Genomic DNA, 55599 nt, shown 5'->3' on the forward strand with positions numbered 1-55599 from the left:
ATCGCCTGGGGCGGCATCGGCTGATTCGAGGCAGCGCAAGCCGCATGATATGTGAAAAGAGGACCGGAACTCCAAAGGAGTTCCGGTCCTTTTTTGCGTTTTAGAAGGGAGACCAAGATCATGACTGTTGGCAGGGAACTGAAAATGTGCTATCATTACAACCGAAATATGAATACCGGGACAGGGCCGAAACAGCGGCTTTTGTCCCCAGAGAAAGGCGTTGCATGATGGCTGAGTGGACAAGAGAACCCTTTGGCGTGACTGCCGGGGGGGAGCAGGTGGACCAGTGGACCGCGGTGGCGGGCAGCTATACGGTAAAAATCCTGACCTACGGCGGTATCCTCCGCAGCTTTCTGGCAGACGACCGGGATGTGGTGCTGGGGTGTGACACCCTGGCCGATTACGAGAAGCAGGACAAGTACTTCGGCGCCCTGGTGGGCCGGGTGGCCAACCGTATCGGCGGGGCAGCCTTTGATCTGAATGGGCAGCACTATACCCTGGCGGTAAACAACGGCCCAAACTGTCTCCACGGCGGCATCCGGGGCTTTAACCAGGCGGTATGGGAGGCCCGGATCCATGAGGGGAAGCTGGAGCTGACCCACACCAGCCCCGACGGGGAGGAGGGCTTTCCCGGTACCCTGGAGGTGCGGGTAAGCTATGACCTGACTGCCGACGGGGCCCTCACCCTGGACTACTGGGCCAGGAGCGACAAGGACACCCTCTGCAATCTGACCAACCACAGTTACTTCAACCTGATGGGCCATGCCCACGGCTCCCTGGAGGGGCAGCGGATCCAGATCTATGCCAGCGCCATTACAGAGAACGACGCCGACAGCACCCCCACCGGCGCTCTGCTGGCGGTGGAGGGCACCCCCTTTGATCTGCGCATCCCCCGGGAGTTTTTGCAGGGACTGGCTATGGAGCATCCCCAGCTGACCCTGGGCAACGGCTATGACCACAATTTTGTGCTGCGCACCCTGCCGGTGTCCGCTCTGGGACTGGCGGCCCGTGCCATGGGCGGCGGCTTGTGCCTGGAGTGCTATACCACCCAGCCCGGCCTCCAGCTCTATACCGCCAACTATCTGGATGGCGACCCGGGTAAGGACGGGGCGATGTACGGCCCCCGGTCGGCCTTCTGCCTGGAGACCCAGGGATGGCCGGACGCCATCCACCACAATGCCTTCCCCAGCCCTATCCTGCGGGCGGGAGAGGAATACCGGCACACTACAGTGTACCGGCTTGCCACCGTTTAACACAACCGATACAGGCAAAGCCGGCCTGCCCTTGGGGGCAGGCCGGCTTTTTTGTGGTCAGAGGGTTTCGGTAGTCAGCAGCTCCTCCCGTTCTGCATCCAGGGGAGCGCGGCGGGCCTCCAGTTCCTGGGCGGCGGTGTCCAGGGCGCGGAGGGCGGCGGTCAGCTTCATGCGGATCTCGGAGACTCGTTCCTGGGCCTTTTTGATGCCGGACTGGACAAACCAGTCGGAAAAAATATCGTCAAAAAAATAGTCGGCAAAGGTGGCGAAGGGACCGATCTGGATGTTGGGGACCTGGATATCGCTGATGTCGGCCAGCTCGGTGCGGAAGTCGCACAGGGCCCGCTGGGCCGCCCGGATGCTGGACTGTGCGCTGTCCAAATGGTCGTGCTTGGCCATGTTGACAATGAGACCGCCCCCCAGCATATCCCAGGTACCAAAGCCACGAGCGGCGTCCAGGTTGTCCTGGACATAACCCAGCAGGCGCTTGACATTCTGCCCGGCGGAGATGGCCTCGTTCAGCTCTTTTTGCTGGTGTCTCAGTTCACTTAGCTGCCCGTCCAGCTCCGCCAGCCGGGCGCCCCGCTGGCCGCCCATGGATTTGATGAGCTCCGCCTTCTCTGCCAGCAGCTGTTCCACCTTCCGGGGTGAACAGGTCAGCCCGTCCCGCTCCCGGATCAGGTCGGTCAGCTTTGCTTCCAGATATTCCAGGTCGGATCTGGCCTGGTCGTATTGAAATTTGGCGGCCAGAGCCTCCCGGCGTTCCCGGTCCAGCCGCTCCTTCCTATCCCCGGTGAGGGAGAGCAGCAGGGCGCGCAGTCCCCCCTTTTCCAGCTGATCCACATCGTCCTGTTCTTTCCGGAACACCCTGGCGGTTTCCTCCACCCTGGCCTGCCGTTCTTCCCGCTGGCGGTACAGCTCATCCATCTGGGCGGTGAGTTTGGCGTGGCGGGCCTGGGCAGCGGTCAGTTCCTCAATGGCGCGGTCTATCTCGCAAAGCTGCTGATTCATGGCGCTTCTCCTCCCTTTCTCACTGATCTTACACAGGTGGACGGCGGAAAGCAAGGGGATATGCTGGACTTGCGGGGCAAAAACGGGTAAAATATTGGTTACAATCCTGTGCAAAGGAGAACCGTATGGATACCATCATTCAGATCCTGGCCAAAGAACTGGGCCAGAAGGAGACATACATTCAGAACGTGGTGACCCTCATTGACGAGGGCAACACCATTCCCTTTATTGCCCGCTACCGCAAGGAGCTCCACGGGGCCATGGACGACACCACCCTGCGCACCCTGGCCGACCGGCTGCAATACCTGCGCAATCTGGACAAGCGGCGGGAAGAGGTCAAAAGCACCATTGAGGCCCAGGGCAGGCTGACCGAGGAGCTGGCCGCCGCCATTGACGGGGCGGCCACCCTGGCGGAGGTGGAGGACCTATACCTGCCCTACAAGCCCAAGCGGCGCACCCGGGCCACCATGGCTAAGGAAAAGGGGCTGGAGCCCCTGGCCATGGCTCTGTTTGCCATGGGCGCCCCGGTGGAGCCCCAGACCCTGGCCGAGGGGTATGTGGATCCGGAGAAGGGTGTGGAGACGGTGGAGGACGCCCTCCAGGGGGCCAGCGACATCATCGCTGAGGCCATCTCTGACGACGCTGCTGTCCGCAAGAGCCTGCGGGAGCTCTATCTTCGCCGGGGCATGCTGGTCTCCAAAGCGGTGGACAAGGAGCCGGAGGACAGTGTCTACCGCCTGTACTACGATTTTCAGACTCCGGTGGGGAAGGCCATGGGCCATCAGGTGCTGGCCATCAACCGGGGCGAGCGGGAGGATATCCTGAAGGTTGGGGTGGAACTGGACGGCGAGACCGCCCGCATCGCGGTGCGCCGGGCTGTGGTGCCAGGCCGGGCGGCCATGGAATTTGTCCGGGCGGCGGCGGACGACGCCTGGGACCGGCTGCTCAGGCCCTCCCTGGAGCGGGAGATCCGCAATACCCTTACCGAGCAGGCCAACGAGGGAGCCATCCACAACTTCGGCCTCAACCTGAAGCCTCTGCTGATGCAGCCGCCGGTGAAGGGCTTTGTCACCATGGGCCTGGACCCGGGCTACCGTAACGGCTGCAAGGTGGCGGTGGTGGACGGCACCGGCAAGGTGCTGGACACGGCGGTGGTATACCCCACCTTTAATGAAAAGAAAAAGCAGGAAGCCATTGATATCCTGTCCAGGCTTATCCGCAAACACGGGGTGGCCCACATCGCCATCGGCAATGGCACCGCTAGCCGGGAGACCGAGCAGATGGCGGTGGAGATGATCCGCAAGCTGGGGGGCGGGGTAAGCTACATGATCGTCAACGAGGCGGGAGCCTCGGTATATTCCGCCTCCAAGCTAGCCGCCGAGGAGTTCCCCGACTACGATGTGAATCTGAGAAGCGCCGTGTCCATCGCACGGCGGCTCCAGGACCCCCTGGCCGAGCTGGTGAAGATTGATCCCAAGTCCATCGGCGTGGGCCAGTACCAGCACGACATGCCCCAGGCCCGGCTGGGCGAGACTCTGGGAGGCGTGGTAGAGGACTGCGTTAACGCGGTGGGTGTGGACCTGAACACCGCCTCCGCGCCCCTGCTGGCCTATGTGGCGGGGCTGAACAACACTACTGCCAAGAATATCGTCAAGTACCGGGAGGAGAACGGAGCCTTCACCACCCGGAAGGGAGTACTCAAGGTGCCCAAGCTGGGGCCCAAGGCCTTTGAGCAGTGCGCCGGCTTCCTGCGGGTGCCCGAAAGCAAAAACGTGCTGGACCACACCGGCGTCCACCCGGAGAGCTATGAGGCGGCCCAGAAGCTGCTGGAGCTGTGCGGTTACACTCTGAAGGACGTGGCGGCGGGGGTCATCGGAGAACTGGACCAGCGGGTACAGGCCTGCGGCAGAGAGAAGGCGGCAGAGGCCTGCGGCGTGGGCCTGCCTACCCTGGAGGATATTGTGAAGGAACTGCTCAAGCCGGGCCGTGACCCCCGGGACGAGCTGCCCAAGCCTATCCTGCGCACCGACGTGATGGAGATGAAGGACCTACGCCCGGGGATGGAACTCACCGGTACGGTGCGCAACGTCATCGACTTTGGCGTGTTTGTGGATATCGGTGTCCATCAGGACGGTCTGGTCCACATCTCCCAGCTGTCCAATCGCCGGGTGCGCCATCCCAGCGAGGTGTGCGCCGTGGGAGATATCGTCACCGTGTGGGTGCTGGATGTGGACGAGAAGAAAAAGCGCATCTCCCTGACCATGAAGAAGCCCAAGGAGGGAACGGTATGATCCTCAGCTTTGATGAGGTGGGTGACCTGCTGGACCAGATGGCGGAGGAGTTCCCCGAGGAGTTCTACCGGGACCTGAACGGAGGCATCTCCCTGCTGCCCGAGGCCAAAAAGGACCCGGAGGGCGGCGATATCTACATTATGGGCGAGTATTGCAACGACATGATGGGCAAGTATATCAATCTCTATTACGGCTCCTTTGCCGAGCAGGCCAAGTGGGAGCGGTGGACCGAAGAGGAATGGGAGGAGGAACTCTATACCACCCTGGCCCACGAGTTTACCCACCATGTGGAGGGCCTGGCCGGCGAGCGGGGCCTGGAGATCAAGGACGAGCTGGAGATGGAGCAGTACCGGCAGGAACGGAGATCATGACAAAAGCGGCGGACGCTATGCGTCCGCCGCTTTTTTGTGGTCTGTGCCGTTGTGCCGGGGTATCCAGGTCATAAGACGACCCCGTAGCGCTGGGCCAGCTCCTGCAGGCCCTCCTGCAGCTCCTGCCGGTCAAAGCCGGCCTGGTCCAGCTGCTGGTCGGTGAGGGCGTTGGCCCGGGTGTAGAAGTCCACCGCCACCTCCAGATAGCGCAGGTCGCTCCAGTCGCTCTCCTGAAAGAGCAGATCCTCGCCGGCTCCCACATCGCCGGCGGCCAGCAGCTCTACCAGCCGGAGGTGGAGGGTATCCAGGGCGGTGTCCTCTTCTGCGCCGGTAGGGAGGTAGTCGGGGGAGTCCTTTTTCAGGACCAGCTTGGACAGAGAACGGGCCAGCCCGTCCACCTGCCGCAGCATCCAGTCATCGGTCAGCATGGTATCGCTCCTTTGTCAGAGTTCCCGCACCAGCTTGACGGCTACGCCGACGATGCGGGCCAGCCCCTGCTCAAAGTCCCGCAGGGGGATGATCTTGGGCTCATAGTAGGGATTTTCCGGCTGGAGGATCACCATGCCCTTCTGGCAGCGGAAGCGCTTCAGGGTGGCGTCCTCTCCGTCCACCAGGCAGGCCACGATCTGGCCGTTTTCCGCCGTGGACTGCCGCCGGATGAGCACCAGGTCCCCGTCCCGGATGCCGGCATTGATCATGCTGTCACCGGTGACCCGCAGATAGAAGTGCTCCTCCGGGTCGGGCACGTCGGCGGCGGCGTAGCCCTCGATCTGCTGGCTTGCCAGAATGGGGGTACCCGCCCGGATGACCCCAAGAATGGGGACCACCGGCTCCCGGTGGGCAGGGCAGGGAGGCTGGCGGGGGACGTTGAACCCCTGCAGCCACAGCGGGTCCACCCCCAGGGAGCGGGCAATGGCGGCAGCGGTGCCGATTTTGGGCTCACGCTGGCCCAGGACATAGCGGTTCAGGGTCTGGGGATTCATATTCAGCCGGTCCCCCAGATGCTCATAGCTGAGGCCGGACTCCTCCATCAGGCTGCGCAGACGGGCGCCGAAGGTGCTCTCCTGCTCCATACCGTTTTCCCTCCTGTCCAATTTGTGGGTCTATTCTACCACATTTTATCACCAAACGCAACATGCTTCGACAAAAAATGATTGACTTTTATCTCCGTTTGGTGTTATTATAACCGTGCAATGGAACGAAAGTTCCATATCTGGATGAGTTTATCACCAATCGGAGATTAAATTCTCCAAAGGGGGCGTGAGGGAGGTGAAAAATGCCCCGCCGGCTGGCGGGGCATCAGATTGGGGGAAATAAAAAATGCCCCGCCGCTTGGCGAGACATTTTTGGTGGAGGAGGGTGGATTCGAACCACCGAAGCGAATCGCAACAGATTTACAGTCTGCCCCCTTTGGCCACTCGGGAACTCCTCCATATGAACTTGATGGAGCTGGTGGACGGACTCGAACCCCCGACCGGTTGATTACAAATCAACTGCTCTACCAACTGAGCTACACCAGCATACCAGCTCGTCCACAGCGAATGTTATTTTATCAGGGAGAAGGGGATTTGTCAAGAGAAAAACAGATTTTTTTCAAAAAATTTTGGGGAGGAGTGGGTATCCAACCACGCGTGTGGACAGACCCGCTGCGGGACATGCAGCGGATGCCGCCGACAGGGTGGTGCCGCCTCTGCGGCGGGGAGCTGTATGGGGAGGAGCGGGAAGTGTGCCCGTGCTGCCAGGCGGAGTTTAGAGACAGAGAAAAGGGGAAGGGCAATGACATTACAGGAGTTATCGGTACAATATCGGGTGGGGGCGGCCACCTTGCGCCAGCGTGTACGGCTGCTGGAGGACCGGAGGACCGCGGAGACGGATGAGCATACCCGCCGTTTGCTGGAGGAGCGGATCCGTCATCTGGAGACCATGTGGCGGGAGGCCCGGGATTTGGCGGTGCTGTGCGAGCGCTACTACGACAGGGGGTATCACTGCAATGTCCGGTACACGGTATAGAAGGGGCAAGGATTTTGCGGCGGATATGGCGGTCTACAGTCAGGCCATGTCGGAGGACAATGCCGAACAGATGGGGCGGCTGCGCCGCAACGTGATGCTGGCCATCCAGGAGGACATCACGCCCCGGCAGCGGGAGTGCATGGTGCTCTACTACCAGAAGGGACTGAACATGCGGCAGATCGCCGAACTGACGGGGGTGGACAAGTCCACGGTATCCCGCAACATCAAGCGGGGAGAGTCCCGGCTGCGCCGATGCCTGCGCTACGGGGCGGGACAGCTGCTGAAGCCGGATGTGTGATTTTTCTACAGGATGAGATGTTGAAATTCCGGCCGGTTCCATGATATACTTTCTTCCGAGAAACCGCGAAAATGGGCGAAGGGAGGAAGCTACCTTGGAATTGAACCTGACACAAAAACAGATACAGACCCTCTCTCCCCAGATGATGCAGTCCATGGAGATCCTGCAGATGGGGTCTCAGGAGCTGCTGGAGTATATTGAGGAAGCGGTGCAGGAAAACCCGGTGCTGGAGCCGGAGGAGCGCTACGACAGGGCGGACGAGACTGACCAGCTCCGCCGCAAGCTGGAGTGGCTGGAGTCCACCGACCCCCAGAACCGCTATTACCATCAGCAGGACACCGAGGAGGACGACGACCGGCTGGGCAACTACGGTACCATGGAGGACCGGGAGGACAATCTCTATTATTATGTGCTCTCCCAGCTCAAGGTGCTGGATCTGCCGCCGGAGGTGATGGAGGCCGGTACCTTTCTGGTGGAGAGCCTCAACGCCAACGGCTGGCTGGACGAGCCTTTGGAGGCCCTGGCCGCCGACTACGGCGCTTCTGTGGAGCTGATGGAGGAGGCCCTGGCAGCCGTGCAGTCTCTGGAGCCTGCAGGCGTGGGGGCACGGGATCTGTCCGAGTGCCTGAAGCTCCAGCTCATCCGACGTACCCCGGTGGACGAGCTGGCGGTGCGCATCGTGGAGAGCCAGCTGGACGCCCTGTCCAAGAGCCGCTACGGCCTCATTGCCCGGGAGCTGAAGGTCACCCCTGAGGAGGTGCGCACTGCCTGTGAGCATATCCGCACCCTCAATCCCCGGCCGGGCACCGGATTTGCCGCCCGGGAGAATCTCACCTACATCAATCCTGATATCATCGTGGTCAGCTTTCCCGACCACTTCGAGCTGTTGACCAACGATTACTATTTTCCCACTCTGGGGATCAGCGGGTACTACACCCGCCTGCTGAAGGAGAGCGACGACCAGCAGGTGAAGGACTACCTCAACGGCAAGGTGAAGCAGGCCAAGTGGATGGTCCACGCCATCGAGCAGCGCCGCTCCACCCTTATGTCCTGCGCCAGCTGCATCCTGGAGCTCCAGGAGGCCTTCTTCCGGCAGGGGCCGGGCCATCTGGTGCCCATGTCCCTGGCCGACGTGGCGGGGCGTATCGGCGTCCACGAGTCCACGGTGAGCCGGGCGGTAAAGGACAAGTATATTCAGTGCTCCATGGGTGTCTATCCCCTGAGCTACTTCTTCTCCCGCAGTCTGGGGGCGGGCAGCGATGACGCCGCCTCTCCCGACGCGGCCAAGGCCCTGCTGAAAAAGCTCATTGCCGGGGAGGATAAGAAAAAGCCTCTGTCCGACCAGAAGCTGTGCGAGCTGATGACCGCTCAGGGCTGCCCTCTGTCCCGGCGCACGGTGGCCAAGTACCGGGATGAGCTGCACATTCCCAGCACCACGGGCCGGAAACAATACGAATGATTTTGGGAGGAACCATGGGTTTTCGAGGAGTATTTTTTGATTTTGACTATACCCTGGGAGATGCTACCGAGGCCATTGTCACCGGCTTCCGGTATGCCTTTGAAAAAATGGGGCTGGCGGAGCCCCAGCGGGAGGCTGTGCGCCATACCATCGGCATGACGCTGGAGGATGGCTACACCACGATCTCCGGGGACGACCGGCCCGAGCAGCGGGCTCTGTTCCGCAAGCTGTACACCGAGAAGGCCGGTCCCCTCCAGGTAGAGGTGACCCGCCTCTTCCCCGGTGCGGCGGAGCTGCTTGCCGCCCTGAAGAAAGCGGACATCCCGGCAGGTGTGGTGAGCACCAAGCGGACCGACACTCTGACCGCGGTGCTGGAGGCCAGAGGGGTGCGCCAGTACCTGGTGTCCCTCACCGGCGGTGATAAGGTGGACCGGCCCAAGCCGGACCCACAGGGGCTGCTGGCGGCCGTGGAGGCGCTGGGCCTGAAGCCGGAGGAGGTGCTCTACTGCGGAGACACCCTCATCGACGCCGAGACGGCCCACCGGGCGGGTACTCACTTCTGTGCCGTTCTCAACGGTACTACCACCCGGCAGGACTTTGAGGGCAGCGGCCTGCCCCTGGACCATGTGGCGGAGGATCTTGCTGATCTGAAGGCCTGGCTGGGACTGTAACATTATATATATAAGGTAAGAAAGCGCCGGGGCCAATGCCCCGGCGCTTTTGCAATATCCCGCAAAATGAACGACGGGGCCCCGTTTGGGGCCCCGTCGTCCTACAGAGAAAAGAGGGGAAAAAGAGGAGAAAACGAATCAATCACTTGCCCAGACGGCGGACCATTTCCTTGGCACAGAAAGTGGCCACATCGTCGGCGTAGGTGCCGGCGCCAAAGCCGGCGTCATAGCCCAGCTCCTTGGCCAGAGCGTGGGTGATGCGGGCGCCGCCGCAGCAGAAGATGTACTTCTCGCGGACGCCCTCGGCCTCGGCCAGCTCGATGAGCTCGGTGAGGTTCTGGATGTGGACGTCCTTCTGGGTCACGGTCTGGGACACCAGCAGCACGTCGGCGTTGACCTCGGCAGCCTTGCGGAGGAACTCCTCGTTGGGCACCTGAGAGCCCAGGTTGTAGGCCTCGATCATCTCATAGCGCTCCAGGCCGTAGTGGCCGGCAAAGCCCTTGCGGTTCATGATGGCGTCGATGCCCACGGTGTGAGCGTCGGTACCGGTGGAGGCGCCCACCACTACCAGCTTGCGGCCCAGGCGCTCCTTCAGGAACTCGTCGGTCTCGTCCATGCCCATGGCCTCGTCGGCCACGGTCTGCACCACGATCTCATTGTAGTTGATAGAGTGGGTCAGAGAGCCGTACACCACATAGAAGGTGAAGGTCTCGTCCAGCTTCTGACGGAGAGCCACGTTTGGATCGGCCAGACCCATCTTCTGGGCCATCAGCACGGCAGCCGCGGCGCCCTTGTCGTCGTCCTTGACAGGCAGGGTGAAGGAGAGCTGCACCTTGCCGTCATTCATGGTGTCACCGTAGGGTTTCAGCCGGGTCAGGTCCAGAGTGGTGTCCAGGTCTTTGTCACGAATCTGATACAGTCCGGAACTCATTTGCCGGCACCCCCTTTCATCATGGGCTCAAGGAAGGGGTTGAAGTACCCGGCGGCCTTGGTCACGACGCCGTCCAGGCCCTTGCCGCCGTCCCGAGGACGCTTGATGTCGGCAAAGATGCCCCGCTCCAGGGTTTCAAAAATGCCCAGCTGCTCGATCTGGCCCAGCAGATCGGTAGCCTTGTGCAGCACGTCGGCAGCACGGTTCTGCATGATGCCGCCGTCCTTGAAGGTGATCTCGCTGCCCAGATCGTGCATGGTACGGAAGATGTACTGAGCATTCTGGATGGCCAGGAAACGATCGGACAGGAAAGGAGTATGAATGGCCTCGGTCATCATGCCCAGCAGGTGGATCTTCTGGTTGGTCAGGATGGTCACCATGTTGAACAGGGCGTCCTGAACATGGCCGCGGAAGATGTTGCCGGTCATGAACTTGGTGGGAGGCATGTACTTCAGGGGAGCGTTGGGGAAGATCTCCCGGGCCATCTCGGCCTGGGCCAGCTCGTACAGGAAGCCGTTCTCCACGTCGGGGTCGATCTCGAAGGCGTGACCCAGACCCATCTGCTCCTCAGGCAGGCCGGCCCGCAGGGCAAAGGCCTCGTTGAGGAACTGGGAGGCCAGCACGGTGTGAGCCTCTTCCACAGCGTCGGCGGTGGTCAGGTAGTTGTCCTCACCGGTGTTGATGACAACGCCGGCATAGGCGTTGATGGCACGGGAGAAGGACTGGTCCACCAGGGTGCGCTGCATGTTGATGTCGCGGAACAGGATGCCGTACAGAGCGTCGTTCAGCATCACGTCCAGGCCCTCGAAAGCGCCCATGGCGGCGATCTCGGGCATACACAGGCCGGAGCAGTAGTTACACACGCGGATGTAACGGCCCAGCTCCTCGCCCACCTTGTCCATGGCCTCGCGCATCAGGCGGAAGTTCTCCTGAGTGGCGTAGGTGCCGCCGAAGCCCTCAGTGGTGGCGCCGTAAGGCACGTAGTCCAGCAGGGACTGGCCGGTGGTACGGATAACGGCGATGACGTCGGCGCCCTGGCGGGCGGCGGCGGTAGCCTGCACCACGTCCTCATAGATGTTGCCGGTGGCCACGATCAGGTAGATCCAGGGGCCCTGCTTCTCGCCGCCGTGGGTGGCGATGAAGTCCTCGCGGCGCTTGCGGCGGGCGCGGATCTTGGAGAGGCTCTCCTCCACGATGGGGTCCAGAGCGGCATGAATCTCGGCCTCACCGTGGGTGGGCAGAGCAGTCAGGTCCAGCTTGTCGTTGGCAACGTCCTCGGCAATGGCCTGGGGATCCTTACCGGTCTCCACCATAGCGTTGCCGATCCAGAAAGCGGCGCCCTGGGGCAGAGCGCCCTTGTCCATCAGGTGCTCCACAACCACGTTGGGCAGGGGCACGTCAGCGGCGTCCACACCATCAATGCCCAGCAGACGGCAGATGGTACGCTCCACGGCCACGGTGGTGCAGCCGTCGATGAAACGCTGGGTGTCGTCCGCAACCCGGGAAGCGTGGGCGCGGGCCTGTTCCACCAGCTTAAAATCAAGGTTCAGCTTGGATTCCAACATCGATCACTTCCATTCTTTGTCAGTTCAAAAACGGGGGGAAGCGGATCGCCGCCGCAGGCGGCGATCCGCTGTATCCGTTTGGATTACTCCTCGTGATGAGAACGCTTGTGGCGCTCCAGGCCGGCGGGCTCCATGGACAGAGCCTGGCCGCGCTCCAGACCGGCCACACCCATGAGCTCCTTCTTCTTCTTGCCGGTGCAGTAGTCGCACTGACAATCGGTGTAGTGGTCGGGCTCGGTGTAGGTGGTGATAACGCCCTCGTAGTTGCGCAGGATGACCTTCTTGGGGGTCTGGGAGATGACGTACTGAGGCATGACGGGAGTCTTGCCGCCGCCGCCGGGGGCGTCCACCACGAAGGTGGGCACGCAGTAGCCGGAGGTGTGGCCGCGCAGGCCCTCGATGATCTCGATGCCCTTGCTGACGGGAGTACGGAAGTGCTCCAGGCCCATGGACAGGTCGCACTGATAGATGTAGTAGGGACGTACGCGGATCTTGACCAGCTCGTTGACCAGCTTCTTCATGGTGTAGACGCAGTCATTGATGCCGGCCAGCAGCACGCTCTGGTTGCCCAGGGGGATACCGGCGTCGGCCAGACGGGCGCAGGCGGCGGCAGCCTCGGGGGTGATCTCGTTGGGATGGTTGAAGTGGGTGTTCAGCCAGATGGGGTGATACTTCTTCAGCATATTGCACAGCTCGGGAGTGATACGCTGAGGCAGCACCACAGGAGTACGGGAGCCGATGCGGACGATCTCCACGTGGGGGATCTCGCGCAGCTTGGCGATGATGTACTCCAGACGCTCGTCGCTGACCAGCAGGGCGTCGCCGCCGGAGAGCAGCACGTCGCGGATCTGGGGAGTGTTGCGGATGTACTCGATGGCCTGATCGACCTGATCCACGGGCAGGCCGGCGTCGTTCTGACCGGCGAAGCGGCGGCGGGTGCAGTGACGGCAGTACATGGAGCACTGGTCAGTGATCAGCAGCAGGCAGCGGTCAGGATAGCGATGGGTCAGACCGGGAGCGGGGGAGTCCTCATCCTCGTGCAGAGGGTCCAGCAGGTCGGCGGGGGACTGATGCAGCTCCTTGGCGGTGGGGACGGCCTGCAGCCGGACGGGATCGTGGGGATCGCCGGGCTGGATCAGGGACAGATAGTAAGGAGTGATGGCCATGCGGAGGGTGCCGAGGCAGGCCTTGACGCCTTCCTCTTCCTCGGGGGTCAGATCCACATACTTCTTCAGGTCCTCCAGAGTCTCGATGCGATTCTTGACCTGCCAGTGCCAGTCGTTCCACTGCTCGTCAGTCACATCGGGGAACAGGATCTTACGGCGGGACTCTACCATAACAAGGTCATCCTTTCTAAATCAGTGTGGGGATGCGCCATCCGTAGGCGTCAGGGACCGGGAAACCGGAACGGGGAGAAAGGGTTGGGGAGGAGAGTTTCTCCGACAGAACCGGGGCCGGACGCATCGGCCGCAGAACGATCACATCAATCAGCTCATCTGTCGATGGGACAGGTAAGTCACAGAATAAGTATTAAGGAGATAAGGGGTAATTACAGGTATTTCTTCTCGAAGTAAGCCTTGAGCTGGGGATTCTCACGCAGCGCCCCACGCAATGTACCATTGCGCGGGGGCCCCGGGATTTGACATCCTCGGGGCGAATGAATCGCCCCTGCGGGAACGCTGCGCGTTCTGCGCGCCAAAAGGCGCGGCCAGCTACGCTGGCGTCCGAGCTGCACAGACAGCTCAGAATAACCTTACAGGTACTTCTTCTCGAAGTAAGCCTTGAGCTGGGGATTCTCACGCAGCTCGGACAGGGTGATCTCGGCGTGGTCCTTGGTGTAGCCGTTGCCCACGATCATGGTGACGTCCTTGCCGCAGCCCTCGGCGCCCAGGGCGGCCTTGGCGAAATCGGTGGCCATGGAGAAGAAGTACACCACGCCGTTGTCATGGACGGGCAGGATGGCGGCCATCTCGCAGGCGGGCACGTTGACGATCAGGATGGAGACGTCGTACTCCTTGCCGTTGTTGACAGCCAGGGACTTCTCCAGCACCTCGGTGGGGTTGGTGGCGGAGCCCACGATGGCGTGGTGGCACAGGTTCATGCTCTTCAGCAGGTCGGCGTCCTCCTGGCAGATGACCAGGGCCACCACGTTGCCGGTGGGGCCGACGCGCTTCATGGCCTCGTAGCAGCACATCATGCCGCCCTTGCCGGCGCCGCCCAGGATGAGCACGGAGTCACCGGGCTTCACCAGCTTGGCGGTCTGGGCGGGAGCACCAGCCACGTCCAGAGCAGCCAGGGCCAGCTCCTCGCTCATGTCGTCGGGCAGCTTGGCATACAGGCCGGACTCAAACAGGATAGCCTGGGCGTCCACATCCACGCGGTCGATCTCGGGGTGGATGGCCTTGATCTTGTTGATCTTCAGGGGAGTCAGGGACAGGGACACCAGAGAAGCGATCTTGTCGCCCACCTTCAGGTCGATCTTGCCCTGCAGGTCCTCGCCGATCTCGCGGACGGTGCCGATGAACATGCCGCCGGAACCGGTGACAGGGTTCTGCATCTTGCCGCGCTCACCCACGATGTCCAGGATCATCTGCTCGGTCTTGGCCAGGTCCTTCTCGCAGGCCTCATAGATCTGAGTGAAGGAAGCGGAGTCGATGTTCAGCGCGGACACGTCGCACAGGATCTCATTGGAGTAGCACTCCATGGTATTGTCGATCTTCTTGGCGGCCTGGGTCAGCAGACCCTTGGGCTCGATGACGCGGTGAGTGCCGTACTTGTTGCCTTTCTTCTGCATAGAACGTTCCTCCTGTTTTGAATGGTTTGTTTGGTTGGGGAGATATATGGTTGGGGAGAAAAATAAGAAACGAAGCGATGGGATCAGGCCAGGGAGAGGATCTTCCGGGCCTCATCGGGGGTGGCGATCTCGCGGCCCAGCTCCTTGGCCAGGCGGACCACCTTGGCTACCAGCTCGCCGTTGGAGGCAGCCTTGTGGCCCTTCTCCAGGTAGATGTTGTCCTCGAAGCCCACGCGGACGTTGCCGCCCATCACGATACCGGCGGCGACCATGGGCCAGGCGCCCCGGCCGATGCCGGTGACGGTCCAGGTGGAGCCGGCGGGGATCTGCTTGACCAGGTAGTCCAGGTTGCCCACGGTGGCGGGGGTGCAGCCGGACACGCCCAGCACGAAGTTGAACTGCATGGGAGCGCCGGGAACCAGACCCTTGTTGGCCATGGTCACGATGGTGTCCAGGTGGCCGATCTCGAAGCACTCATACTCGGGCTTGATGTTGTTCTCCAGCATCCGCTTGCCGAAGGCCCGCATGGTGGGCATATCGTTGACGAAGATGTCGTCGCCGAAGTTGCAGGTGCCGCAGTCCAGAGTGGCCATCTCGGGGCACAGCTCGGTGGGCTGGAGCCGCTCCTCGGGGGTCATGCCGGTGGCGCCGCCGGTGGAGGGGATCAGGATGACGCCGGGGCAGGCTTCCTTGATGGCGTCCAGCACCACGCGGAACCGCTCACGGTCCTGGGTGGGGGTACCGTCGTCCTCACGGACGTGGACGTGGATGACAGCGGCGCCGGCATCAAAGGCGCTCTTGGCCTCGCGGACCATTTCTTCCACGGTGTAGGGAACAGCGGGGTTATGCTCCTTGGTGACCTCTGCGCCGCAGATGGCCGCGGTGATAATAAGCTTTTCCATGACACGCCTCCTCGAAAAAATTAAGCTACCCCGCCGGTAGGAGATATCGTCCTCCGGCGAGATAGCGCTTCATGAACAAAAAAACACTACTCATGTCCGCGGGAGGGGGTAACTCTCGTTCAGACACAAATAGCGCTTCATGTGACTCATGACAATCCGTAAGCACTGGGCCCACGGCTCAGGGGGAGGGCTGTACGATTCACGTCCCCCTTCGGCGGAGCGGACATTCACAAAGCACATCGGGCTCGCCGGCCCTTGTCATTGCTTTGCTACCTTGCGCTCCGCGCCTCTATCCATGCATGTTATTCACTTTTGACAAATCCACTATAACCCAGCCGGTTTGGTTTGTCAACTATTTTTTAAAAAATTAGGCTCACAAAATTTTTCTATGTCCTGTGTACTTTTGTACGCTACAGCGGGACGGTGGTTACCAAAAAGTAACCAGAACTGGAAAGCAAAAAAGACCGGCAGACGGCCTGGACCGCCTGCCGGAGCAGGAAAAAGTTACAGATCTGCCTGGAAGAGCTCCATGAGGGTATCGTCCAGTTTCAGCAGCCGGCACACCCGCAGGGCGTCCCGGGGACAAGGGGCTCCGGGGGGAGCGGGGAGGAGCCGGTAGTCCATCCGCCGGGCGATGCGCTTGCGGGGATCGTCCCCTTCATCGCCCTTGATGTCCCGCACCAGACCGGCCACCTGGTAGTGGGCGCCGGCCACGTCGGACACGCCGTCGTAGTGGGTGGTCATAAGGGCCACGCAGTCCAGGCTGCCCAGGTGACGGACCAGAGCCCGGGCCAGGGCGGCGCCCTCCTGGGGGTTGGTGCCCCGGGCGAATTCGTCCAGGGCCACGAAGAAGAACTGATCCTTTGTACCCCGCAGCAGGTTGTCCAGCAGGTGGACCTCCTTGCCGAAGGAGGACAGGCCGCCGGCCCCCGGGCCGCTGTCAGCCAGGATGAGGGCAACCTGGTGGAACAGGGGCAGGGCAGCGGACTGGGCAAAGACGAAGAAGCCGCACTGGCACAGCAGCAGGGAGAGCACGGTGGAGCGCAGGGACACCGTCTTACCGCCCATATTGGCGCCGGTGATGACGGTGCAGCCCGGCTTCAGGTCCAGATCCAGCAGGGTGAAGCCCTCGCCCCGCTGGGCCAGATCCTCCTCCACCTGGGGATGGCGCACGCCCCGGAGCGTAATGGACTTGTCGTTGCTGAGGACGGGACGGACGCAGTGGTAGCGCAGGGCCAGCTTGGCCTTGGCCACGATGAGGTCCAGACGGCCCAGAGCCTCCATGTTGGCCAGGAAGGCATCCTTGTAGGCCATCAGCTTGCCGGTGAGCATCCGGCGAACCTCCAGCTCAAGCTTATCCTCTTCCACCGCCAGCACCCGGCGCTTCTCCATCAGGGGAGCGCGCTTTTCCTCCTGGGTCATGCGGATGGCCTTCTCCAGCTTGGCCTTCTCCGCCCGCAGGGGGGCCAGATCGTTGTGGTAGGAGTTGACGATGGAGAAGGTGGGCAGACGGCGGCCCTCCGGATCCATCAGTTCCAGAGCCTCAGACAGGGAGGGGAAGGTCAGCCCGGCCATGGGAGGCAGGGCGGCATAGGCCTGGACCAGCTGCTCCAGGGTAACCAGGAAGTGCTTGATCTCAAAGAGCTCCACCAGGTCAAAGGGAGCGCCGGGGTCCCGGTCGAAGGAGCCCCGGATGTCGTGAAACAGGGGCAGGCAGCGGGTCACTCCCCGCAGGGCAGTGGCGGCGTCCTTCCGCTCCGCCTCCGTCAGCCGTACCGGGGCGCAGCCGCAGGAGTTATCCTGAGGGGCGGTGCTGCCGGCGTTCCACAGCTCCATGGCCAGGGAGACGTTGTCCAGCTCCTCCTCCAGGGCGGCCTCGTCTCCCGGCCCGTACCAGCGGAGTGCCCGGGCGGCAGCCTTGCCGAAGGGCGACATGGGGCTCAGCCGGTCCAGGACCCACTGCAGCCCCGCGTGCTCCCGCAGTTCATGCGTCAGTTCCATGTTGATCCTCCTTCACGTTGACCACCGGCAGGTCGATGGCCTGCCGCAGGGCGGAGATGAATTTGTCCGGTTCAAAGTGCCAGCCGTAGGCCGACCAGGGGTTGGCCGCCACGGCGGCGATGGTGAGCTCCCGGCGGACGGCCAGCTGGCCGCCGCTGCGCAGGAAGAGGTCCAGGGCCGACCGGCCCGCCAGCACATGGGTGGCGTCCTGGGTGACCAGGGTGGTGGGAGCCCCCCGGCGGGCCAGAGTCTTGAGCAGGGGATCGGTAATGCCGCCTGCCGCCCACACTGCCAGAGGCCGGCGGGGCAGTTTGTTCCACTTGGGGCCGCCGCTTTCGTCCAGGGGCAGCTCCAGGGGCGTACCGTCCAGCTCAAACAGGGCAAAGCGGTCCCCCACCCCCTCCAGAGCGGAGCGCAGACCGGCCTGCTCGGGGACTTTTCGGGCAAAGAGCCAGCAGGTGTGGGCGGTCTCCGCTACCACCAGGTCCATGTCGCGATCCAGAGAGGCACCGGTACACAGCAGGGCCACGCCCTCCACCCCGGCCCCTGCCAGGGACTTGCGGCCGGCAGCGCCGTCAATCAGCACCCGCTGGGCCCCCAGCTCCATGAAGCGGTCGGTGAGGGGGCGCAGCTGCCCGGCGGCGGAGGGGCCGGCCAGCTGGACATAGCCGTCAGACAGGGTGCGGAAAATGGCCACCGGACCAAGAGGGGTCATGACGTCGGTGAGATCCACCACCTCCAGGGTGGCGTCACACAGGGTGAGCATGGCCCGGGCGGTGGCGAACAGGTCGCCTGCTTTCAGATACAGGTCGGGTTTCTCTGTCCCGGTGACCAGGTCGGTGCGTTCTCCGTCCCGGCCCACCGAGGTGAGGGCCAGTCGCTCCTCCCCCAACTCGGCCATCAGGCGGCGCATGGCGGTGGTCTTGCCCGCATTTTTGCACAGGCCGATCACGGTCACAGGCGAGGCGTCACCCACCAGCGGCGCTATCAGATGTTCCAAAATAGGGCCTCCCTTCCACAGGAAAATTGGGTCATTTTTGGGTTCGTCGAGGCCATTATAAGAGGTGCCCATCGGTTCTGTCAATGGGGGTAAGGAGAAATTCCGTCTCCCGGCGGCAGCGGCACATGGTGACAAAATGTGAAGGATTAATCTTTAAAGCATGCAAAACGGAATGCGGGCACGGGATTCAGGATGAGGACAAATGATTACTAATAGGATATTAAAATAAAATATTTACAAAATAACAGGAATAGATAGAGCTGACGATAATGGGGGTAATACTTTATATGAATGAAGTTAGAATAAAACTTAAAAAAAAGAAAAAACGCCCGTCCGGCGGCAAAGCCGTCGGACGGGCGGAAAGAGACGGGGAAAGACTTACTGCTTGGAGAACTGATCCTTGCCCACGCCGCACAGGGGGCACACCCAATCGGCGGGAACCTGCTCCCAGGGAGTGCCGGGGGCCACGCCGTTGTCGGGATCGCCCTCGGCGGGATCGTAGATATAACCGCACAGATCGCAGACGTACTTATCCATAGAAAACGCTCCTTATCTTAATCACAAAAGTCAAGCGGCCTACGCCGGACAAGGGAAACGAACTTGCCGAATTCCCTGCCATGTGGTATGATACGCTTGCTACGCTACTATTTATAACACATCGGGGGACATTGTGAAAGTTGGCAATATTACCATAAATTCCGCTCTGGCGCTGGCTCCTATGGCGGGAGTGACAGACCTGGGTTTCCGGACCATCTGCCGGGAGCTGGGGGCGGGCTATACCGTGACCGAGATGGTGAGCGCCAAGGCGCTGTGCTATCAGGACAAGAAATCCATTCCTCTGCTCAAGCTGGGGGAGAATGAGTGCCCGGCGGCGGCCCAGCTCTTCGGCAGTGACCCGTACTGCATGGAGCAGGCGGCGGGCATCGCGGCGGAGGTTTCCGGAGCGGATATCATTGACATCAATATGGGCTGTCCGGTACCCAAGGTGGCCAATTCCGGCGACGGCTCGGGGCTGATGAAGAACCCGGAGCTGGCGGTGAAGGTGGCCGAGGCGGTGATCCGGGGGGCAGGCGGCAGGCCGGTGACGGTGAAATTCCGGCTGGGCTGGGACAAGGGCTCCATCAACTGTGTGGAGTTTGCCAAAGCCATGGAACAGGCCGGCGTGGCCGCTGTGGCGGTCCACGGCCGCACCAAAACCCAGATGTATTCCGGCACCGCCAACTGGGACTACATCCGGGCGGTAAAGCAGGCGGTGTCCATTCCGGTCATCGCCAACGGCGACGTATTTGAGCCCAGGGACGCGGTGCGTATCCTGAACTATACCGGCGCTGATATGGCCATGATCGGCCGGGGATGCTTCGGCAATCCCTGGCTGTTCCAGCGGGCCAAAGCGGCTCTGGCGGGGGATGAGATCCCGCCTCTGCCCCCGCTGGCCCAGCGGTGCGACACGGCGGTGCGGCAGTTTGAGCTGTCGGCGGCCCACAAGGGGGAGCACATCGCCTGCCTGGAGGCCAGGAAGCACTATGCCTGGTACCTGAAGGGGGTGCCCCACGCCGGGTACTATAAGGAGCAAATCAGCCATGTGTCCACCCTGGAGGACATCTACAAGGTGACGGCGGGCATCAAGCGGGATCTGAAGGACGATCCCAGACAGTAAGGCCCCGGGTCTGAAAGGCAGGTGAGAGAAAGGCATGAAAGCGGAATGGGAGCTGGTCCAGCGTGCACGCCAGGGGGACGAGCAGTCCTTTGCCCAGCTGGTGGAGCAGAACCAGGGGCGGATCTACAATCTGGCCCTGCGGATGACGGGCAATCCGGACGACGCCCTGGAGCTGAGTCAGGAGGCCTTTCTCAATGCATGGAAGGGGCTGGGCAAGTTCCAGGGGGACAGCTCCTTTGCCACCTGGCTGTACCGGCTGACCAGCAATGTGTGCATCGATTTTCTGCGGAAGGAGAAGCGGCGGGGCGCCCTGTCCATGACCATCTCCCTGGACGACGAGGAGGAGGCCCGGCAGGCCGAGCTGCCCGACGAGCGCTACTCCCCCCATGTGGAGGCCGAGCGGCGGGAGCGGCGGGAGACCCTGCGGGCCGGTCTGGCCTCTCTGTCGGAGGAGCACCGAAAGGTGCTCATACTGCGGGAGCTGGAGGGCCTGTCCTACGGCGAGATCGCCCAGACGCTGGAGCTGGAGGAGGGAACGGTGAAGTCTCGCATCGCCCGGGCCCGGCTGGCGCTGCGCAATTATTTGAAAAAACAGGGGAACTTTTTCGACTCGCCCACGTCTATATCGTGAACAAGGGGAGAGCAGCTCCCCAAAGAAAGGAGGGAACGATATGCTGAGCTGTGACGAGGCGCTGGAGCTCATCAGCGCCCGACTGGACGGACCTCTCAGTGAGGAGGAAAACAACCGGCTGGAGGAGCATCTGTCGGTATGCCCGGCATGCCGGGCCCTCTCCGCCGACCTGGAAGTCCTGCATGCGGAGTTGCCCGGTCTGGCGGCACAACCCCCTGCCGGGTTAAAGGAAAGCGTGATGGATCAGATCCACGCCTCCAAGGTGACCCCTTTCCAGGGAAAGAAGCGCCAGTGGCGCTGGCGGAGCCTGGCCTCTCTGGCTGCGGTGCTGGCCATCGTGGTAGTGGGGGCAGGCACCATGAATGAGTGGCGCACCGGCGGCATGCTGGGCACCGAACAGAGTGCGGGCAATGCCTCGCTGACTGCCCCTGCTTCCGGCGCCAGTGCAGGAGATGCCGTTTCGGGTGAGATCGCCCCGGCCTCCAAGGACCAGGATCAGACGGAGACCACCGCAGCTGGCGGCGCGGATTCGGAGAAGACGGCAAGCCAGGGAGGCGGACAGAGCGGTTCCACTGGCACCCAGGACAGCAGAAGTATGCCGGGCGACGGCGCCCAGGAGCCGGCGGCCACAGGGGAAGCATCTCAGCCCCCTGCCAACAACGGTGCAAATATTTATAGCATTACGCCCGATGATCGGAATATTCAGCCGGCCACGGCCAACGGCTTTACCGCGGATACCGGACTAAGTCAGGAGGAGGCCCTGCGCAAGCTGGCTGCCTGGCTGGGCTGGAACGCCGACGAGCTGACGGTGGGCGCCGACGGCACCATGGCCGGTCCCACCGGGGCGGATGGTACCACCACCAGGCTGATCTGTGCCGGACTCAATGAGGCTGGCACCGGCTGGCTGTGCCAGCTGGAGCAGGTCACCCCCGGTCCCGACGGCACCGCCAGCTGCACCACCTACACCGTGCCGCTGGACGGCAGTGATATCACACAACCCTGATCATAGCAGAAGAGCGCAGGCCGTGGGCCTGCGCTTTTTTTATTCAGATGTGACGGAATCACAGGCAAGTGCGTATTTCAGGTGAAAGGCCTTTTCAAGAACCGGGAAAGGAGGGATTTTGTGAAGGAAGATCCCCAAGGATTCAACAGACGGGCAGAGGAATTGCTGGACAAATACGCCGCGCTGGTCTATCAGCTGGCCTTTGCCCGCACCCGCAGCCGGGAGGGGGCGGAGGACGTGTTTCAGGAGGTGTTTCTCCGGCTGGTCAGCAAACGCCCCAGGCTGGAAAGCGAGGAACACGAGAAATCCTGGTTCTGCCGGGTGACCATCAACTGTGCCAACTCCTACTGGCGCAATCCCTTCCGCCGCCGGACCCAGCCCCTGGAGGAGACAGGAGAGCTGACGGCCCCGCCGCCGGAGGAGAAGACCGAACTGGACGCCTGCCTGGACAAGCTCTCTCCCGATTTGCGGGTGGTGGTCCATCTCTACTATTATGAGGGGTACTCCACCCCTGAGATCGCCGGGCTGCTGGGCAAGAAGGAATCCGCCGTGCGGATGCGCCTCATGCGGGCCCGGCGGCAGCTGCGGGATTATCTGGAAGAAGGAGGGAATCCCTGTGTTTGAACAGGATTATCGAAGACAGTTTGACGAGATGGTTCCGGACCGGCAGCTGGTGGAGCGGACCAGAGCGCAGATGAGAGCCGCTTTGTCCGGAGGGGAGCGGAGTCCCCGCCGGTTGACCCGCCGGGGGATCATAGCGGTGGCTGCCGCCGCCGCCCTCACGGTTTCAGCCCTGGCGGCGGGGCCCACCATCTGGCAGGCCATCCAGAACGACCTGGGCAGCCGGGCCCCTTATGCCACGGAGGTGAAGGCCGCCTGTGAGGAGCAGGGAATCCGGATCGAAGGAGTCCAGGCGCTGGCTGATGGCAGAATGGTGCGGGTCTATTTTACGGCCCGGGATTTAGAGGGAGAGCGGTTAGATGAAACGACGCAGATAAGCGATACCCTGACGCGGACGGATCGGAACATCTGGCCCTATGGAAGTTACAGCGTCAGACAGCTTTCCTATGATCCGGACAGCAGGACCTGCCTATTTGTACTTACTGCTACTGGCAGGGCGAACGTGCCGGAGGACGCCACCCTTTGTCTGGATGTGGAGCGTTTGTTGGGAGGCTATCAATCGGTATCCCAACGAATTTCCGCTGCTTCGGAACAGGCTGGAATCACAGCAGAGCTGCTGCCCAGCACCCGGACACAGGACGGTTCCACTGTCCTGCTGCCCCAACCGGAATTGGAGAGCGACGCTGCCGCTGGAGCGCCGTTTTCCATTGTGGCGGCGGGGTTTGCCGCGGATGGCAACCTCCATGTGCGGGTACGTCCTGCTATCAGCACAGCTTGGCAGAATATTGCAGTCAGCGCCACCATCCTCAAGGACGATGGAGCGGGAGTAGGACATGACTTGGAAAAGGTTACTCCAATCGACGGCGATTTGGACTACTGCCTGGAGGGCTTTGGACCGGAGCAGCTATCCCGATTGACCGTGATTGAGATGACAGCCGACTATTCGGTCCTGAGTGAGCCAGTGGAAGGAAACTGGTCCCTGGAGATTTCCCTTCAGACCGTGGAAGCAGAACACATTTCTGTCTCTCTTGCGCTGCCTGCGGATCAGGCGTCAGATGGCTCTGTTATGGCCGAGCGGCTGGAGCTTTCCCCGCTGAGCCTTACACTGGTTTGTGACCAGGACACCATGTATCCGGAAGATGGAACGTCCTTCCGTTATATTACGCTGGAAAAGTTTGCTCCAACGGTCCTTCTGGAGAACGGTGCCGTCCTTACCCCAAGCTATGCAGATGGGAACAGCTGGTGGGCCACCTGGACCTTTGACCAGCCCATTGACCCGGAGCAGGTGGTTTCGGTCACCCTCAACGGCCAGACCATCCCCATAGAGGAAAGCTGAATCACACCAGGACCCCGCCGCTTCTGCGGCGGGGCCTTTTCTGTTGCCATCCATTGCCCTCCATGGTAGACTGAAGGCGAGGAAAGGCCCGGATACAGGAGGTGTTAAGATGAAACCACTGCACGCTGTTTCTGCTCTTGCGCTGACCCTGCTGCTGCTTTCACCCATACCCGCATCCGCCAATATGGCCGCCCCGGCGGACCCGGATATCGGCTCTTCCATTACCTTTGAGCGCAACGACGCTCTGGCAGTGACCGAAGAGGTGCTGGATATCAGAGTCACCGGCTCCACGGCGGAGATCACCGCCACCTATTCCATGGTCAACAGTACCGACCAGCCGGTGTCCACCCCGGTGATGTTCCTGGCCCCCAACACCGGCGACGGCAGCGTGGAGGTAACGACGGACGGGGTTTCGGTTCCCTGCTCCACCGACCAATATGTGCTGAATTACACCACAGAGGTAAAAACCGAGGACTGGCGTTATGCGGTGCTCACCAACGGCGATGTGGCCGATGTGGGCGGACAGACTGTGGAGGGCATCTCCTTCCAGCTGGACTTCGGGCCGGGGGAGGCCTGTGAGGTGTCCGTGTCCTATCCCTATCGCCTGGGTGGCTACCCGGATTACGATTACAATGTGAAGCGCGGCACGATCCGGTATTACCTGGCCCCAGCGGCCATGTGGCGAGACTTTCAGGATCTGACCATTAACCTCTATCTGGACAGGGACATGCCCGTGCTGGCCGGCAGCAATCTGGACTTTGAGAAGGTGGGGACGCGCACCTATCAGTACCGTTCCGACAGCCTGCCGGAGGGCAATCTGGAGATCCGGGTGGATCAGAACTGGTTCCAGGAGATCATCGGCATCCTGCGCAGCCCCTATCTAAAGATGTACCTTCTGTTCTTTAGCCCTGTTCTGCTGGTGATAGCCGCAGTCATCGTCGTGCCCATTCTCCTTGTCCGGAGGGCCAGACGGTCCAAGCGGTGATGATCTTTCTGACAAGCGGAACCTAAAAATGCCCCGGCGGGTACCCGCTGGGGCATTTTGCGCGATTTTTCTAAATTTCTTATTGTAACTCCACGGTGTTTCATGTATAATGGACAACAGCAGTACTCGTACTGCTGTTCGCGATTCCAAATGTAAGGAGAGGAAACAAACTATGAGCTATTCCGTACAAAACATCCGCAACGTATGTCTGCTGGGACACGGTGGCAACGGAAAGACCTCCCTGGCGGAAAGCATGCTGTATTTGACCGGTGGTACTCCCCGGCTGGGCAATCCTGCCGACGGAAACACCGTTTGTGATTACGATCCCGAAGAGACCCGCCGCCAGATTTCCATCTCCACTGCGGTGGCTCCCATTGAGTACAACGGCTGTAAGATCAATGTGCTGGACACCCCCGGCTATTTCGATTTCTCCGGCGAGGTCATGGAGGCCCTCCATGTGTCCGACGCCGCTATCATCGTCTGCTCCGCCAAGGGCGGCATGAGCGTGGGCGCCGAGAAGGCGTGGAAGCTGTGCACCCGCCGCGGCGTGCCCCGTCTGCTCTACATCTCCAAGACCGACGAGGATAACTCCGACTACAACGCAGCCTTCGATACCCTGCGTGAGCGCTTCGGCAAGAACATCGCTCCCGTGGTGGCTCCCATCTGGGATGCCGACAAGAAGGTCATCGGCTTTATCGACGTGCTCCATAAGCGCGCCTTCGAGGCCGGCCCCAAGGGCGAGCGCGTGGAGATCGACGTGCCCGAGGAGAAGCTGCCCGTGCTGGACGAGCTGTACGACGCCCTGAAGGAGTCTGTGGCTGAGACCAGCGAGGAGCTGATGGACAAGTATTTCTCCGGCGAGGACTTCACCTATGCCGAGATGATCCAGGGCCTGCGCCAGGGCGTGAAGGACCTGTCCCTCTTCCCTGTGGTGTGCGGCTCCGCCCTCACCGGCCTGGGCACCCGTATGCTGCTGGATATCATCGTGGAGCTGCTGCCCTCTCCCATGGAGGGCCGTCCTCTGGAGGGCGAGAACGAGAAGGGCGAGCTGGATGAGTTCGTGGCTTCTCCCGGCGCTCTGCCCTGCGCCTTTGTGTGGAAGACCGTTTCCGACCAGTACGGCAAGTACTCCTATGTGAAGGTGCTCTCCGGCAACCTGAAGCCCGATATGCAGGTGGTCAACGCCCGCACCGGCGCCACCGAGAAGCTGGGCCGCCTGTACGTCATGAAGGGCAAGAAGGCCGAGGAAGTCAAGGAGCTGGAGTGCGGCGACATCGGCGCCATCGGCAAGATGGACAAGGTGAAGACCGGCGATACCCTGTCTGATCCCCGCAAGGTGGTCAAGATCGAGCCCATCCCCTTCCCCGAGCCCTGCTATTCCGTGGCCATCAGCCCCAAGACCAAGGGCCAGGAGGACAAGATCGCTGCCGGCCTCACCCGCCTGAACGAAGAGGATCTTACCTTCAACTGGGTGAACAACGCCGAGACCCACCAGATGGTGGTTTCCGGTACCGGCGATATGCAGATGGACGTCATCGTCTCCCGCCTGAAGAGCCGCTTCGGCGTGGACGCCGAGCTCTCCGAGCCCCGCGTGGCTTACCGTGAGAAGATCCGCAAGAAGGTGGAGGTCCAGGGCCGCCACAAGAAGCAGACCGGCGGTCACGGCCAGTTCGGCGACGTGTGGATGCGCTTCGAGCCCGGCGACACCGAGGAGCTGCAGTTCTGCGAGGAGGTCGTGGGCGGCGCTGTGCCCAAGAACTACTTCCCCGCCGTTGAGAAGGGTATGCGTGAGGCTGTGGTCCATGGCGTGCTGGCGGGCTATCCCGTGGTGTATCTGAAGGCCACCCTGTTTGACGGCTCCTATCACCCCGTCGACTCCTCCGAAATGGCCTTCAAGACCGCCGTGCAGCTGGCCTACAAGGCCGGTATGCCCCAGGCCAGCCCCGTGCTGCTGGAGCCCATCGGCGAGCTGAAGGTCACCATCCCCGACAGCTACATGGGCGACGTCATCGGCGACCTGAACAAGCGCCGGGGCCGCGTCATGGGTATGAACCCCGACGGCGACGGCAACCAGGTGGTGGAGGCCGAGGTGCCCATGGCGGAGATGAGCCGCTATGCCATCGACCTGCGGTCCATGACCCAGGGCCGTGGCTCCTTCACCTTCCACTTTGTCCGCTACGAGGACGCTCCTCCCGCCGCCCAGGAGAAGGCCATCGAGGCCGCCAAGGCGATGCAGGACGAGGCAGACTAAGAGAATGCACAAGGGCCGGGCTGATATCAGCCCGGCCCATTTTTGGGGGCGGGAGGAAAAGCGTCCTCGTCCAAGCGTTTTGCCCAATGGGCAAAACCTTGATGCCGGGGCAATTTATTTGCCCCGAGCAGATAAAAAGAAATGGGGTCCCCGGCGGGGCTTGCCCCGCTGGGGCGGACGCACCTCCCGCCGCCCAGGAGAAGGCCATCGAGGCCGCCAAGGCGATGCAGGACGAGGCAGACTAAGAGAATGCACAAGGGCCGGGCTGATATCAGCCCGGCCCTTTTTTGTGGGCGGGAGGAAAAGCGTCCTCGTCCAAGCGTTTTGCCCTGTGGGCAAAACCTTGATGCCGGGGCAATTCATTTGCCCCGAGCAGATAAAAAGAAATGGGGTCCCCGGCGGGGCTTGCCCCGCTGGGGCGGACGCACCTCCCGCCGCCCAGGAGAAGGCCATCGAGGCCGCCAAGGCGATGCAGGACGAGGCAGACTGATAGAATGCACAAGGGCCGGGCTGATATCAGCCCGGCCCATTTTTTGCGGTAGGATGCAGCTGTCATGTGCTGTAGGGGCGGCCTTTACGGCCGCCCGCCGCACATTGTATTCTAATCAACTTCTGACGGACGGAACTGAAGGGCGTCCTGGATGGTGCGGAAGGGACTGTTTCCATCCCAGGCGCCGCTCATCCGGAAGTCCATGGCGGTCATGGCGGGATACTGGAGGGCGGTACGCTGATGGGTGTAATTGAACCAGCTGTCAATGAGACGGCTCTCCTCCACGGCCTCCATGGGATAGGCCAGATACCCCCGGTGGTTTTCCCCTGTCCCGGGCATGGAGAAGGCGGCAAACACGTCGCTGCTGGTCTCCTCGCCCCAGAAGATGCTGCTGGAGGTAAAGGTCTGTTCCCCCAGGTAGTAGTAGGGTGCGGTATAGGTGGTGCCGTCTTTTTCGTACAGGACCCTGCCGGTAACCGCTCCGGTTGAATGCCAGGTTCCCAAGGTGGTCCGGCTGGCGGGCCAGAGCTGGATGGACTCGGTGCCGTAAAAGCCGGGGTCCACCGTCCAGAGGAAGTGGTGGAAGATCATCCAGCGACCTTGATTTCCGGGCAGCTCCACCGCCACCCCGGTAATGCGCAGCTCCTCCACGTCATAGACCCTTTTGCGGGTGACACTCTGTCCCTTCTCGGTCTGGACTACCGTTGCCGCTATCCGCCCGTTGTTCAGCGGACGATCGTCAACGTCCCACACCACCCGCAGGGCACCTTCACAGGCGGCAATGTCCTCGGCGGTCAGGTCTTGGAGCACATAGTCGGGGAAGCCAAGGTCCAGCAGCTGTGCCTCAATTTCCTCCACGCCGCTGTGCTCTGCAGGGTCCGCTGCCTGCCAGTCCATGGGATATTTGCACCCCAGCAGCAGACCGCAGAGACAGCCGATGACCACTACGGCGGCAATGGCGATGGCAAGAACGGTATCAGTTACTCGCACCGGCGCGGGGCGGATGGCGTAGCCCGCCTGATCCAGCTCCCTGGACAGCTTCCACAGGCTGCGGAGGATGAGAATATAGCAGACCAGCATCACAAGGGGCAGGATAAGCCCGCTGTACCCCAAGGCCCCCAGCAGGCCGGTGATCCCATACCAGATCAGCAGAGCCACAGCAGAACCGGCGTGGGGGGGCAGCCCCGCCTTTTGCTGGACTGCCCGGAACCCGCCCCACAGGCAGAGAAGCTGCGTGTACGTAAGGGCCAGATTGAGCACGGTCAATCCATAGAGTACGGAAGAAGATACCATGCTGAACCAGATGGTGCTGTTGAAGATCAGCGTGGCATACAGATGGATGGCCCGGAGCACCGCCAGCCCGAAGCAGATGGACAGACAGCGGTTCTCCCGCCGCAGGGCCCGGAAGCCCAGCAGCATCAGCACCATGCCGATGGCGGGGAGAAGGTAGTTGAGCCAAAAGAAATTCAGGGTAATGGAGGTGAGGGCGATGCCGGTGAGGATCCGCTTGGTGGCCAGCCGCCAGGGGGTGACCTCCGCCACCACCTGTTCCGGCGGGGGCTGGGTGACGCTGCTTTCCAGCAGTTCCTCAAAGGCCTGCTCGTCCATGGACTCCCAGTCAGGTTCCCGCATATCCCTCACCTCCCAACAGTTTCCGCAGCCGCTTTTTCAGCCGGTAGAGCCTGCCCTCCACCGCCCGCTCCGTGGTGCCCAGCTCGGCGGCAATCTGGGCGGTGGGCTGTAAGTAATAATATTTTCGGTAAAAGAGGGTCTGCTCTTCGGAGGAAAGACGGGCCAAGGCCCGGTTAACGGCGGCCTGCCGCTCCTGCCGCAGAAGCAGCTCCTCCGGGGTGGGCTGGGGGGACGGGGTGTTTTCGTCCAGGTCCTGGGTGCTCTGATGAGATTGAATGGCTCTCTGATAATTCCTGGCGGTATTTCGCGCCACCGCGGTGAGCCAGGCGTTGAAGCTGCCCCGGCTGGGGTCGAACTGCCCCACCCGGTCCCACACCCGCATGGCTGCCTCCGACAGGCAGTCCTCCCGGTGGTGAGGGTCGGTCACGATGGGAGCGATGATGTAGCGCATCAGGGGACCGTAGTACCGCAGTAAATCGTGCAGGCCGGACTCATCCCGTCCCAGCAGCCGCTCTATGATATCCCGCTCTTCCATGCCCACACCCCCTTCTGTTTGCCTCTCTGCTTCATTATACACGGATTGGCGGAAAACCCCACGGCCCATTTTCAGAAAACCTTCAGAAAAAAGAGAAGACAAAGTGTAACGGCTATGATAAACTGAGCATAGAATATCCGTATTGGAAGCAAATCACCTGATGTTACCAACAAGGAGGCGTACGGAATGAAACTGGGAAAGAGAGCGGCGGCCCTTGCGCTGGGTGCCCTGCTGGCGGTGTCCATGACAGCCTGCGGCAATGGCGCCAACAAGGAGGAGTCGGCAGATCAGATCAAGGCGGCCATGGAGAAGATCAACGCCGTGGAGAGCATGGATGCCACCATGTACATGGAGATGGACATGTCCGTCATGGGTCAGAGTATTGAGACCGACACCAAAATGGATATGTCCTGCTTCAATGACCCCGTCAAGCTGAAGGCGGACATGACCATGAGCATGGGCTCTCTGGGCTCGGTGTCCATGAGCATCTATGCCGACGCCACCGACGGCGATTACACCATCTACATGTTTGACGGCAGCAGCTGGACCACCCAGGCTGCCGACGCCAGTCAGCTGGAGCAGTACGACGCCCAGCAGAGCATGGATCTCTACCTGAGCAGCGGCGCGGAGTACGCCCATGCGGGCACTGAGGACATCAACGGTTCCACCGCCGACAAGTACACCGGTATCATCCGGGGCGACGCTCTGGCCGAGGTGATGAAGGCCAGCGGCGCCACCTCCTCCATGGAAACCACCATGGGTATGGTTCTGGAGGATCTGTACAGCGATCTGGGCGACATGCCCATCACCGTGTGGATCGATCAGGCCACCGGCTATCCCGTGCGGTACTACATGGACATGACCGGCGTGATGCAGTCCATGATGAAGAAGGCGCTGGCCGGTGTGGAGGGCGGCGATTCCCTGACCATGGATAAGGTGGAGATCACCATGGATTGCTCCAACTTCAACAACGTGGCGGACTTTGAGATCCCCGCGGAGGCTCTGGCAGCCTGAGACAGAAATGAGAAAATGGACGCGGCTGTTTGGGCTGCGTCCATTTTTTATCATTAAATCAAATACCAATTGTAGTCCGAAACTGAAAAATTACTTGTGGTACAGCTTGTTGGTCTCATACTGGGGCTCACAGGTGAGGCGGAGGCCCAGGCGGCTGTAGGTGGTGGAGTCCACTGGGGAGAGGATGACGGAGGAGTGGGCCTCGCAGCCCCGCAAGGCGGAGAGCTGGTCCAGCGCCCGCTTGGCCAGGGGATTGGTGGTGGCGGAAATGGCCAGGGCGATGAGGATCTCGTCGGAGTGGAGCCGGGGATTCACCGACCCCAGGTGGTGGACCTTCACCTGCTGGATGGGCTCCAGAGCCTCCCGGGAGATCAGGTGGTGCTCATGGTCGATGCCGGCCAGCCGCTTCAGGGCGTTGAGCAGGGTGGCGGAGGAGGCTCCCATCAGGTCGGTGGTCTTGCCGGTGACCACCTCGCCATCGGGCAGCTCGATGGCGCCGGCGGGGTTGCCGGTCTCCTCGGCCACCTGGGCGGCGGCGGCCACCACGGGGCGGATGGACACGTCCACATGGGCCTGCTGCATGACGGTCTCCAGCTTATACACCAGCTCGTCGGTGGCGGTGCCGATGCGGCGGTCGCACAGGGCGGTGTAGTACCGGCGGACGATCTCCTGCCGGGCGGCGGCGCACACCGCGTCATCATCCACGATGCACTTGCCCGCCATGTTCACGCCCATGTCGGTGGGGGACTTGTAGGGACACTCTCCCATGATCTTCTCGAACATGGCGGAGAGGACAGGGAAGATCTCCACATCCCGGTTGTAGTTCACCGTGGTCTCCCCGTAGGCGGCCAGGTGGAAGGGGTCGATCATATTCACGTCCCCCAAGTCGGCGGTGGCGGCCTCATAGGCCAGATTCACCGGGTGCTGGAGGGGCAGATTCCAGATGGGGAAGGTCTCAAACTTGGCGTAGCCCGCCTTTACCCCCCGCTTGTACTCGTGGTACAGCTGGGACAGGCACACCGCCATCTTGCCGCTGCCGGGGCCGGGGGCGGTGACCACCACCAGGGGACGCTGGGTCTCGATATAGTCATTCTTGCCATAGCCCTCGTCGCTGACGATGAGGGTGGTGTTATGGGGGTAGCCGGGAATGGGGTAGTGCAGGTAGGTCTTCACGCCCAAATGCTCCATCCGGCGCCGGAAGGCATCGGCGGCAGGCTGGCCGGCATACTGGGTGATGACCACGCTGCCCACCAGCAGGCCCTGGCCCCGGAAGGCGTCGATGAGGCGCAGCACCTCCACATCGTAGGTGATGCCCAGATCGCCCCGGACCTTGTTCTTCTCAATATCGCTGGCGCAGATGGCAATGACCACCTCCACCGAGTCCCGCAGCTCTTTCAGCATGCGGATCTTGCTGTCCGGCTCAAAGCCCGGCAGCACTCGGGAGGCGTGATGGTCGTCAAAGAGCTTGCCGCCAAACTCCAGATAGAGCTTGTTGTCAAACTGGCTGATCCGCTCACGGATGTGCGCCGACTGGAGCTCCAGATATTTCTGATTGTCAAAGCCGATTTTATCCACTTCCGGTCTCCGTCCCTTCTCACATGTATTTTCACTCAACGGCTATTGTACCACAATTTGAGGCAGGTCTGTAGGCTTTTTTTCCGTTTGCGGAAATTTTGGCGAAAGTGTTGACAATATGATCCTACAGCTGTAGCATACATATAGATACTACAGCTGTAGGAGGGGTTGCCATGAAGCTGAGCGAGAAGGAGTGGCGGGTGCTGGAGGCTCTGTGGGCTGCGCCGGAGGGGCTTTCTCTGGGGGCGGCAGTGGAGGTCCTGCGTCCCGCCACCGGCTGGAGCCGCAACACGGTGCTTACCTACCTGACCCGCATGGAGGCCAAGGGCTTGGTGAACATTGACAAGGGGGAGAATCCCCATCGCTACCGGGCGGGGGTGGACCGGGAGTCCTGCGCCGCAGAGGAGCGGCGGGGTCTGCTGGAGCGGGTGTACCAGGGCTCGGCGGGCAAGCTGGTGGCCGCCTTTCTCAAGGAGGAGAAGCTCACCGCCCAGGAGCGGGAGGAGCTGAAGCGGCTGCTGGACGACATGGAGGTATGACCCATGGAAAACATCTGGGCCTTTCTGGAGCAGACTCTGGCCGCGTCGTTGACGGCGGCGGTGCTGCTCATTGCCAAGCGGCTCTTTCTGGATAAATTGTCTCCCCGGTGGCAGTACGGGGTGTGGGCCATTCTGGCCCTGCGCATTCTGCTGCCCGCCGGGCTATTGGGCCGGGCGCTCATCCCCGGCCTGGATGTTGCGCTGGAAGCGGCCAAGACCGGGGCAGAGAGTTCTCTTTCCTCCGTCCTCACCGACCCCTATGGTCTGACGGAGGTCCTTGCGCCCATTCCTCTGGTACGTATGGTACGGCCGGTCAGCGTCACCGACTGGCTTTTCTGCCTCTACATTGCCGGAGTGGCGGTGTGTCTGCTGTGGTTTTTCCTGTCCTACCTGATGCTGCGGCGGCAGGTGGCCCGGGGCAGGACTCCGGACCGGGAGGTGCTGGAGCGGCTGGAAGAGGTGGCCGGTCAGTACGATTTGAAGCTCCCCCGCCGGGTAGTGGTGCTGCCCGGGGTGGAGAGTGCCTTTGTATGCGGCCCCTTCTCCCCGGTTCTGGTGCTGCCCCAGCGGGCGGTGGATGACAAGGTGCTTCTCCACGAGCTGCTCCACCTGAAATATGGGGACCTGTGGGCCGGGGTGGGCATGTGCCTGCTGCGGTGCCTCCACTGGTGCAATCCCCTGCTGTGGTACTGCTGGAACCAGGCCCAGAATGACAGCGAAGCCCTGTGCGACCAGCGGGTGCTGGAGCGGTTGGAGGGGGAGGAGCGGCGAGCGTACGGCGTGATCCTCCTGTCTATGGCGGATGATCGGTATGCCCGCGCCCCGGGTACCACCTCCATGGCCAATGGCGGGCGCAACATCAAGCGCCGCATCAGGGCCATTGCCCGGTTCAAGCGCTATCCCCAGGGGGTGGCCCTGGGCTCCTGGTGCGTGGCGGCGGTGCTGGCGGCGGCCTGCCTGGTGGGGACCAGCGGGGCGGCGGAGCTGCCAGAGCAATGGGCTGCCGATTCCATGTCCCTGGCCAGGGCCAGGATGAACCGGGCCACCACGGTGGCCGGGGCCCTGGACACCTACGCCAAGGCTGTGATGGAGGACAGCCCTATTTATATGATGATGGCCGCTCCGGCGTCGGAGCAGGGAAAGCTGCTCCGGGCCGCCCGGGAGCGGGACGGACTGGAGGGAACCTACCCTCTGGAACCCCTGGGCATCGAGAAAGATGAGGGTGTGCAGGCGGAGTGGGTGGTCTACAATCTGCTGGAGGGGGCGGATGGGAACTACACCGGACTGCTGGTGCTGGACGCCTACACCACCTGGTTTGCCCACTCCTATGAGGAACTCCAGTCGGTGGCGGTATCCCAGCCGGTGCGCATTGTGCGGGAAGGTGACTTCTGGGCGGTGGAGCCGCTGGAGGATTGGACGGCGGTGGATCCGGAGTGCACCTTGGTGGGACGCCCCAATACCGTCCTGCCCGCCCTGACCTATACGGCTCAGGTGGAGGATATCTGGGTGGAGCTTTCCTATCAGTTCCTGCTGAGCGTGGACAACCGAGCGCAGGTGGATGATACCAGCTTCTTCGGTGAATATAGCGCCTACCGGTTGGATACTGTGCCCAGGCCCGCTGCCCTGTTTACGAATTACTACCGCTCTGCCGGCGGACGGGCCTGGGAGGGGGAGGAGGAGATCTCCCTCAATGCCTGGTATGCGCCCTTGACCAAGGAAGAAGCGAAGGCAGGAACCCTTCCGGATGAGTTTGGCCACAGCTCCATCCGCACGCCGGCGGAGTATGGACGTTCGGGTGGAGGAGTGGGCGACGCCAGCGGCAGCGACTGGCAGCAGGCTCCCACTGCCCTGGCGGTAAAGCTGGAATACAAAGGTCAGGAGTACACCTGTATTGCCTGGCCGAAGGAGGTAGCCCCATGACAGACACGCAACAGCTCCGCTCCGCCCTGACCAAAATCATCTGGGGCTATGTGTTTCTCTACCTGGACATCAACCTGGGTGTGAATGGGCATAGTTTGAATGTGCTGCCCAACTGGGTCAGCTTTCTGCTCTTTTTCTCCGCCATCGGACTGCTGGAAAAAGAGGTGCGGGACCTGCCCCTGCTGAAGCCCTTCTGCGTCCTGCTGGGGATCGCGGAGGGCGTGAACTGGCTGGGAGTGCTGCTGACAGGGGAGACAGTGCTTTACCGGTTTTACCTGGTATACGCGCTGGTCATCTGCATTTCCATCTACTTCAACTTCCAGATGCTCACCGATGTGGCCGCTCTGGTGGAGGTCCGGAACATCTATGCAGGGGCGCTGCGGGCAGTCCGCAACGGGGACGCGGTCCTGCGGGCCCTCTGGATGCTGCCTCTGCCCTGGCAGGAGTGGGAGGTCCTGTCTATTCTGCTGGCGCTGGCCAATATCGTGATGTGCCTGTGCATGGTGGGCCTGCTCATTCGGGCCCGAAACATGTGCTGTAAAGGGACGGCCTGATTTCAGGCCGTCCCTTTTTGTAACCAAATCGTCATTGACAAAGAGGTCTATAAGCTGTAGACTACAGATGAGGACGACAAGCAGTAGACCAAAGGAGGCGATCCTATGAGCGACTGGAAGCTGGGGGCGGTGGAGTCCCGCTTTGCCGATCTCATCTGGCAGGGGGAGCCCATGAGCTCCACCCAGCTGGTGCGCCGTGCGGAGGAGGTGCTGGGCTGGAAGAAGTCCACCACCTACACGGTGCTCAAGCGGCTGTGTCAGCGGGGAATTTTTCAGAATCAGGACGGGGTGGTGACCTCCCTGGTGTCCAGGGAGGAGCTTTACGCCCGGCAGAGCGAGGAATTTGTGGAGGAGACCTTCTCCGGGTCCCTGCCCGCCTTCCTGACCGCCTTTACCCGGCGGAAAAAGCTGTCCCAGGAGGAAATTGAACAGTTACAGCAGCTGATCGAAGAGAATCGGGGGTGAGCTGACATGACGGCCTTCTTGTCCCAGACCTTCCTGCCCGCCCTGCTCAATATGAGCCTCACCGCGGGCATTGTGATCCTGTGCGTGATCGCAGCACGTTTGTTTCTGAAGCGGGCCCAGAAAATCTTTTCCTATGCCCTGTGGGCAGTGGTGCTCTTCCGGCTGCTGTGCCCGGTGTCCCTGCCCTCCCCATTCTCCCTGCTGGGGGCCCTGGATGCCCCCGCCCGGCAGGCCAGCCCGGTGGTAAGCACCGTCACCTATGTGCAGCCCCAACGGCAGACAGAGGACATCCAGCCCCAGGTGGCGAAGCCCGAAGCGCCTGTTTCTGACCCCGTGACACCTGTGGCCCCGGCAGAGCCGAAGGTCCCCACCGTGGACTGGACCGCCGTGGCCGCCTGGGTGTGGCTGGCGGGGGCGGCAGGCATGGCGGGGTACAGCGTCTTCACCCTGCTCCGCCTGCGCCGCAGACTGGTGGGCAGCCTCCATTTGAGAGACAACCTCTATCTGGCCGACCACATCTCCACCCCCTTTGTGCTGGGACTGGTGCGGCCCCGGATCTATCTGCCCTCCACCCTGACCGAGGGGGAAATGGGCTACATCATCCGCCATGAGCAGTACCACATCCGCCACGGGGACCATGTGGTGAAGGTGCTGGCCTTCGCCGCCCTGTGCCTCCACTGGTTCAACCCCCTGGTGTGGGTGGCCTTTGTGCTGGCGGGCAAGGACATGGAGATGCGGTGCGACGAGGCGGTGGTGAAAGAGCTGGGGGAGAATGTGAAGGCGGACTACTCCGCCTCCCTGCTCACCCTGGCCACCGGCCGACTCACCATCGCGGGCACCCCTCTGGCCTTTGGAGAGGGGGACCCCAAGGGGCGTATCCGCAACCTGCTGGGGTGGAAGCGGCCCCGGGTGTGGCTGTCCGCTGTGGCCTGCATCGCCTGCGTGGCAGTCATTGCCGCCTGCGCCGCCAACCCCGCCGGACAGAGCAGCCAGACCCCCACTGGCAGCAGCGGACAGTATGAGAGCATGGAGGACTTTGCCCAGCAGACCATGGAGGGTACAAAAGAGGTGACCTACTACAAATTCTCCAGTGAGACGGTCGCTGACGAGGAGGCCACCGCCCAGGTCACCGGCACCAAGCTGGCCTGGCTGGACAAGATGGGCGAGCTGGAAGGGCTGGCCCCCGAGGGTACCCTGGAGGCCTGGACCTTCAATTACCTGGTGCAGCTGGATGTTCCCACCGAAGAGGTGGCCCTGGTGGGCGGCATGTCCGAGGAGGACGGCTGGTTCGACATGGAAGGCCAGGGGGGCCACAACATCGTCGCCCTGCGCTACCCCGACGGGAGCTATGACATCCTCTATGACCAGCCGGTCAACGACAACCTGGACTTCTACGGCTACCATCACAGCTATCAGGAGGCCATCTATGACTGGTATGTGACCGAATATGATCTGGACCTGCCCCTCTATGTGGAGGACTGGAGCGATCAGGTCACTTATCCCGGCACGTACCGGGGCAACCTGCCGGTCCACCGCTACGACGGGGACGGCTGGTATATTTATGTTCCGGTGTCAGCCTGGAAGCAGTACAAAGGAGACGGGAACAACTGGGAGTGGCGGTCGGAGTACCGCACCTCCTCCACCATACTGAAAGTCAACCGGATCACCAGCGATACCATGGAAAGACTCCCGGCTCTCTACCGGCAGGCGGGCTATGAGCCTGTGGATGAGACCCAGCGGGTGTGGAAGCAGGAAAGCGGCTTTATCATGTACCGCTATCTGGTGGATGGGGCAAACGGACAGATCTGGGAGATCGACACCTGCTGCCCGGTGAGCAAGCCGGACGACTACCCCTACATCGCCATCGAGCCCCAGGTGCTCCGGCTCATGGCCGAGAGTTTCCGTGCCTATGACTTTGTGTGGACGGCGGAACTTGTGGAGCCGGAGAGCGTGACCCAGGCCAAGGAAGACCTGAAGCAGGCGGCGGAGGGAGAGGTGGAGCTGATCCACAAGACCGGCAGCAGCGTGCAGGGTCTGACGATCAATCCTGAGACCTGTTCTATGCTGTCCGGTCTGACGGATCTGACCTGGGAAGTGGTGTCGCCTGAGTGGTACATCAGGGTGGAGGACGACTGGCCCCAGTCCCTCTTTACCCGGCCCGATACGGTCAGCGTGATCCTGGATCAGGAGCAGGGCTGGGGCTTCTGCTTCTGGCCCATGACCGACTCGGGCACCAACCAAGTACGGGTGGACTATGGAGTGGACGGAAAGGCCACCACCTTCTATCTGGAGAGCGGTCAGCTCTATCTCTACCTGATGGCGGTGCAGGAGAATCCCACTGTGGAGCTCCACGACCTGGATGAGGACGGGATCTGCGAGGCGGTGGCCTGGCCTACCGGTGAGAACCAGAATCTGATTGTCTACGACTTCTATGACAATGAGATCCGCAAGCTGGATGTGACCCAGGAACTGGGGGCGGAATATGCCGTCTACACCGGCCTGATGGGCAATATCCAAGGGGAATACGACAACATGATCAATGCCGGTATCGGCGGCGAACGGAATGTCTACCAGTATGGGGATGGGACACTGACCTATGTCTGTACCCTGGAGGAGGCGCTGCTGAAAACATGACAGGAACAGAAACGGTCCATCAGCTGTGGCTGGATGACGGGGGCCGCGTCGTCTCCTTCCACCCCATGGATGGCTGGCGGCTGCTGGCCTTCCGGGACCACGGGCATTTTATAGGATTTCTCCAGGACTTGCAGCAAAAGGGCTATCGCTTTCAATGAGAAACGGGGACCTGCCGGCCGGCAGGTCCCCGTTTCTCACAAAATAAGTTACTCCAGTGCGATGTGGCTGCGGATACGCTGAATGATCATGTCCATGGCTACCTGGTTGCGGCCCCCCTCGGGCACGATGAGGTCGGCATACCGCTTGGAGGGCTCCACGAACTGCTCGTGCATAGGCTTGACCGTGGTGAGATACTGCTGCACCACCGAGTCCAGGGAGCGGCCCCGCTTCTTCACATCCCGGAGAATGCGGCGGAGAATACGCACGTCGGCGTCGGTGTCCACAAAGAGCTTGATGTCCATCCGCTCCCGCAGGGCGGGCTCCACAAAGATGAGAATGCCCTCCACCAGAATGACTTTTGCGGGGCGGACCTCCACCGTCTCGGCGGCCCGGTTGTGCATAGTGTAGTCATAGGTGGGGCTGTACACCGTCTCCCCCCGGCGCAGGGCGTCCAGATCGTCCACCAGACGCTGGGTGTCAAAGGCGTCCGGGTGGTCGTAGTTGAGCTTGCACCGCTCCTCATAGGGCATGTCGTCGTGCTGCTTATAGTAGTTGTCGTGGTACAGGATGGAGACCGCATCCCCAAAGCGCTCCTTCAGCCCCAGAGTCAGGGTGGTCTTGCCCGAGCCGGTGCCTCCGGCAATGCCGATGATCATGGTATCCATTGCGTCCGCTCCCCCGTTTTTTCTTCTTTTTCTTCAGTATAGCATAAACTGCCCGGATGGTACAGGCCATCCGGGCAGTTTGTTATTCTTCTTCGTTCTCGAAGAGCAGCCGGTAGTCCCCCTCCTCATGGAGGTAGATGGCCTCCAGATCCTCGTCGGCCCAGGCCGGGTCAAAGGGGAGAAAGAATTTTACGCAGGTGCCGCAGGAGGCGGACAGCTTGCGGGGCACCGGCATCATCACCGCCCCGTCCCCCAGAGCTTTCAGCTTCTTGTGGAAGCTGAGGGCCCCGAAGTGGGTGTGGAAGGTGGCAATCTGCTCCTTACTTGGTGATGGTGAGCTCATAGTCCTCACCCACCTCTTTCCAGGTCACCTGGTAGCCGTTGTTGGCGGCAAACCGGCGCACATTCTGGAGGGGGGTCTCATTGTCTACCAGCACCACCAGGGGAGTGCCGTTTTTCAGGGCGTTCTTGGTCATGAGCACCGGCTCAGGACAGGAATAGCCTCTGGCGTCCACTTGATTCATACCGTTCACCTCACGCTTTCTTGGTATTGCCCGCGCCGATGGCGCAGACCAGGACCAGACCGATGATGACAGCCACCTTACCGGCAAAGCTGGGGCCGTCGGTGGAGGAAGCCAGGCCGAAGTTATGGCAGAAGGCGGCGCCCACCACCATGCCCAGCACGGCTACGGAGGAGTCGCTGTTGCCGCTGCCGGACAGGATGAGCTGGCGCAGGGGGCAGCCGCCCAGCAGCACGGAGCCCAGGCCCACCAGCACCATGCCCAGCAGGTTCCACAGCCCGTCGGTGTGGGCCACGGCCTGACCGACAAAGCCGGGGTTGAAGCCGCCCTTGAAGCCCAGACCACCCGCGATCAGGTTGCCCACCAGCACGGCCACGAAGATGGCCACAAAGCCCATGAGCAGGTGGAAGTCCTTCAGCATCATGGCGTCACGGATGCCGCCGGCCATGCACAGACGGCTGCGCTGGGCGATGGCGCCCACCACCAGACCGGCAATGAGTGCCACCGCGATGGGAGCCCGCATGGAGCCGGGACCCTCGGTGGAGAAGAAGATGAAGGCGGGAGCTGCGATCACCAGGATGAGCAGACCCACATTGACGGCGGGCATGAGCACGCCCTCCAGCATGGGCTGGGGCTGGGACTTCTTGAGGGAGAAGCCCTTCTTCAAAAACAGGGTGCCCACGAAAATGCCGATGATGAAGCCGATGAGGCCCAGAATGGCGTTCCCGTCACCGCCGCCCAGGCGGATGACCATGCGCAGGGGGCAGCCCAGGAACATGAGGGCGCCCACCATAACGCAGAAGCCCAGCACGAACCGGGTCATGGGGGAGGAGCCGCCCCGCACCTTGAACTCCTTGCCCGCCAGAGCCATGATCATGGCGCCCAGCACCAGACCGATGATCTCAGGGCGGATGTACTGAACGATGGGGGCCCGGTGCAGCCCAACGCCGCCGGCGATATCACGCAGGAAGCAGGCGATACAGAAGCCCATGTTCACCGGGTTGCCCATGGCAACCAGCACCACCGAGGCGATGCCTACTACCAGACCGGCCAGAATGACCGGCAGGTGTCCTTTGAGTTTATTCACACACAACACCTCTCAAAAATTATTTGAGAGAAACCATCTCTCTCTGGCCTGATTATAGCCCTGCGGTATCAAAATTTGAAATACAGATTTTCCATAAAATAAATGAAGAATATAGAAAAATACTATAAAGTGAGATATACTGAGAGAGACAGCCGGGCAAAAAACAAAACGCAGGCGCGCCGCGGTCTGCGGCACGCCTGCGTTAAGATGGGCTATGGTTTGATGTGGACCAGCTTTTCCTCTCTGGGCACCACCGCGCCGATGGGAACGGCGGGCACACCGGCGTCCGCCATCCGGGCAAGAAGCTGGGACAGCAGAGCCTCCGGCACACTGAGGAGCAGGCCGCCGGCGGTCTGGGGGTCATAGAGACAGTCCAGCACCTCCCGGGGGACGGCAGTGTCCTCCTGGGTGTCATCGGCGGTAAAGTCCATGTTGCGGTAGGCCCCGGCGGGGATAATGCCGTCCCTGGCCAGCTCCAGAGCCTTGGGCACGATGGGGATCTTGTCCGCCCACAACTGGATGGTGTTCCCGCAGCCCTCAGCCATCTCCTTCACATGTCCTACCAGGCCGAAGCCGGTGACGTCGGTGCAGGCGTTGAGGGCCACAGGGCCCACCGCCTGGGCGGCGTACTTGTTCAGGGTGGTCATCAGTTCCACCATATGCTTGTAGTCGGCCTCCTCCAGCAGCTCCGCCTTGGCGGCGGTGGAGAGGATGCCGGTGCCCAGCGCCTTGGTGAGCACCAGAATGTCTCCCTCTTTGGCGCCGCTGTTGGTGAGGATCCGGCTGGGGTGGACCAGTCCGGTGACACACAGGCCGTACTTGGGCTCCTGGTCCTCAATGCTGTGGCCGCCGGCGATCACCGCGCCGGCCTCCAGCACCTTGGAGGCGCCGCCGGCCAGAATATCGCCCACCGCCTCCACCGGAAGGCAGGAGGGGAAGGCCAGCAGATTCATGGCCAGGGTGGGCGTGCCGCCCATGGCATACACGTCGGAGAGGGCGTTGGTGGCGGCGATCTGCCCAAAGGTATAGGGGTCGTCCACCACCGGAGGGAAGAAGTCCACCGTCTGGATCATGGCTACGTCGTCACTGACCTTGTAGACGGCGGCGTCGTCGCTGGAGTCATAACCCACCAGAAGGTTGGGGTCAGCCGCTTTGGGCAGGCCCGACAATACATTCCTTAGGACACCCGGCCCTATTTTGGCCCCTCACCCACCGGCCGTTGTCATGGCGGTCAGGCGCAGCTTTTCATACGGCATCTCATCACCCCCTGTTGGTTTTCTACCAACAGTGTAACCCATTCCCGACAAAAAAGCAATCGGAGGCTTGTCATGCAGCTAAAGCAACTGGAAATTTTTGTACAAGTGGCCCGCCAGCGCAGCTTTTCCAAAGCGGCGGAGGCCCTCTATCTCACCCAGCCTACCGTCAGTGCCCATGTGGCCGCTTTGGAGGATGAACTGGGCACCCAGCTGGTGGTGCGCTCTACCAAGGAACTGCGGCTCACCGCCGCCGGGCGGGTGCTGGGCCGGTACGCTGCCGAGATTTTGGGACTGTGCCAGCGGGCGGCCCAGGATGTGCGCACCGCTGCCTCCTCCATTTCGGGCACTCTGTCCATCGCCGCCTCCACCGTACCCTCCCAGTATCTGCTGCCACAGGTGCTTCCCCTGCTGCGGCAGCGATACCCCGAGGTATTTTTTCAGATCCGCCAGGGGGACAGCGGTCAGGTCACCCAGTGGATGGCGGAAAACGGGGCGGAACTGGGACTGGTGGGGGCCCCGGTCCAGCGGGTGGGCCTTTTGTGCGTGCCCTTCTTCACCGAGCGGCTGGTCATTGCCACACCCAATACCCCGGAGTATCGGGCTCTCAAGGGGCAGATGACCCCCGACGTGCTCAAACGCGCCCCATTTTTGGTGCGGGAGCCGGGCTCCGGCACCCGGAAGCAGTCCGAGCAGTATCTGAAGAGCATGGGGGTGGAGCCCAGGAGCCTGACCCTGGCGGCCCAGCTGGAGAGCACAGAGAGCATCCTCCAGGGGGTGAAAAACGGCCTGGGTATCTCCATTCTGTCCAGCTGCGCCGCCCGGGAGGCGGCGGAGGAGGGGAAGATCCTGGTGTTTGCCCCCGAGAGCCCTCAGCTGGAGCGGCAGTTCTACCTGCTCTACCGCCGGTCCAGCCCCCTGTCTCCGGCGGCCTCCATGCTGGTGGAGGAGCTGCTCTACTTCTACCGGGACGGGGTGTGAAGGGCGCACCGGCCGGCCTGTCCATGCATACTCTGAGAGTGAGAAACTTACTCTTGGAGGGTCATTTATGGAAGCAGAGGCAAGAATCTGTTATTACTTAGGCGCCAACACCCCGGGGGGCTTTTACTCCCTGTACGACCAGCTCATCGATCCGGAGACCGCCCGGGATGTGCGTATCCTCAAGGGCGGGCCGGGCTGCGGCAAATCCACCCTGATGAAGCAGGTGGGAGCCGCCATGGAGGAGCGGGGCTATGCTGTGGAGTATATCCGCTGCTCCGGCGACCCCGACTCCCTGGACGCGGTCATGATCCCCGCCCTGGGGGCGGCGGTGGTGGACGGTACCGCCCCCCACGTGGTGGAGCCAAAGTACCCCGGCCTGGTGGAGAGCTATGTGGACCTGGGAGAATGCTATGACCGGGCCGCCCTCCAGACCGTGGGGAGGGAGCTGAAAGGATGCATGAAGGGCTACAAGGCCTGCTACAGCAGGGCCTACCGCTGCCTCACCGCCGCCGCGCAGCTGGATGAGGATGTGCGGGCGCTGCTGGTCACCCCGGCCCTGGAGGCCAAGATGGCCAAGCGGGCCAGAGGGATCCTGTCCCGGGAGATCAAGGGGGCGGGAGACCAGGCCGGCCGGGCGGTGCAGCGCTTCCTGGGAGGCATCACCTGGCAGGGGGTGCTGCGGGAGTACGGCACTGTGGAGGCCCAGTGCGGCAGGGTCTATGAGCTCAGCGACACCTACGGTCTGGCCCACACCATGCTGACCTGTCTGGCCGCCGGTGCCATGGCGGCAGGCCACGATGTGGTGGCTTGCCCCGACCCCCTGTTCCCAGACCGGATGGCCCATCTGCTCATTCCATCCCTCTCCCTGGCCTTTGTGAGCACCGCCCCGGAGCTGCCCTGGCCCCACCGGCCCTACCGCCGCATTCGGCTGGACGCCATGGCGGACGGCGAGGTGCTTCGGCGCAGCCGGGCCCGGCTGCGGTTCTCCCGGAAGGTGAGCGCCGCCCTGCTGGAGGAGGCGGTGGACGCCCTGGCTCAGGCCAAGGCCATGCACGATGAGCTGGAAGGGCTCTATAACCCCCATGTGGATTTTGACCGGGTCTACCAGCGGGGAGAGGAGATCGTTGAGGCCTTTTTGGCGCTGGAAGAGAGAAAATGACATAAAGGAAGGGCCGCCGGAAAGGGCGGCCCTTCCTTTATGTGCCTTGATTTTTCTGGGTCTGGCTTCCAAAGTAAAAGGCGATCACCACCGAAAAGATGGTGAGGAACTGGTCGGCGGCCAGCCGGCCGGTAATGGACAGATGAAGAAAGCCCAGCGTCAGAAGCAGGGTGACCAGATTTTGTACCTGCATCATGCAGTGCAGAAGCTGTTTCACAGCAATCACCTCACAAAAAAGGATCGCGGAGCGCAGCTCCGCGATCCATTCTATGCGTGATTCAGCCCTTCAGCAGCAGGTCCAGTTCCTCCAGGGCGCTGTCCAGCAGCTTGCTTACCGGCAGATCCTCCACTCCGGCCACAATATTGTCGCACTGGTTTATGGGGATGAGGATCTTTTTGGCCCGGGACTGCCCCACAGCCAGAGCCATAGCCGGGGAGATCTCCCCCAGCAGGGCGTCGGCAATGACGATGCCCAAGGGCCCCAGGATCACGTCGGCCTTGCGGCAGGCCACCAGCAGGGCGTTCTCCCCGGTGGCGCCCTGGGCGGCGCCGCCCTTCAGCATGGCTGCCGTGGCCATGCCGTTGGTACCCACGGCGAAGACCTTCAGCTGAGGATAGCGGGCGGTAATGGCCCGCACCAGCTGCTGACCGATCCGGCCGCCCTGTCCGTCTACTACCAGAATTTCCATGAGAAGTCCTCCAAATTCCTTTGTTGGGAGTTACTGTATAAAGGGTGGTTTACGCTACCTACTACATTACATCGGCTGACGGTTCATTTGTGGCAAAAGTGATAACCAGCAGAGGGAAAGGAGTCATATATGCAACGGGGCATGGCGCTACGGGAAGCGCCATGCCCCATCTTATTCGGCCCCCCGACAAATGGGAAGTTACTTGTTCCTTTTTGCTTTAGCTGCTTTTATGCCCCAGCCAATCAACAATATAAGCCAAGCGCATAATCCTGCGATAAACCCTGTAGTCCCTATGCTTTCAAACTGCAATTTCAGCGCAACATTGAATATTTTTACAACAATAGTTCCACATAGCATCAAAGCAAGCAATAAAAGAACTTCCAATCCAATATATTTAAAAATTTTATTTTTCATAAATGGCCGCCTCCACAGCTTCTAATTTGTTGCCCTGTTTGTTCTTAATTATAACACATAAAGGAAATCGCTTTCAAGTTGTCCCTGGCCAGAAAGTAATTATACCTAGGGCGCACTTACTCACCACCCGCAAGCGGGCGGAGGTACTGCCTGACGGCAGCCGTGCGCTCTCCGAGGGGGACGCTCCAGCGGGCCCACGTCCTGCTGGTAGCACCGAAGCTGGGAGCCGTCAAAGGACCGGCTTCGGTGCTACCAGCTTCAGTGCTTTATGGTGGCCAAGAGGGGCTTAAGCCCCTCTCTTTCAAAATGTGTGCTTTTCAGGGGGAAAAACCCTTGACAAATCGCTTACTGAGGATGCGTTTTGTTCATCATAGCACAGGAAAAGACGGCATTCAACAAAAAGAACGGGGAGCGCCGATGGCGCTCCCCGTTTTGTGCGGAGCCGGTTGGTGGGATCATTCTGCGGAGTTGTTTAGAAGAACATACCCCACAGCAGGAAGCCGCCGCAGGCCACCACTCCGGTAAAGATGGTGACAATCACCAGATAACCCATAATGTTGCGGGCGGACAGGCCGGCGATACCCAGGGCAGGCAGGGCCCAGAAGGGCTGGATCATGTTGGTCCACTGGTCGCCCCAGGCAATAGCCATGGCGGCGCGGCCATACTCGATGCCCATCTCGGTAGCGGCGGGCATGACGATGGGAGCCTGAACGGCCCACTGACCGCCGCCGGAGGGCACGAAGAAGTTGATGATACCGGCGGACAGGAAGGTGAGCACCGGGAAGGTGACGTCGTTGGAGATGTTGGTGAAGAAGTTGGCGATGATGCCGGCCAGAGACACACCGGTGTCGGGGTTGGTGGCCACCATCAGGCCCATGATGCCGGCATAGAAGGGGAACTGGAGCAGAATACCAGCAGCGCCGGCAGCGGCGTCGCCGATGGCGTCAACATACTTGCGAAGGTCGCCGTGGAGCAGGATGCCCAGGAACAGGAAGATCATGTTGACGATGTTCAGGTCCAGGTTAAAGCCCTTCTGCACAAAGTAGTACACGATGTAGACGAAGCCCAGCACCAGGGTGATGACCCACAGGATGCGGCTGTGCTCGATCTTGTCGGCGGGGGTCTCAACCTTGTACTCCCGCTCCTTCTCGTCCACCAGCAGGGCGGGATCCACCACGATGGTGTGATCCTTGTCGGGATGCATGGCGTAGTTGACGAAGGGCATCAGCACCAGGATCACACCCACCATCAGCAGGTTCATGGGATGGAAGATGGTGGCGGAGGTGGGGGCGTAGTACACCACGTCCAGAATGGTGGTGCCGCCCTCGGCGCCGATCTGCAGGGGGATGGAGCCGGACAGGCCGGCGTGCCAGATCACGAAGCCGGAATAAGCGGCGGCGATCAGCAGGGGATAGTCCACGTCCTTCACGCGCTTGGCAACCTCACGGGCCAGCAGAGCGCCGGCGATGAGGCCGAAGCCCCAGTTCAGCCAGCAGCAGATGGTGGACACGAAGGTGGTGATCAGGATGGCGGAGCGCTTGTTGTGGGCCAGGGAAGCGATGGCGCCCAGAGCCCGCTTACACACATTGGCGGAAGCCATGGCGGAGCCAAGCACCAGCACCAGAGCCATCTGCATGGCGAAAGCCAGCAGGCTCCAGAAGCCGTCCTTGGTAGCGCCCTTGCCGCCCCAGGCCCAGACCAGTTCCAGGGGGCCCTGCTGGGTGCCGGCCATGGCGGCGATAAAGACCACGATGGTCAGGATGATGGCGAACAGGAAGGGATCGGGCAGCCAGCGGTTGACGACTCGAACACACCCGTTCGTGAACTTTTTGAACATACGATTTCCTCCTCACTCTCTCACTTTCACACAGGGACACACATGATCTCACCAAACACACTGGCATTATAGTAAGTACCCCCTGTCATGTCAACAGGGACCGGCCAGTTTAGTGGAAAATGACGAAAAAGAAAAGTGGGCCATATAAAGTTAAAATAAAAAAGAAAACGCCCTATCAGGACAAAAAATACCGGCCTGTATCAAACAGACCGGTATTTAGGCGGAAGTGTCTGGAAGATGATAAAATAGGGCTGTAAAAAGTGACGAAAACCAGCGCAGGACAACAGTTTACTGAACTGTAAGATAATTACAGCAAAATAACACCCGCGTCCCGGCAGGCGGTGAGGGTCTGTTCGTCCCACACGCTGGCCTGGACCTCGCCGATGTGGGCTTTGCCCAGGAGCAGCATGCACAGCCGGGACTGGCCGATGCCGCCGCCGATGGTCAGGGGCAGCTTGCCCTCCAGCAGCATCTTGTGGAAGGGCAGCTCCCGGCGGCTGTCGCAGCCGGCGATGGTGAGCTGACGGTCCATGGCGGCGGGGTCCACCCGGATGCCCATGGAGGACACCTCAAAGGCCCGCTCCAGCACAGGGTTCCACAGCAGAATGTCACCGTTCAGATTCCAGTCGTCGTAGTCGGGGGCCCGGCCGTCGTGGGGCTTTCCCGACTTGAGGGCGCCGCCGATCCCCATGAGGAAGGTGGTGGGGTGCTCTTTTACCCAGGCGTCCTCCCGCTCCTTGGGGGACAGGTCGGGCCAGCAATCCTCCAGCTCCTGGGTGGTGACAAAGGACACCTCGGTGTTCAGGGGGGGCAGAGCAGTGAGCTGGGGAAACACCGAGCGCAGGGTGGACTGGGTCTCCGCCATGGCCTTGACGATGGTGGTGACGGTGGCCTTCAGGTAGTCCACGGTCCGGTCCCGGGGGGCGATGACGCGCTCCCAGTCCCACTGGTCCACATAGACCGAGTGAAGGTTGTCCAGCTCCTCATCCCGGCGGATGGCGTTCATGTCGGTGTATAAACCTTCGCCTACGGAGAACTGGTAGCGGTACAGGGCCATGCGCTTCCACTTGGCCAGGGAATGGACCACCTGGGCGTCCCGGCCGGCGTCGGGGATGTCGAAGGAGACGGCCCGCTCCACGCCGTTCAGGTCGTCGTTGAGACCGGTGGAGGCCTCCACGAACAGGGGGGCGGACACCCGGCGCAGGTGAAGGGCGCCGCCCAGAGTGTCCTCAAACAGGCGCTTTAAAAGGCCGATGGCCTTCTGGGTATCATAGAGATTCAGACAGGGGGCGTACCCCTGGGGAATGACGGTTTGCAGCATGACGCAGCACTCCTTACTTTCAACAGATGGATACAATGTAACACATTATACAGGAAAAGTGCCCGGTGCACAACCCCTCAGCGGTGCTCCAGCCACAGCTTTTGCCGGGCGCGGAGCACGAAGAACAGGATGCGCACGATCCAGTCCCCCACCATGGCGATCCACACGCCGATGACCCCAAGGCCGAAGTGGACGCCCAGAATGTAGCTGCACCCCAGCCGCACGATGATCATGGAGCAGATGGAGATGACCATGGGCACCTTCACGTCGCCGGTGGCCCGCAGGGCGTTGGGCATGGTAAAGGCCATGGGCCAGAACAGCATGGCGCAGCCGTTGTGGATGAAGATGAGGACGGTGGCGTACCATTGCGTCTCAGGGGTCAGGCTGTACAGGCTGAGGATCAGGGGCAGGCCCAGCAGCAGGGCCCCGTTGAGCACCCAGGTGAAGAGATAGGTCAGCTTTACCAGCTTGACAGTGTAGGACCGGACCTGATCCCAGGCCTCCGCCCCCACGCACTGACCCACCACGGTGATGAGGGCCAACCCCATGGCGGTGCCGGGGATGACGCCGAAGTTGTCGATGTTGTTGGCCACCGCGTTGGCGGCGGTCTGGGCGGTGCCGAAGGTGGAGATGAGGCTCACCAGCAGTACCCGGCCCAGCTGGAAGAAGCAGTTCTCCAGCCCGTTGGGAATGCCGATGCGCAGGATGCGGCCCATCATGGACGGATCGAACCGGAAACGGAGCAGGCCTGATACCCGCACCGGGTTGCGGCGGCTGTGGAGGAGCACCAGCATGATGCCGGCGGCCACCATGCGGGAGAACAGGGAAGACAGTGCCACGCCGTCCACTCCCCGGTGGAAGCCAAAGACAAAGATGGCGTTGCCCACCACGTTCTGGCCGTTCATCCAGGCGGAGACATACATGGAGGCCTTGGAGTTGCCCATGGAGCGCAGCAGGGCGGCGCAGCCGTTGTACAGGGCGATGAAGGGATAGGACAGGGCGGAAATGATGAAGTAGGTCACCGCACCCTCCATCACCGCCGGCTCCACTTGGCCGAAGAGCAGCCCCAGCAGGGGGCGGCACAGAACCAGGGACAGGGCCATGATGATGAGGGCGGCGGCCAGAACGATGTACATCAGCTGGTTGGCGGCCTTATTGGCACGGTCCAGGTGCTCGGCGCCGATGGACTGGGCGCACACCACCGCTCCGCCGGTGGCCAGGGCGGAAAAGACGTTGATGATGAGCACGTTGATCAGATCCACCAGGGCCACGCTGGACACGGCGGCCTCACCGGCGGAGGAGACCATCATGATGTCGGCCATGCCCACCATGACGGCCAGAAACTGCTCGATGATCAGGGGAATGATCAGTTTTTTCAGAGCTTGCTTGTGAAACACGGGGGTTCCTCTCTTTTTCTTTGCATATTTAAAAAGTATACTCCCCTTGGTGTCCGGGCCGCAATGGGCAAAACCCACAGGATTGACCCCCATGTGCTGCTTGCCTTTTCGCTGGAATGGAGGTATAATTTTCTCCGAAATTGCAGAAAAACGCAAGGAGGAGACCATGGAAAAGATTCAGATGACCACCCCCCTGGTGGAGATGGACGGCGACGAGATGACCCGGGTGCTGTGGCAGCAGATCAAGGACGAGCTGCTCCTGCCCTTCATCGACCTGAAGACCGAGTACTACGACCTGGGCCTGCCCCATCGGGAGGAAACCGGGGATCAGGTGACCGTGGACTCCGCCGAGGCCACCAAGAAGTACGGCGTGGCGGTCAAGTGCGCCACCATCACCCCCAACGCCCAGCGTGTGGAGGAGTATAAGCTCTCCCAGATGTGGAAGTCCCCCAACGGCACCATCCGTGCTATCCTGGACGGTACCGTGTTCCGTGCCCCCATCATGGTCAAGGGCATCTCCCCGGTGGTGAAGACCTGGAAAGAGCCTATCACCATCGCCCGTCACGCCTACGGCGACGTGTACAAGTCCACCGAGTACCGGGTGCCCGGTCCCGGCAAGGCCGAACTGGTGTTTACAGACGCCGACGGCAAGGAGCAGTTCCGCCAGACCGTCTATGACTTCGAGTGCGGCGGCGTGCTCCAGGGCCAGTACAACAAGGACAGCTCCATCCGCTCCTTTGCCCACGCCTGCTTCCAGTATGCCATTTCCACCAAGCAGGACCTGTGGTTTGCCACCAAGGACACCATCTCCAAGAAGTACGACCACACTTTCAAGGACATTTTTCAGGAGATCTTTGATGAGCAGTACAAGGCCAAGTTCGACGAGCTGGGCATCGAGTACTTCTACACCCTCATCGACGACGCTGTGGCCCGCGTGGTCCGCTCCCAGGGCGGCTTTATCTGGGCCTGCAAGAACTACGACGGCGACGTGATGAGCGACATGGTGTCCACCGCCTTCGGCTCCCTGGCCATGATGACCTCCGTGCTGGTCAGCCCCGACGGCAAGTACGAGTACGAGGCCGCCCACGGCACCGTCACCCGCCACTACTACAAGTACCTGAAGGGAGAGGAGACCTCCACCAACCCGGTGGCCACCCTCTTTGCCTGGTCGGGCGCCCTGCGCAAGCGGGGCGAGCTGGACGGCAACGCCGACCTGATGGCCTTTGCCGACAAGCTGGAGAAGGCCACCATCGACACCATCGAGGGCGGCGTCATGACCAAGGACCTGGTGGGTCTGTGGGAGGGCGAGACTCCCGCCCAGGGCGTCAACTCCCTGGACTTCCTCAAGGCCATCCGTGCCAAGCTGGAAGCCTAACGGCATCAAAAAAGTGGCAAAGCCACTTTTTTGAGAAGGATGCAGTCCGCCGCGCGCAGGATCTGTCCGCTTGAGCGGGCAGATCCCACACTTGCGGCCTGAGAAGTGTTTTCAGCCACGCACATGTCGCGGCTGAAAACGACTTGGATTCTCTTCGCGCCTGCGGGCGCGAACTCTGCGAGGCTTTCCTGCCGGGAAACCTTGAAATATAAAAAAGCCTGCCGCATTGCGGCAGGCTTTTTTTGCCCTCAGGCGGGGCTGCCCAGCAGCAGGGGCTGAAGCTGGCGGCCCTCCAGAGCGGCGGCGATGGCGTCGGGCACCAGGGAGAAGTCGGCCACCAGGGAAGTGGGCTTGCCCTGGGGATCATCCTGCCGGAAGGGGACGAAATAGACGTGTTTCTTGTCCAGCAGGGTGCCGATATTTTTGGCCGAGGCGGCCAGAGCGTCGTTGGTGGCGGGGCAGATCACCAGAGGCCGGCCGTTGCGCAGATGGGCCTTGGCTGCCAGGGTAACGGTGGAGTCGGTGACGCCGTTTGCCAGCTTTGCCAGGGTGTTGCCGGTACAGGGGCAGATCACCAGCACATCCAGCAGCTTTTTGGGGCCGATGGGCTCCGCCTTCACCAGAGAGTCGATCACCCGCTTGTCGCAGATGCGCTCCATCTCCCGCATGAACTCATGGGCCGGGCCGAACCGGGTGTCGTTGGCGGCGGAGGCCTCCGACACGATGGGGGTCACGTCTCCGAACCGGGCCTTCACCTGCTCCAGAGCGGTCATTGCCATGCTGTACGTACAAAAGGACCCGCAAAAGGCGAATCCAACCTTCACTTGTTCCATGCTCACACTCCCATTTCCCGCAGTATGTTGTAAATGGTGGTCTGGATGCACCGGCCCGCCGTCACCGGCGCCACCTTGCCGGGCAGGGACAGGGCCCAGATGACCTTGACCCCCAGCCGGGCAGCCGCCTCAAAGTCCACCCCGGCTGGTGTGGCAAAGGTGCGGGTCCCGGAAGCGGAAGGTGAGGGTGAGTGCGCCGTCTGCCCCGATCTCCACCCGCTCCACCAGGGTGAGCAGGGCGGGGCGGGACAGCAGATCGGGCAGGGAAGCGGGTGGAGCGGGGAAAGTGGTCAGGGCGGCCAGCCGCCCCTCCACCTGCCGGACGGCGGCCCGGTGGGCCTCCAGCAGGGCGGGAAATTCCTCCGGCTCCAGCAGTCCCGCCGCCCGGTCCCGGTACAGGTCGGCCCCGGCCTGGCGGAGGAGCCGCAGCTCTCCCTCCAGCTCACGGCGGGCCTTGGCGTTTTCTGTGGGGGGAGCGGGGGCAGGGAGGACCACACCGGCGGTCAGCCGGTCCAACTCCTGTTTGAGGGAGGAGAGTATCTTATCCTCGGCCATCCGGTGGGAGGTACAGCCGCCGCCGGTCCGGGCGCGGCGGCACACCAGATAGAGCCGCTTCCCCTCCTTTACATAGGCCATGGGGGAGTGGCAGTCCCCACAGAAGGCCAGCCCGGTGAGCCGGTGGGGCGGGCCGCCCTTTGGGGTATAGCTCCGTACCGCCAGCAGGGCCTGGACCCGGTCAAAGTCGTCCTGGGACACCAGGGGCGGGTGGGTGTTGGGCACCACGGTCCACTGGTCCGGCCCGTGGTACCGGCGGCGGTCCACCTTGTAGCCCGCCTTCTCCGAGCGGTTTTGGGTGAGATGTCCGGCGTAGGTGGGATTGGTGAGCACCCGGCGCACCATGGTGTCACTCCACACTCCCGGCGGTCCACCCTTGCACTGGGCGGGGGTGGGCACCCCCGCCGCTGTCAAAGCCCGGGCGGTACCCCGCACCGAGGTGCGGGCCAGATAGGTGGAAAAGACCGCCTGGGCCACCCAGGCGGTGGCCGGGTCAGAGAGGAGGTGTCCCTTGCGGTCCGGGTCCTTCCGGTAGCCCAGGGGCGGGGAGGCGCCGATGAACAGCCCGCCCCTCCGCCGGGTGTCCAGAGCGGCTCGCACCTTGCGGGAGATGTCGGCGGTGTAGAAGTCGTTGGCCGCCGCCAGGAAGGGCAGGGCGATGGAACTCTGTCCGGCGGCGGTGTCGAAGCCCTCGGCGGCGGCCACATAGCGCACGCCGTGGGCGGGGAAGTAGCACTGGTAGTAGTACACCGTTCCCGCCTGGTCCCGGCCCAGCCTGGACAGGTCCTTGGTGAGCACCAGGTCGATGCGCCCCCCTTCAATGTCGGCCAGCAGGGCCTGAAAGCCGGGGCGGCGAAAGTTGGTGCCCGTCCAGCCGTCGTCCTGGTAGATCTGTTCCACCGTCCAGCCCCGGCCTGCGGCGTAGTTCAGCAGGTAGGAGCGCTGGTTCTCAATGCTCATGGACTCCCCCGCCCCCTCGTCCTCCCGGGAGAGACGGAGGTAGAGCCCTACCCGCGGCCCGCCCATGGCGGCTCCTTCCTCCTGGGTCCCGCCGCCAGGGAGGCCAGCAGCTCCTCCAGGGTGGGGCCCTCCCGGGGAAACTGACAGATCACATGGGTCGGTTCCTGCATAAGCACCCTCCTTTCTCCACCAGATTTACGGCGGCGGCGGAAAATTATGCCTTGACAAGGAAAAGAAGGGATGCTATCGTATTGCTCAGAGTGAAGCCAAAAAGGCGTCGCGAAGGGGTACACCACCGCGGGTGTAGTTCTTCGTGGCGCCTTTTTTTGCTGTGCAAAAGGAGGGAAACCATGCTGCAAGTCAACGGAGAGACCATGGACAGGAGCGGGCTGAACACGGTGCAGGACCTGCTGGACAAACAGGGCTGGAAGGCCGACCGGGTGGCGGTAGAGCACAACGGCGCCATTCTGAAACGGGATGACTTTTCCACAACCGTCCTGTCCGATGGGGATAAATTGGAGGTAGTCCGGTTCGTGGGGGGTGGATGACCATGGACCGGGAGGCACTGGAACAGGCTCTTATTGCCCGCCATGGGGCGGAAAACCAGAAGAAGTTTGCTGCCGCTTCCGTGGGCATCGCGGGCCTTGGGGGCCTGGGCTCCCACATCGCCGTTTACCTGGCCCGGCTGGGGGTGGGGCGGCTGGTGCTGGCCGACTTCGACCGGGTGGATGTGACCAACCTGAACCGGCAGCACTATTTTATCCACCACCTGGGGCAATACAAGACCGAGGCCCTGGCGGAGCAGCTGAGGCAGATCAATCCCTGGTTGGACTATGAGCTTCACACCTGCCGGGTAAGTGCGGACAATGCCTGCGCCCTGTTTCAGGGGTGTCAGGTGGTGTGCGAGGCCTTTGATCAGGCCGACCAGAAGGCCATGCTGGTTCAGGGCATCCTCACCGGCCTGCCCAATACTCTGCTGGTGGCGGGCTCCGGCATGGCGGGAAGCGGCTCGCCCAACGCCATCCGCACCCAAAAGGCCATGAGCCGCCTCTACCTATGCGGCGACGGGGAGAGCGACATCGACCAGGGCCAGGGGCTGATGGCCCCCCGGGTGGCGGTGTGCGCGGCCCATCAGGCCGCCATGGTCATGCGGCTGCTGCTGGGACAGACAGAGCCGTAACACAAAAAAGAAAGGAACGAAACACAATGGCAGACGAACTGATTTTGGGCGGACACGCCTTTACCTCCCGATTCATTCTTGGCTCGGGCAAATACTCTCTGGATCTGATCCGGGCGGCGGTGGAGCACGCCGGGGCCCAGATCATTACCCTGGCCCTCCGCCGGGCCAACTCGGACACCGACAGCATTCTGGACCACATCCCGGAGGGGGTCACCCTGCTGCCCAACACCTCCGGCGCCCGCAATGCCGACGAGGCGGTGCGCATCGCCCGGTTGGCCCGGGCCTGCGGCTGCGGTGACTTTGTAAAGATCGAGATCATGCGGGACAGCAAGTACCTGCTGCCCGACAACTACGAGACCATCAAGGCCACCGAGATCCTGGCCAAGGAGGGCTTCGTGGTCATGCCCTACATGTACCCCGACCTGAACGTAGCTCGGGATATGGTGAACGCCGGCGCCGCCTGCGTCATGCCCCTGGGCGCTCCCATCGGCTCCAACAAGGGCCTGGCCACCCGGGAGTTTATCCGTATCCTCATCGATGAGATCAGTCTGCCCATCATCGTGGACGCCGGCATTGGCCGCCCCTCCCAGGCCTGCGAGGCCATGGAGATGGGGGCCGCGGCGGTGATGGCCAACACCGCCATTGCCACCGCCGGGGACATTACTGCCATGGCCGGGGCCTTCAAGTCCGCCATTGAGGCGGGCCGGGCGGCCTATCTGGCGGGCCTGGGCCGGGTGCTGGACCACGGGGCGGCGGCATCCTCCCCCCTCACCGGATTTCTGGCGGACTGAGAGGAGGAATTGAGCATGGATCA

Annotated in this window: 59 protein-coding genes, 2 tRNA genes, 1 pseudogene and 1 riboswitch (2 of these 63 only partly in view); of the genes and pseudogenes, 31 read left to right on the forward strand and 31 right to left on the reverse strand. The window is 61.9% G+C overall.

What is annotated here, in order from left to right:
• Together B5G34_RS06640 and B5G34_RS06645 are read left to right on the forward strand one after the other, a co-directional pair.
• Positions 1-24 carry the 3' end of a sodium-dependent transporter gene (locus B5G34_RS06640; RefSeq protein WP_087335447.1) on the forward strand. It extends 1374 nt beyond the left edge of the window, so 24 of the gene's 1398 nt are visible here — the last part of the coding sequence; its start codon lies off the left edge, out of view; the stop codon is at positions 22-24.
• 203 nt (positions 25-227) lie between these two features.
• On the forward strand, positions 228-1253 hold the full coding sequence (locus tag B5G34_RS06645) for an aldose epimerase family protein (RefSeq protein ID WP_242956897.1): 1026 nt from the start codon (positions 228-230) through the stop codon (positions 1251-1253).
• A 57-nt stretch (positions 1254-1310) separates the two neighbouring features.
• On the opposite strand, the gene B5G34_RS06650 is transcribed toward B5G34_RS06645, so the two are convergent.
• A complete protein-coding gene (locus B5G34_RS06650; protein ID WP_087335451.1) occupies positions 1311-2264 on the reverse strand; it encodes a hypothetical protein in 954 nt (317 codons plus the stop codon).
• 125 nt (positions 2265-2389) lie between these two features.
• Here B5G34_RS06650 and B5G34_RS06655 point away from each other — a divergent pair, with 125 nt between their 5' ends.
• Together B5G34_RS06655 and B5G34_RS06660 are read left to right on the forward strand one after the other, a co-directional pair.
• Complete coding sequence (locus B5G34_RS06655; protein WP_087335453.1) at positions 2390-4555, forward strand: Tex family protein; 2166 nt, start codon at positions 2390-2392, stop codon at positions 4553-4555.
• Positions 4552-4926, forward strand: a complete 375-nt coding sequence (locus B5G34_RS06660; protein ID WP_087335454.1) for a metallopeptidase family protein — start codon at positions 4552-4554, stop codon at positions 4924-4926. Before B5G34_RS06655 ends, B5G34_RS06660 begins: the two co-directional genes overlap by 4 nt.
• A gap of 68 nt (positions 4927-4994) precedes the next feature.
• On the opposite strand, the gene B5G34_RS06665 is transcribed toward B5G34_RS06660, so the two are convergent.
• The 4 genes from B5G34_RS06665 to B5G34_RS06680 all read right to left on the reverse strand — a co-directional run bounded on the left by B5G34_RS06665 (position 4995) and on the right by B5G34_RS06680 (position 6446).
• Entirely contained in the window at positions 4995-5354 is a 360-nt protein-coding gene (locus B5G34_RS06665) for a DUF6483 family protein (protein ID WP_087335455.1), read from the reverse strand.
• Between the two features lie 15 nt (positions 5355-5369).
• Positions 5370-5999, reverse strand: coding sequence for a S24 family peptidase (locus B5G34_RS06670; protein ID WP_087335457.1), 630 nt, complete (start codon positions 5997-5999; stop codon positions 5370-5372).
• Between the two features lie 274 nt (positions 6000-6273).
• Positions 6274-6358: transfer RNA gene (locus tag B5G34_RS06675), tRNA-Tyr, on the reverse strand.
• A 12-nt stretch (positions 6359-6370) separates the two neighbouring features.
• Positions 6371-6446, reverse strand: a tRNA-Thr gene (locus B5G34_RS06680).
• Between the two features lie 256 nt (positions 6447-6702).
• On the opposite strand from B5G34_RS06680, the gene B5G34_RS06685 reads away from it, so the two are divergent.
• From B5G34_RS06685 to B5G34_RS06700, 4 genes are all read left to right on the forward strand, one after another.
• Positions 6703-6936, forward strand: a complete 234-nt coding sequence (locus B5G34_RS06685) for a hypothetical protein (protein WP_087335458.1) — start codon at positions 6703-6705, stop codon at positions 6934-6936.
• Between the two features lie 25 nt (positions 6937-6961).
• A complete protein-coding gene (locus B5G34_RS06690; RefSeq protein ID WP_087335460.1) occupies positions 6962-7234 on the forward strand; it encodes a sigma-70 family RNA polymerase sigma factor in 273 nt (90 codons plus the stop codon).
• A 94-nt stretch (positions 7235-7328) separates the two neighbouring features.
• Positions 7329-8693, forward strand: a complete 1365-nt coding sequence (gene rpoN / locus B5G34_RS06695; protein WP_087335462.1) for an RNA polymerase factor sigma-54 — start codon at positions 7329-7331, stop codon at positions 8691-8693.
• A 14-nt stretch (positions 8694-8707) separates the two neighbouring features.
• Entirely contained in the window at positions 8708-9364 is a 657-nt protein-coding gene (locus B5G34_RS06700; RefSeq protein ID WP_087335464.1) for an HAD-IA family hydrolase, read from the forward strand.
• A gap of 142 nt (positions 9365-9506) precedes the next feature.
• Here the strand turns inward: B5G34_RS06700 and B5G34_RS06705 are convergent, their stop codons facing one another.
• From B5G34_RS06705 to rd, 8 genes are all read right to left on the reverse strand, one after another.
• Positions 9507-10295 carry an OAM dimerization domain-containing protein gene (locus tag B5G34_RS06705; RefSeq protein ID WP_087335466.1) on the reverse strand — a complete coding sequence of 263 codons (789 nt, stop codon included), beginning with the start codon at positions 10293-10295 and terminating at the stop codon, positions 9507-9509.
• Positions 10292-11860 (reverse strand): lysine 5,6-aminomutase subunit alpha, encoded by a 1569-nt coding sequence (locus B5G34_RS06710; protein WP_087335468.1) that lies wholly within the window; start codon positions 11858-11860, stop codon positions 10292-10294. The genes B5G34_RS06705 and B5G34_RS06710 overlap by 4 nt, the downstream gene beginning before the upstream one ends.
• A gap of 83 nt (positions 11861-11943) precedes the next feature.
• Positions 11944-13197, reverse strand: a complete 1254-nt coding sequence (gene ablA / locus B5G34_RS06715) for a lysine 2,3-aminomutase (protein ID WP_087335470.1) — start codon at positions 13195-13197, stop codon at positions 11944-11946.
• A 416-nt stretch (positions 13198-13613) separates the two neighbouring features.
• Entirely contained in the window at positions 13614-14654 is a 1041-nt protein-coding gene (locus B5G34_RS06720; RefSeq protein ID WP_087335472.1) for an L-erythro-3,5-diaminohexanoate dehydrogenase, read from the reverse strand.
• An 83-nt stretch (positions 14655-14737) separates the two neighbouring features.
• Entirely contained in the window at positions 14738-15556 is an 819-nt protein-coding gene (locus B5G34_RS06725; protein ID WP_087335474.1) for a 3-keto-5-aminohexanoate cleavage protein, read from the reverse strand.
• Between the two features lie 122 nt (positions 15557-15678).
• Positions 15679-15856, reverse strand: a riboswitch (Lysine riboswitch).
• A gap of 204 nt (positions 15857-16060) precedes the next feature.
• Positions 16061-17557: a DNA mismatch repair protein MutS gene (locus B5G34_RS06730; protein ID WP_087335476.1), complete on the reverse strand. Its 1497-nt coding sequence runs from the start codon at positions 17555-17557 to the stop codon at positions 16061-16063.
• A complete protein-coding gene (locus B5G34_RS06735; RefSeq protein WP_087335478.1) occupies positions 17541-18557 on the reverse strand; it encodes a hypothetical protein in 1017 nt (338 codons plus the stop codon). Before B5G34_RS06735 ends, B5G34_RS06730 begins: the two co-directional genes overlap by 17 nt.
• A 378-nt stretch (positions 18558-18935) precedes the next feature.
• Positions 18936-19094 (reverse strand): rubredoxin, encoded by a 159-nt coding sequence (gene rd / locus B5G34_RS06740; RefSeq protein WP_087335480.1) that lies wholly within the window; start codon positions 19092-19094, stop codon positions 18936-18938.
• Positions 19095-19227: 133 nt separating this feature from the next.
• Here rd and dusB point away from each other — a divergent pair, with 133 nt between their 5' ends.
• From dusB to B5G34_RS18730, 9 genes are all read left to right on the forward strand, one after another.
• Positions 19228-20214, forward strand: coding sequence for a tRNA dihydrouridine synthase DusB (dusB, locus tag B5G34_RS06745; protein WP_087335482.1), 987 nt, complete (start codon positions 19228-19230; stop codon positions 20212-20214).
• A gap of 34 nt (positions 20215-20248) precedes the next feature.
• Positions 20249-20845 (forward strand): sigma-70 family RNA polymerase sigma factor, encoded by a 597-nt coding sequence (locus B5G34_RS06750; protein WP_087335484.1) that lies wholly within the window; start codon positions 20249-20251, stop codon positions 20843-20845.
• A gap of 40 nt (positions 20846-20885) precedes the next feature.
• Positions 20886-21848 carry an anti-sigma factor gene (locus B5G34_RS06755; protein ID WP_087335486.1) on the forward strand — a complete coding sequence of 321 codons (963 nt, stop codon included), beginning with the start codon at positions 20886-20888 and terminating at the stop codon, positions 21846-21848.
• A gap of 120 nt (positions 21849-21968) precedes the next feature.
• Complete coding sequence (locus B5G34_RS06760; protein ID WP_242956898.1) at positions 21969-22472, forward strand: RNA polymerase sigma factor; 504 nt, start codon at positions 21969-21971, stop codon at positions 22470-22472.
• Positions 22465-23805 (forward strand): hypothetical protein, encoded by a 1341-nt coding sequence (locus tag B5G34_RS06765; protein ID WP_087335488.1) that lies wholly within the window; start codon positions 22465-22467, stop codon positions 23803-23805. The genes B5G34_RS06760 and B5G34_RS06765 overlap by 8 nt, the downstream gene beginning before the upstream one ends.
• 109 nt (positions 23806-23914) lie before the next feature.
• A complete protein-coding gene (locus B5G34_RS06770) occupies positions 23915-24790 on the forward strand; it encodes a hypothetical protein (RefSeq protein WP_087335490.1) in 876 nt (291 codons plus the stop codon).
• A gap of 172 nt (positions 24791-24962) precedes the next feature.
• Positions 24963-27041, forward strand: coding sequence for an elongation factor G (locus tag B5G34_RS06775; RefSeq protein ID WP_087335491.1), 2079 nt, complete (start codon positions 24963-24965; stop codon positions 27039-27041).
• Between the two features lie 86 nt (positions 27042-27127).
• Positions 27128-27286 (forward strand): hypothetical protein, encoded by a 159-nt coding sequence (locus tag B5G34_RS18725; RefSeq protein WP_162609440.1) that lies wholly within the window; start codon positions 27128-27130, stop codon positions 27284-27286.
• A gap of 86 nt (positions 27287-27372) precedes the next feature.
• Positions 27373-27531 carry a hypothetical protein gene (locus B5G34_RS18730; RefSeq protein ID WP_162609440.1) on the forward strand — a complete coding sequence of 53 codons (159 nt, stop codon included), beginning with the start codon at positions 27373-27375 and terminating at the stop codon, positions 27529-27531.
• A 111-nt stretch (positions 27532-27642) separates the two neighbouring features.
• On the opposite strand, the gene B5G34_RS06790 is transcribed toward B5G34_RS18730, so the two are convergent.
• Both B5G34_RS06790 and B5G34_RS06795 read right to left on the reverse strand, forming a co-directional pair.
• A complete protein-coding gene (locus B5G34_RS06790) occupies positions 27643-29163 on the reverse strand; it encodes a hypothetical protein (protein WP_087335497.1) in 1521 nt (506 codons plus the stop codon).
• A complete protein-coding gene (locus B5G34_RS06795; protein ID WP_162609441.1) occupies positions 29150-29698 on the reverse strand; it encodes a sigma-70 family RNA polymerase sigma factor in 549 nt (182 codons plus the stop codon). Before B5G34_RS06795 ends, B5G34_RS06790 begins: the two co-directional genes overlap by 14 nt.
• Before the next feature lie 186 nt (positions 29699-29884).
• Here B5G34_RS06795 and B5G34_RS06800 point away from each other — a divergent pair, with 186 nt between their 5' ends.
• Positions 29885-30712 carry a DUF6612 family protein gene (locus B5G34_RS06800; RefSeq protein ID WP_087335501.1) on the forward strand — a complete coding sequence of 276 codons (828 nt, stop codon included), beginning with the start codon at positions 29885-29887 and terminating at the stop codon, positions 30710-30712.
• A gap of 90 nt (positions 30713-30802) precedes the next feature.
• Here B5G34_RS06800 and B5G34_RS06805 read toward each other — a convergent pair whose 3' ends face one another.
• Positions 30803-32287, reverse strand: a complete 1485-nt coding sequence (locus B5G34_RS06805; protein ID WP_087335503.1) for a DUF1846 domain-containing protein — start codon at positions 32285-32287, stop codon at positions 30803-30805.
• A 173-nt stretch (positions 32288-32460) separates the two neighbouring features.
• Between B5G34_RS06805 and B5G34_RS06810 the strand changes: the two genes are divergently transcribed.
• The 6 genes from B5G34_RS06810 (at position 32461) to B5G34_RS18735 (ending at position 38557) form a co-directional block, all read left to right on the forward strand.
• Positions 32461-32826, forward strand: coding sequence for a BlaI/MecI/CopY family transcriptional regulator (locus B5G34_RS06810; RefSeq protein ID WP_087335504.1), 366 nt, complete (start codon positions 32461-32463; stop codon positions 32824-32826).
• Positions 32827-32829: 3 nt separating this feature from the next.
• The gene (locus tag B5G34_RS06815) at positions 32830-34746 is read left to right on the forward strand and encodes a M56 family metallopeptidase (protein ID WP_087335506.1); all 1917 of its coding nucleotides are present in this window, start codon (positions 32830-32832) and stop codon (positions 34744-34746) included.
• Positions 34743-35300, forward strand: coding sequence for a hypothetical protein (locus B5G34_RS06820; protein WP_087335507.1), 558 nt, complete (start codon positions 34743-34745; stop codon positions 35298-35300). The genes B5G34_RS06815 and B5G34_RS06820 overlap by 4 nt, the downstream gene beginning before the upstream one ends.
• A gap of 105 nt (positions 35301-35405) precedes the next feature.
• Positions 35406-35765, forward strand: a complete 360-nt coding sequence (locus tag B5G34_RS06825) for a BlaI/MecI/CopY family transcriptional regulator (protein ID WP_087335509.1) — start codon at positions 35406-35408, stop codon at positions 35763-35765.
• Positions 35766-35771: 6 nt separating this feature from the next.
• On the forward strand, positions 35772-38399 hold the full coding sequence (locus B5G34_RS06830) for a M56 family metallopeptidase (protein WP_087335511.1): 2628 nt from the start codon (positions 35772-35774) through the stop codon (positions 38397-38399).
• Positions 38396-38557, forward strand: coding sequence for a hypothetical protein (locus B5G34_RS18735; protein ID WP_162609442.1), 162 nt, complete (start codon positions 38396-38398; stop codon positions 38555-38557). The genes B5G34_RS06830 and B5G34_RS18735 overlap by 4 nt, the downstream gene beginning before the upstream one ends.
• A gap of 48 nt (positions 38558-38605) precedes the next feature.
• Here B5G34_RS18735 and udk read toward each other — a convergent pair whose 3' ends face one another.
• The 5 genes from udk to selD all read right to left on the reverse strand — a co-directional run bounded on the left by udk (position 38606) and on the right by selD (position 42087).
• Positions 38606-39223, reverse strand: a complete 618-nt coding sequence (gene udk / locus B5G34_RS06835; RefSeq protein WP_087335513.1) for a uridine kinase — start codon at positions 39221-39223, stop codon at positions 38606-38608.
• Positions 39224-39305: 82 nt separating this feature from the next.
• Positions 39306-39566, reverse strand: a complete 261-nt coding sequence (locus B5G34_RS06840) for a DUF3343 domain-containing protein (RefSeq protein ID WP_087335515.1) — start codon at positions 39564-39566, stop codon at positions 39306-39308.
• Positions 39544-39747 (reverse strand): sulfurtransferase TusA family protein, encoded by a 204-nt coding sequence (locus B5G34_RS06845; RefSeq protein ID WP_087335613.1) that lies wholly within the window; start codon positions 39745-39747, stop codon positions 39544-39546. The genes B5G34_RS06840 and B5G34_RS06845 overlap by 23 nt, the downstream gene beginning before the upstream one ends.
• A 10-nt stretch (positions 39748-39757) precedes the next feature.
• Entirely contained in the window at positions 39758-40840 is a 1083-nt protein-coding gene (yedE, locus tag B5G34_RS06850; protein ID WP_343286556.1) for a YedE family putative selenium transporter, read from the reverse strand.
• Between the two features lie 203 nt (positions 40841-41043).
• Positions 41044-42087, reverse strand: coding sequence for a selenide, water dikinase SelD (gene selD / locus B5G34_RS06855; RefSeq protein WP_087335519.1), 1044 nt, complete (start codon positions 42085-42087; stop codon positions 41044-41046).
• A 72-nt stretch (positions 42088-42159) separates the two neighbouring features.
• On the opposite strand from selD, the gene B5G34_RS06860 reads away from it, so the two are divergent.
• Complete coding sequence (locus tag B5G34_RS06860) at positions 42160-43065, forward strand: selenium metabolism-associated LysR family transcriptional regulator (RefSeq protein ID WP_087335520.1); 906 nt, start codon at positions 42160-42162, stop codon at positions 43063-43065.
• Between the two features lie 67 nt (positions 43066-43132).
• Positions 43133-44224 (forward strand): hypothetical protein, encoded by a 1092-nt coding sequence (locus B5G34_RS06865; protein WP_242956900.1) that lies wholly within the window; start codon positions 43133-43135, stop codon positions 44222-44224.
• 37 nt (positions 44225-44261) lie between these two features.
• Here the strand turns inward: B5G34_RS06865 and B5G34_RS06870 are convergent, their stop codons facing one another.
• The 6 genes from B5G34_RS06870 to B5G34_RS06895 form a co-directional block, all read right to left on the reverse strand.
• Entirely contained in the window at positions 44262-44441 is a 180-nt protein-coding gene (locus B5G34_RS06870; protein WP_087335523.1) for a hypothetical protein, read from the reverse strand.
• A gap of 61 nt (positions 44442-44502) precedes the next feature.
• Entirely contained in the window at positions 44503-44913 is a 411-nt protein-coding gene (locus B5G34_RS06875; RefSeq protein ID WP_087335525.1) for a DUF3842 family protein, read from the reverse strand.
• A 198-nt stretch (positions 44914-45111) separates the two neighbouring features.
• Entirely contained in the window at positions 45112-45327 is a 216-nt protein-coding gene (locus tag B5G34_RS06880) for a hypothetical protein (protein WP_071433763.1), read from the reverse strand.
• A 472-nt stretch (positions 45328-45799) separates the two neighbouring features.
• Positions 45800-47164, reverse strand: a complete 1365-nt coding sequence (locus tag B5G34_RS06885) for a short-chain fatty acid transporter (protein WP_087335527.1) — start codon at positions 47162-47164, stop codon at positions 45800-45802.
• Between the two features lie 307 nt (positions 47165-47471).
• A complete protein-coding gene (gene asnA, locus B5G34_RS06890; RefSeq protein ID WP_087335529.1) occupies positions 47472-48485 on the reverse strand; it encodes an aspartate--ammonia ligase in 1014 nt (337 codons plus the stop codon).
• Between the two features lie 77 nt (positions 48486-48562).
• Positions 48563-49882: an MATE family efflux transporter gene (locus tag B5G34_RS06895; RefSeq protein WP_087335617.1), complete on the reverse strand. Its 1320-nt coding sequence runs from the start codon at positions 49880-49882 to the stop codon at positions 48563-48565.
• Between the two features lie 166 nt (positions 49883-50048).
• Between B5G34_RS06895 and B5G34_RS06900 the strand changes: the two genes are divergently transcribed.
• Complete coding sequence (locus B5G34_RS06900; protein WP_087335531.1) at positions 50049-51257, forward strand: NADP-dependent isocitrate dehydrogenase; 1209 nt, start codon at positions 50049-50051, stop codon at positions 51255-51257.
• Between the two features lie 248 nt (positions 51258-51505).
• Here the strand turns inward: B5G34_RS06900 and B5G34_RS06910 are convergent, their stop codons facing one another.
• The 4 genes and pseudogenes from B5G34_RS06910 to B5G34_RS19380 form a co-directional block, all read right to left on the reverse strand.
• Positions 51506-52090 carry a dipicolinate synthase subunit B gene (locus tag B5G34_RS06910; protein WP_087335535.1) on the reverse strand — a complete coding sequence of 195 codons (585 nt, stop codon included), beginning with the start codon at positions 52088-52090 and terminating at the stop codon, positions 51506-51508.
• Between the two features lie 2 nt (positions 52091-52092).
• Positions 52093-52245 (reverse strand): annotated as a pseudogene (locus B5G34_RS18415) (dipicolinate synthase); the annotation flags it as partial.
• Positions 52220-53671, reverse strand: coding sequence for a recombinase family protein (locus tag B5G34_RS06915; RefSeq protein WP_087335537.1), 1452 nt, complete (start codon positions 53669-53671; stop codon positions 52220-52222). The pseudogene B5G34_RS18415 and the gene B5G34_RS06915, both read right to left, overlap by 26 nt.
• Positions 53653-53775, reverse strand: coding sequence for a hypothetical protein (locus tag B5G34_RS19380; RefSeq protein WP_275532290.1), 123 nt, complete (start codon positions 53773-53775; stop codon positions 53653-53655). The genes B5G34_RS06915 and B5G34_RS19380 overlap by 19 nt, the downstream gene beginning before the upstream one ends.
• Before the next feature lie 180 nt (positions 53776-53955).
• On the opposite strand from B5G34_RS19380, the gene thiS reads away from it, so the two are divergent.
• The 4 genes in view from thiS to thiH are tightly spaced (at most 26 nt apart) and all read left to right on the forward strand, a layout consistent with a single transcriptional unit that may run on beyond the window.
• On the forward strand, positions 53956-54153 hold the full coding sequence (thiS, locus tag B5G34_RS06920) for a sulfur carrier protein ThiS (RefSeq protein WP_087335539.1): 198 nt from the start codon (positions 53956-53958) through the stop codon (positions 54151-54153).
• Between the two features lie 2 nt (positions 54154-54155).
• Positions 54156-54785 carry a sulfur carrier protein ThiS adenylyltransferase ThiF gene (gene thiF, locus B5G34_RS06925; protein WP_343286557.1) on the forward strand — a complete coding sequence of 210 codons (630 nt, stop codon included), beginning with the start codon at positions 54156-54158 and terminating at the stop codon, positions 54783-54785.
• Between the two features lie 26 nt (positions 54786-54811).
• A complete protein-coding gene (locus B5G34_RS06930) occupies positions 54812-55576 on the forward strand; it encodes a thiazole synthase (RefSeq protein WP_087335543.1) in 765 nt (254 codons plus the stop codon).
• Between the two features lie 15 nt (positions 55577-55591).
• A protein-coding gene (gene thiH / locus B5G34_RS06935) for a 2-iminoacetate synthase ThiH (protein ID WP_204245917.1) crosses the window boundary here: on the forward strand, positions 55592-55599 show its beginning. The gene runs 1180 nt beyond the window's last position; the window shows 8 of its 1188 coding nt (coding positions 1-8); the start codon lies at positions 55592-55594; the stop codon falls past the right edge of the window.

This window comes from Flavonifractor sp. An82 (genome assembly GCF_002159265.1).
In the GTDB taxonomy this organism is placed as follows: Bacteria; Bacillota; Clostridia; order Oscillospirales; family Oscillospiraceae; genus Flavonifractor.

Bases quoted from the DNA above. Each gene is read 5' to 3' on its own strand.
- B5G34_RS18725 (WP_162609440.1), top strand. From the start codon at position 27,128: ATGGGCAAAACCTTGATGCCGGGGCAATTTATTTGCCCCGAGCAGATA.
- B5G34_RS06720 (WP_087335472.1), bottom strand. From the start codon at position 14,654: ATGCAGAAGAAAGGCAACAAGTACGGCACTCACCGCGTCATCGAGCCC.
- B5G34_RS06660 (WP_087335454.1), top strand. From the start codon at position 4,552: ATGATCCTCAGCTTTGATGAGGTGGGTGACCTGCTGGACCAGATGGCG.
- B5G34_RS19380 (WP_275532290.1), bottom strand. From the start codon at position 53,775: ATGCAGGAACCGACCCATGTGATCTGTCAGTTTCCCCGGGAGGGCCCC.
- B5G34_RS06685 (WP_087335458.1), top strand. From the start codon at position 6,703: ATGACATTACAGGAGTTATCGGTACAATATCGGGTGGGGGCGGCCACC.
- B5G34_RS06880 (WP_071433763.1), bottom strand. From the start codon at position 45,327: ATGAAAAATAAAATTTTTAAATATATTGGATTGGAAGTTCTTTTATTG.
- B5G34_RS06795 (WP_162609441.1), bottom strand. From the start codon at position 29,698: ATGGAAGAGCGGGATATCATAGAGCGGCTGCTGGGACGGGATGAGTCC.
- B5G34_RS06730 (WP_087335476.1), bottom strand. From the start codon at position 17,557: ATGGAACTGACGCATGAACTGCGGGAGCACGCGGGGCTGCAGTGGGTC.
- B5G34_RS06845 (WP_087335613.1), bottom strand. From the start codon at position 39,747: ATGAATCAAGTGGACGCCAGAGGCTATTCCTGTCCTGAGCCGGTGCTC.
- B5G34_RS06885 (WP_087335527.1), bottom strand. From the start codon at position 47,164: ATGTTCAAAAAGTTCACGAACGGGTGTGTTCGAGTCGTCAACCGCTGG.
- B5G34_RS06700 (WP_087335464.1), top strand. From the start codon at position 8,708: ATGGGTTTTCGAGGAGTATTTTTTGATTTTGACTATACCCTGGGAGAT.
- B5G34_RS06665 (WP_087335455.1), bottom strand. From the start codon at position 5,354: ATGCTGACCGATGACTGGATGCTGCGGCAGGTGGACGGGCTGGCCCGT.
- B5G34_RS06910 (WP_087335535.1), bottom strand. From the start codon at position 52,090: ATGGAACAAGTGAAGGTTGGATTCGCCTTTTGCGGGTCCTTTTGTACG.
- B5G34_RS06710 (WP_087335468.1), bottom strand. From the start codon at position 11,860: ATGTTGGAATCCAAGCTGAACCTTGATTTTAAGCTGGTGGAACAGGCC.
- B5G34_RS06650 (WP_087335451.1), bottom strand. From the start codon at position 2,264: ATGAATCAGCAGCTTTGCGAGATAGACCGCGCCATTGAGGAACTGACC.
- thiF (WP_343286557.1), top strand. From the start codon at position 54,156: ATGGACCGGGAGGCACTGGAACAGGCTCTTATTGCCCGCCATGGGGCG.
- B5G34_RS06810 (WP_087335504.1), top strand. From the start codon at position 32,461: ATGAAGCTGAGCGAGAAGGAGTGGCGGGTGCTGGAGGCTCTGTGGGCT.
- B5G34_RS06790 (WP_087335497.1), bottom strand. From the start codon at position 29,163: ATGCGGGAACCTGACTGGGAGTCCATGGACGAGCAGGCCTTTGAGGAA.
- B5G34_RS06655 (WP_087335453.1), top strand. From the start codon at position 2,390: ATGGATACCATCATTCAGATCCTGGCCAAAGAACTGGGCCAGAAGGAG.
- B5G34_RS06875 (WP_087335525.1), bottom strand. From the start codon at position 44,913: ATGGAAATTCTGGTAGTAGACGGACAGGGCGGCCGGATCGGTCAGCAG.
- B5G34_RS06825 (WP_087335509.1), top strand. From the start codon at position 35,406: ATGAGCGACTGGAAGCTGGGGGCGGTGGAGTCCCGCTTTGCCGATCTC.
- B5G34_RS06820 (WP_087335507.1), top strand. From the start codon at position 34,743: ATGACAGACACGCAACAGCTCCGCTCCGCCCTGACCAAAATCATCTGG.
- B5G34_RS06815 (WP_087335506.1), top strand. From the start codon at position 32,830: ATGGAAAACATCTGGGCCTTTCTGGAGCAGACTCTGGCCGCGTCGTTG.
- B5G34_RS06800 (WP_087335501.1), top strand. From the start codon at position 29,885: ATGAAACTGGGAAAGAGAGCGGCGGCCCTTGCGCTGGGTGCCCTGCTG.
- B5G34_RS06755 (WP_087335486.1), top strand. From the start codon at position 20,886: ATGCTGAGCTGTGACGAGGCGCTGGAGCTCATCAGCGCCCGACTGGAC.
- B5G34_RS06860 (WP_087335520.1), top strand. From the start codon at position 42,160: ATGCAGCTAAAGCAACTGGAAATTTTTGTACAAGTGGCCCGCCAGCGC.
- B5G34_RS06690 (WP_087335460.1), top strand. From the start codon at position 6,962: ATGGCGGTCTACAGTCAGGCCATGTCGGAGGACAATGCCGAACAGATG.
- thiS (WP_087335539.1), top strand. From the start codon at position 53,956: ATGCTGCAAGTCAACGGAGAGACCATGGACAGGAGCGGGCTGAACACG.
- B5G34_RS06705 (WP_087335466.1), bottom strand. From the start codon at position 10,295: ATGAGTTCCGGACTGTATCAGATTCGTGACAAAGACCTGGACACCACT.
- udk (WP_087335513.1), bottom strand. From the start codon at position 39,223: ATGGATACCATGATCATCGGCATTGCCGGAGGCACCGGCTCGGGCAAG.
- B5G34_RS06865 (WP_242956900.1), top strand. From the start codon at position 43,133: ATGGAAGCAGAGGCAAGAATCTGTTATTACTTAGGCGCCAACACCCCG.
- rd (WP_087335480.1), bottom strand. From the start codon at position 19,094: ATGGATAAGTACGTCTGCGATCTGTGCGGTTATATCTACGATCCCGCC.
- asnA (WP_087335529.1), bottom strand. From the start codon at position 48,485: ATGCTGCAAACCGTCATTCCCCAGGGGTACGCCCCCTGTCTGAATCTC.
- B5G34_RS06770 (WP_087335490.1), top strand. From the start codon at position 23,915: ATGAAACCACTGCACGCTGTTTCTGCTCTTGCGCTGACCCTGCTGCTG.
- B5G34_RS06900 (WP_087335531.1), top strand. From the start codon at position 50,049: ATGGAAAAGATTCAGATGACCACCCCCCTGGTGGAGATGGACGGCGAC.
- B5G34_RS06930 (WP_087335543.1), top strand. From the start codon at position 54,812: ATGGCAGACGAACTGATTTTGGGCGGACACGCCTTTACCTCCCGATTC.
- B5G34_RS06915 (WP_087335537.1), bottom strand. From the start codon at position 53,671: ATGGGCGGGCCGCGGGTAGGGCTCTACCTCCGTCTCTCCCGGGAGGAC.
- ablA (WP_087335470.1), bottom strand. From the start codon at position 13,197: ATGGTAGAGTCCCGCCGTAAGATCCTGTTCCCCGATGTGACTGACGAG.
- B5G34_RS06830 (WP_087335511.1), top strand. From the start codon at position 35,772: ATGACGGCCTTCTTGTCCCAGACCTTCCTGCCCGCCCTGCTCAATATG.
- B5G34_RS06670 (WP_087335457.1), bottom strand. From the start codon at position 5,999: ATGGAGCAGGAGAGCACCTTCGGCGCCCGTCTGCGCAGCCTGATGGAG.
- B5G34_RS06750 (WP_087335484.1), top strand. From the start codon at position 20,249: ATGAAAGCGGAATGGGAGCTGGTCCAGCGTGCACGCCAGGGGGACGAG.
- B5G34_RS06840 (WP_087335515.1), bottom strand. From the start codon at position 39,566: ATGAGCTCACCATCACCAAGTAAGGAGCAGATTGCCACCTTCCACACC.
- B5G34_RS06725 (WP_087335474.1), bottom strand. From the start codon at position 15,556: ATGGAAAAGCTTATTATCACCGCGGCCATCTGCGGCGCAGAGGTCACC.
- B5G34_RS06775 (WP_087335491.1), top strand. From the start codon at position 24,963: ATGAGCTATTCCGTACAAAACATCCGCAACGTATGTCTGCTGGGACAC.
- B5G34_RS06645 (WP_242956897.1), top strand. From the start codon at position 228: ATGGCTGAGTGGACAAGAGAACCCTTTGGCGTGACTGCCGGGGGGGAG.
- B5G34_RS18735 (WP_162609442.1), top strand. From the start codon at position 38,396: ATGACAGGAACAGAAACGGTCCATCAGCTGTGGCTGGATGACGGGGGC.